Here is a 56,354-nt window from a genome sequence, read left to right on the forward strand (position 1 = left end):
GACCGCCACCAAGGTCTCGAACGGACTGGAAGCCGGCATGGTCAACATCAACCACTTCGGCAGCGCGCTGGCCGAGACGCCGTTCGGTGGCATCAAGGACAGCGGCATCGGTAGCGAAGGCGGCCTGGAAACGTTTGACGGCTACCTCGTCACGAAATTCATCACGCACATCTGAGCGTTCCGCGCTTCAGCCCAAAAGCCCCGCAAGGGGCTTTTTTTCGTCCTGCGGCAGACGGCCATGGCGCGGCGCCGTTTCATGATGCTGTCATGCACGTCCGAGAACATTGCGCCTCGCTGACAGGCAGCTGACCACCCCAAGGGAAGTGGCTGCCCGCCCCACTCTTCAGGATCAGATCGCGCAATGAACGCCCTTTCCCGCTTCGCCCGCACGGCCGGCGCCGCCACCCTTGTGGCCCTGCTCGCCGCTTGTGGCGGCGACGACGACGACAACAACAATCCCCCGGTCGCACAGACGCCCCCACCCGTCACGGAAACGCCGGCCGCGCCGCCCGCCCCCGTGCAAGTGGCGTTCATGCCCGACATTCACTTCCACGATGTGTACGCCGACTTCAAGGACGGTTCGTTCCCGGGCATTCCGAATCCCAAGCACGGCGAGAACGCAACGATCCGCACGATGTATGCGCAGTTGACGTCGACGCGCCTGTTCAACGAGAACTACTTCGCCTTCCTGGCCGCGCTGGACGACGCCGTTGCGCGCGGCGTGAAGTACATCGCATTGCCGGGCGACTTCTCGGACGACGGCCAGCCCGTGCACATGCGCGGCCTGGTGAAGATCATGGATGACTACTCCAAGAAGCACGGCATCCAGTTCTTTGCCGCCCCCGGCAATCACGATCCCAACCGGCCCTTCAACCAGGCGGCCGGCAAGAGCGACTACCTGGGCCTGGACCCCACGACCGGCGCCATCGGCTTCTCGCAACCGATCTACAGCCGCGGCGGCAACGCCGCGTGCAGCACGCCTTACAGCGGCGACTGGGCGCGCATCGGCAACACGTACTGCACGGAAGAAGTCCTGCACATGGGCTACGCCGGCATCACGGACGCGCTCAAGCAGCATGGCTTCATGCCGCAGCCGCAAAACGTCTATTACGAAACGCCGTACAGCACCTACAAGTACGAAGACTACGACTACACCACGGCATTGGATCAGGCCAACTGGATCAACCGCCAGTACGAGATCTGCGCCGAAGGCACGGGCGGCCCGAACAAGCCGCAGAACTACACGCTGTGCAAGATGGTGCCAGACACGTCCTACGTGGTTGAGCCGGTCAAGGGCGTTTGGCTGGTCGGCATCGATGCCAACGTCTACGTGCCCACGGGCATCGGCGCCAATGATTTCACCGGCTCGGGTGACCAGGGCTACAACAGGATGCTGACGCACAAGGCCCACGTCATCAAATGGTTGGCTGACGTCGTCGCGCGCGGCAAGGCGCAGGGCAAGCAGGTCATCGCGTTCAGCCACTTCCCGATGTCCGAGTTTTTCAACGGCGCCTCCGACGACATCGAAGCGCTGCTGGGCGCGAACAAGATGCAGATGATCCGGCGTCCGGCGGAGAACACCACGCGTGCCCTGGCCGAAACCGGCCTGAAGGTGCACGTGGGCGGACATATGCACTTCAACGACATGGGCGCCCGCAACTACGGCGGCGACACGGCGCTGTTCAATATCCAGGCGCCGTCCATGGCGGCGTACGTGCCGGCCTACAAGCTGATGACGCTGCAAAGCGCCGACAAGATCGAAGTACAGACCATCCGCCTGGACAAGGTGCCGCGCTTTGACGAACTGTTCGACCTGTATCGCGCCGAGAACGCCTACACCACGCCGGCCCGCTGGGACGTGTCGATCCTTGACGCCAAGGACTACGGCGACTTCACGTATCGCTACATGAGCGAGCTGGTGCGCCTGCGCCTGCTTAACGACGACTGGCGTTGCGAGATGCGCGAACTGGTCAAAAGCCCGCTGACCGGCGCCGACCTGTTGACGCTGTCGCAACTGCAAACCACCGTCACGCTCAAGGAACTGGCGAACACCGGCAATCAGAGCAATCTGACGCCGGCCTTCTTTGCCTGCCTGTCGGACGGCGGCGGCACCGGCGCCAGCAACGCGGCGTATGCCGGCAACCTGGCCGACGCGCAGGCGCGTGCACAAGCCCTGGCGCAAGCCAACGGCATGCAGCTGTCGGACTTCGCGCAGTGGAAGGCACTGGACATGGCGGGCGACTTCGTGCGCATTGCCAATGCCGGCGACCTGGCCTTTGCCGACATGCCGGCCCAACGCGCCAGCCAGTACAAGCTGCTGGCCCAGGCGCTGGCCAACACGAACGCTTCCGTGCAAATGAGCGGCAACAGCGTCAGCAACGCCAATACGCTTGCCGACCTGTTCAAGGCGCGCTTCAAGCCGCTGATGGCGATCATGCTGAAGCTGGCGGCAGGCGCGCCGTCCGAACACATCCGGCTGGACCTGACCAGCAACAGCATTGTGGATCTGTCGAATCGTCCGTCACCGTTCTAAGCCAGCGCTGAACGGCTGACCGGTAAAACAAGACAGCTCATTCGTGAGCCGTCTTGTTTTGACTCAGCAGCGTGCGCGCATATCGCGCGCAGTGATGCCGAAGCGGCTCTTGAACAGCCGGCTGAAATGCGATGGGTGTGAAAAGCCGACCTGATAGGCCAGCTCGGCGATGCCGCGGTGCCGATGCCGCGGGTCCAGCAGCAGCTCGCGGCATTTATCCAGGCGCTGATCAAAGATGAACGACTCCACCGACAGGCCGCCCGCGCGCAGGATGCGGTGCAGATACGCCACCGACACGCCGCAGCCCTGCGCGACGTGCTGCGGCGACAAGCCAGGGTCGGCCAGGTGCTGGCGGATGTAGGCCAACACGCGCTGGCGATGCGCCAACGTGACGCTGCTGTCCGTTTCAGACGCATGCCCCTGCCCCGCCTGCACCAGGAACAGCACGATCAGGTCGATCAACCTTTCGCCAAGCTCGGTCACTTCGGTATCGGACCAACTGCCCATGCCCTTGAACAGGTGGTCCATGAAGCCGGCCAGCATCGCCCCGCGCGGCGACCCGTCATCGATGCGCAACTTGTGGAACGCGCCGATGCGCGAATCGCGCTGCGTCAGCGCACTGCGAGGAAACGACACACTAAGACTACGGTAGCCGGCCGCCCCCAACGCCGTCGCCTGATACGGCAGGCTTTGGTTCATCAGGTACACGCAGCCCGGCTCCACCTGAAAATCGCGCCCCTGCTGCCGCACGGCCAACGGCCCCGCCAGCGGCATGCCAAACGTATAGAACTCCTGGTCCAGCCGCGACACGTTACCGGCCGTGCGTTCCAGCTTCTGTCCCTGATAGTGCAGGTCATTGAACTGCAAGCTGGCGCGACGCGCGTAGCGCACATGGCCGGCGAAATGGTCGGCTTTGCCGCGGTGCACCTCGAACGGACCGAACGCGTCGGCCAGCGCCGCCCGCCATTGCTCGCGCCCGTCGGCGCCTGCGGTGGCCGATATGGCGAATTCCGTGTCCGACATGTCGCGGTCTCCTGTACGCGGCCCAGCGCAATTTGATCTTGCGTCTACAAGCTCTTGACTCACCCTGCCCTGGGGTGCGCGGCGCATTGTCGATGCGTCTGGCGCAAGTCTATATTCAGCCCGATAAGCACACAACCTGGACAACCCGGGAGGAGACTCATGGCAACCGAGCCCGCAACGGCCGCCCGCCACACGCCCGTTTCGCGCTATGTACGTTGCGAAGGACGCGAGCTGCACTACATGGAATGGGGCGCGCCCGACGCGCCGCCCATCATCATGTGGCATGGCCTGGCTCGAACCGGCCGCGACTTCGACGACCTGGCAGAAGCGCTGGCCGGTGACTACCGCGTCATCTGCCCCGACACGATCGGCCGCGGCCTGTCGCAATGGAGCCCCGACCCGGCGGCCGAATACTGCCTGGATTTCTATGCAAGGCTGGCGCGCGCGCTGGCCGATGCCTTGTCGCTTACCCGTATGCGCTGGGTCGGCACATCGATGGGCGGCGCCACCGGCATACACGCGGCCGCCAACACCTTGCGCGACCGGATCTCGCATCTGGTGGTCAATGACATCGGACCCGAGCTGCCCAAGCCGGCCATCGAACGCATCCTGGCGTACGCGGGCAACCCGCCCGCCTTTGATACCGTCACCGAACTCGAAGCCTGGCTGCGCGTCGCCTACCAGCCCTATGGGTGGCAAAGCGATGCGCAATGGCGGCGCATGGCCGAGACGTCGGTCCGCCGGCTTCCCGATGGCCGCGTCACGCCGCATTACGACCCCGCCATCGTCGGCCAATTTCGCCATCATCCCAATGACTACGACCGCTGGAGCGGCTACGACTCGCTGCGCATGCCGGTGCTGTTGCTGCGCGGCGCGCAGTCCGACCTGTTGCTGCCGGAAGTCGCTGATGCCATGACGCAGCGCGGTCCGCGTGCAACGCGCATCGACTTCCCCGACTGTGGCCACGCCCCCGCATTGAACGTCGCGCCGCAGATCGACGCCATCCGCCAATTTCTTGCCACGCCGGATCACACGGCGAACGCTTGCGCCCGTTGATACTGATACCAGGAGACTTCCCATGAATCGCATACTGCTCGCCGCGCTCGCGGCGCTTTGCATGACCTCGACGGTCGCCGCCAAGGATTTCGTCGTCGCCCACGTGTACGACAAGACCGGGCCGCTGGAGGCCTATGCCAAACAGACGCAGAACGGCTTGATGCTGGGCCTGGAGTACGCCACGCAAGGCACGATGACCGTGGCTGGCCGCAAGATCCGCGTCATTGAAAAGGACAACCAGGGCAAGCCCGACGTTGCCCGCGCGCAGCTGGCGTCGGCCTATGCGGACGACAATGCCGACATCGCGGTGGGCCCCACGTCGTCAGGCGTCGCGTTGGCCATGCTGCCCATCGCCGAGGAATACGAAAAGATCCTGCTGGTCGAGCCCGCCGTCGCGGATTCGATCACCGGCGAAAAATGGAACAAGTACATTTTCCGCACCGGCCGCAACTCGTCGCAGGACGCCATCGCCAACGCGGTCGCGTTCGACCAGGCGGGCACATCCATCGCCATGTTGGCGCAAGACTACGCATTTGGCCGTGACGGCGTTAAGGCCTTCAAGGGTGCGCTGAAAAACGCCAAGATCGTGCACGAGGAATATCTGCCGGCCAACGCCACGGACTTCACCGCCGGCGCGCAGCGCCTGTTTGATGCGTTGAAAGACAAGCCCGGCCGCAAGATCATCTTCATCCTGTGGGCCGGCGCCGGCAACCCGTTCAAGATAGCCGACCTGGACCCCAAGCGCTTCGGCATTGAAATTGCCACGGGCGGCAACACACTGGCCGCGATGACGCCGCTGAAGTCCCTGGCCGGCATGGAAGGCGCCACGTATTACTACTACGGCATTCCGAAGAATCCCATCAACGATTGGCTGGTTGCCGAACATCAGAAGCGCTTCGAGCAGCCGCCCGACTTCTTCACGGCCGGCGGCATGTCTTCGGGCATCGCGATCGTGGCGGCGCTGAACAAGACCGCGGGCAACGCCGACACCGACACGCTCATCAAGGCAATGGAAGGCATGAGTTTCGATACACCCAAGGGCAAGATGACGTTCCGCCCCGAAGACCATCAGGCGATGCAGTCGATGTACCACTTCCGCATCAAGAACGATCCTTCCGTGCCGTGGGCCGTGCAGGATCTGGTCAAGGAAATCACGCCCGATCAGATGAATGTGCCCATTCAGAACAAGCGTTGAAGGCCGGTCGCCGCCATGCTGGAAACCCAATCGCTTACGATCCGCTTCGGCGGGCACGTGGCCGTCAACAACGTCAGTTGCCGCTACGAGCCGGGCACGCTGACGGCCATTGTCGGCCCCAACGGCGCGGGCAAGACAACCTACTTCAACTTGATCTCTGGCCAGCTGCGTGCCAGCGCAGGGTCGGTAAGTCTGAACGGGCGCGACCTGACGTCGCTATCGGCCCCTGCGCGCATGCACGCCGGGCTGGGCCGTGCATTTCAGCTGACGCAGCTTTTCCCGCGCCTGTCCGTGCACGAGAACGTGCGGCTGGCGCTGCAATCGCGCCAACAAGGTCTAAGCTGGCGTCAGATTCGCTTCTGGCGAACCTGGGACGATGATCGCAAACTGCTGGCGCGCGCCGATGCGCTGCTTGAACGTACCCGCTTGTCGGCACGCCGCGACCAGGCTGCGGCCGACCTGCCGCATGGCGATCAGCGCAAGCTGGAAATCGCCATGTTGATCGCCCTGGAGCCGCAGGTTTTCATGTTTGACGAGCCCACGGCCGGCATGAGCGTGGACGATGTACCCGTGGTGCTGGAGCTGATTCGCGAACTGAAAGCCGACCCCTCGAAAACAATCCTGCTGGTCGAGCACAAGATGGACGTGGTGCGTGAATTGGCCGACCGCATCGTCGTACTGCATAACGGCCAATTGATGGCCGATGGCGAGCCCGCCGCTGTCATCGCCTCGCCCATCGTGCAACAGGCATACCTGGGTATCGCGCCCGTGGAGAACCCCGCATGAGCGCACCGCCGCTACTTGAATTGAAGGACGTGCACACGCACATCGGTGCGTATCACATCCTGCACGGCGTCGATCTCGCGGTGCCCGCGTCGGCGGTAACCATGCTGCTGGGCCGCAACGGCGCGGGCAAGACCACGACGCTGCGCACCATCATGGGCTTGTGGCGCGCCTCGCAAGGCCAGGTGCGGTTTGACGGCGCGCCCGTCGGCGGGCCGGGCACCCGCACATCGCCGCCCGACATGGCGCGCATGGGCATGGCCTACGTACCCGAGAACATGGGCATCTTTGCCGACCTTTCCGTCAAGGAAAACATCTTGCTGGCCGCGCGCCAGGCCCGAACCGAGGCGCAGTTGGACACGGCGCGATTGGAATGGATCTTCGGATTCTTCCCGGCACTGAAGAAGTTCTGGCTACACCCCGCCGGCAAGCTGTCCGGAGGCCAGAAACAGATGCTTACCGTGGCGCGCGCCATCATCGAACCGCGCCGGCTGCTGCTGATCGACGAGCCCAGCAAGGGCCTGGCGCCCGCCATCATCCAGAACATGATCGACGCCTTCATCGAACTCAAGCAGGCGTCCACCACCATTTTGCTGGTTGAGCAGAACTTCAACTTTGCGCGTCGGGTCGGCGACCATGTCGCCGTCATGGACGACGGCCGTATCGTCCACGCGGGCGCCATGCAGACGTTGGCGCAAGACGAGGCGCTACAGACCCGCCTGCTGGGCCTATCGCTGGGAAGCCATCAATGAGCACCTTGGATATCGATACCCCACTGCCACGCGTGCGCGCGGACTTGCGCCCCGTGCTGCTGGTGGTCGCATTGGCCGCGCTTGCGCTGCCGCTGGTCGGGTCGTTTTCGACCTGGATCACCCTGACGTTGGCCGGTCTGGCCATGGGCATGATCATCTTCATCGTCGCCTCGGGCATGACGCTGGTGTTCGGGCTGATGGATGTATTGAACTTCGGCCATGGCCTGTTCATTGCCATCGGCGCGTACATGGCGGCCACGGTGCTGGGGTCGATGTCCGACTGGACGCAGACGGCAAGCCTGTGGACGAACATGGTTGCGGTACTGCCGGCCATGATCGTGGGCATGCTTGTGGCCGGCGCGGTGGGCCTGGCCTTTGAACGCGTCATTGTGCGGCCGGTGTACGGCCAGCATCTGAAGCAGATCCTGATCACCATGGGCGGCATGATCATCGGCGAAGAGATCATCAAGATGATCTGGGGTCCGCAGACGCTGTCGCTCCCGCTGCCCGAGGCGCTGCGCGGCGCGTTCCTGCTGGGCGATGCCGCGATCGAGAAATTTCGCATCGTCGCGCTGGCAGTCGGCGTGCTGGTGCTGGGCGGCATGCTGTGGCTGCTGAACCGGACCAAGTTGGGGCTGCTGATCCGCGCCGGGGTCGAAGACCGGGAAATGGTCGAAAGCCTGGGCTATCGCATCCGGCACCTGTTCGTGGGCGTGTTCGTGGCGGGGTCCATGCTGGCCGGCCTGGGCGGCGTGCTGTGGGGCATGTATCAGCAATCCATCGTGCCGCAGTTGGGTGCGCAGGTAAACGTGCTGATCTTCATCGTCATCATGATTGGCGGATTGGGCTCGACGGTGGGCTGCCTGATCGGCGCGCTGCTGGTTGGCTTGATGGCCAACTACACCGGCTTCCTGGTCCCCAAGGCGGCCTTGTTCTCGAACATCGCCCTGATGGTCGCCATATTGTTGTGGCGGCCGCAAGGCGTGTATCCGGTCACCAACCGTTAGGAACCGCGACATGTCATTCCGCCTGCTCTCCGGCGACCCGCCGCGCAGCCCTTTGCTGGCGCTGGCGCTGATTGTGATTGTCGTCCTGCTGCTTGCCACGCCGTTTCTCTTTCCCGGCCCCAAGTCGCTGGCCGTGGCGGCCAAGATCCTGGTGTTCGTCATCCTGGTGGCCAGCTATGACCTGCTGCTGGGCTATACCGGCATCGTCAGCTTTGCGCACACCATGTTCTTCGGCATCGGCGCCTATGGCGTGGCAATCGCCAGCATCCGCATGGAGCCCGGCTGGACGGCGGTGTTCGCCGGCGCGGGCGCGGGCCTGCTTGTGTCGCTGGCCTTTGCATTGCTGATCGGCTTGGCAAGCCTGCGTGTGCGCGCAATCTTCTACGCCATGATCACCTTGGCGGTGGCTGCCGCCTTCCAGACGCTGGTCTCGCAACTGTCCACGCTGACGGGCGGCGAAGACGGCCTTAACTTCAAGATGCCGCAACTGCTTCGCCCCGCGTTCCGACCGTTGTCAGAACCCGTATTAGGCGTCACGATCGACGGCCGCATCATTACGTATTATTTGATCGCCGCTGTCTGCGTCGTGCTGTTCCTGCTGCTGCTGCGCATCGTCAATTCCCCGTTCGGCCGCGTGCTGCAAGCGATCCGCGAGAACCCCTTCCGCGCCGAAGCCATCGGCTATCGCACCGTGCTGTATCGCAGCCTGTCCAACCTGCTTGCCGCCGCCTTCGCCACGCTGGCCGGCGCGATGTACGCGCTATGGCTGCGCTACAACGGGCCGGACACTTCGCTGTCGTTCGAAATCATGCTGAACATTCTGCTGATGCTGGTGATCGGCGGCATGGGGACGATGTATGGCGCGATAGTCGGCGCCAGCTTGTTCGTGTTCGCGCAAAGCTATCTTCAAGATGGCCTGCACGTCCTCCACGATGCGGTGACCGGCGTGGCGCCGTTGGCGTTGCTGTTCGAACCGGACCGCTGGCTGCTGTGGCTGGGCATCCTGTTCGTCGTGTCGGTGTATTACTTTCCAACGGGGATCGCGGGGCGCCTGCGCGAGTTCGCACGGCGGCGCTGATGCCCGATGGCGCCGCCTGCGCGCGCTAGCAGTGGCTACTTCCCGCCCGGGCGCATCGATTCCGCGTCGCGGCGCATACCGTCGACGCGCCGCTGCATGTCGTCGATCTTGCCTCTATCAAGCTGCGAGCCAGAGGGCGTGGGCTGCAAAGGCCGCATCGTCGAGCCGGAGTTCAACGGCATCATCGCCGGCGGCGCAGTCCCGGCGCCCGCGGGCTTCTGAGTGAACAGGCGTTCCAGCATCAGCAGCTGATTGCGCTGGTTTTCAAGCGTCTGCTCCTGCGACGCCAAGGCCTGTTCGTCCTCGTCTTCCGAGCCGAAGATGGCTGCATGGTCGCGGGACCCGGAAGGCGGTTTGACCCGAGGCTCGGGTCCCGCATTCAAGACGTTCTTACCGGTCCTGGCGTCATCGGGCGACGGCGCCGAAGGGGCAGCTTGGCCCGTGTTCACGGCTTGCGCGGCGGCCCCGCCGGCCAGGCACAAGGCGGCCCCAAGCGCATGGGCCGTGACGATACTGCGCAGGACGTTGCTGACTCGACTCGGCATGGATCTCAAAGACAAAAAAAAACGGCAAGGGGTTTAGCCCTTGCCGTTTTATATCAGAACGGCGAACCGTTCCGATGACTGCATCACTTAGATGATACGTGCGGCTTCAACCAGACGCACCACACGCCACGACTTCGAGCGCGAGATGGGACGGCCTTCAGCGATTTCAACCGTATCGCCTTCGTTGTATTGGTTCGATTCATCGTGCGCCTTGTACTTCGCGGAGCGCATGATGATCTTGCCGAAGATGGGGTGCTTGACGCGGCGCTCGACGAGCACAACGACAGTCTTGTCCATCTTGTTGCTGACGACCTTGCCAACCAGCGTGCGCTGGCGCTTGGCCACTTGGGTGTTTTGAGTTTCGCTCATGTTTATTTCCCTGCCTTCTCGGTCAGCAAGGTACGAACGCGCGCAATGTCGCGACGCACGTTGCGCAGCTGGCTGGTGTTGGCCAGTTGCTGCGTGGCCTTCTGCATACGCAGACCGAATTGTGCCTTCAGCAGGCTTTCGAGCTCTTTGCCGAGCTCGGCGGCGTCTTTCGAACGGAGTTCGCTAGCTTTCATGTTAGTACTCCTTAAGCACCGATATGACGCGCGACGAACGTGGTCGAAATCGGCAGCTTGGCAGCGGCCAGGCGGAAAGCTTCACGCGCGATCTCTTCGCTCACACCTTCCATTTCGTAGAGCACTTTGCCGGGCTGAATTTCAGCGACCCAGTACTCAGGATTGCCCTTACCGTTACCCATACGGACTTCGGCGGGCTTTTGCGAGATGGGCTTATCCGGGAAAATGCGAATCCAGATACGGCCGCCACGCTTGATGTGACGATTGATAGCACGACGAGCGGCTTCGATCTGGCGAGCGGTCAGACGGCCACGGCCGGTGGCCTTCAGACCGAATTCGCCGAACGACACGTGGGTACCACGAGTCGCCAGACCGGTGTTGCGGCCCTTCTGCTCTTTGCGATACTTTCTGCGAGAGGGTTGCAGCATGGTTATTCTCCTTCAGGCGCCGGAGCAGCGTCCGCCTTGCGGGGACCACCACGACCACGACCACCCGGACGACCGGTGCGAGCACCGTCCGGACGATCACCACGCGGAGCGCGGCGCGGACGACGTTCTTCTTCGCGCGGGGCAGCGGTTTCCGGCGGCAATTCGCCGTTAGCCAGCATGTCGCCCTTGTAGACCCAGACCTTGATGCCGATCACGCCATACGTGGTGTGGGCTTCGGAGGTGCCGTAGTCGATGTTGGCCTTGAGGGTGTGCAGCGGCACACGGCCTTCGCGATACCACTCGGTGCGAGCAATTTCGATACCGTTCAGACGGCCCGAGCTCATGATCTTGATGCCTTGGGCACCCAGACGCATCGCGTTTTGCATCGCGCGCTTCATTGCGCGACGGAACATGATGCGCTTCTCGAGCTGTTGCGAGATCGAGTCGGCGATCAGTTGAGCATCGGTTTCCGGCTTGCGGATTTCTTCGATGTTGACGTGCACAGGCACGCCCATCAGACGCTGCAGATCAGCCTTCAGGCTTTCGATGTCTTCGCCGCGCTTGCCGATCACCACGCCCGGACGAGCCGAGTAGACGGTGATGCGGGCATTCTTGGCCGGACGCTCGATGATCACGCGACCAACGGAGGCGCTCTTGAGCTTCTTTTTCAGGTACTCGCGAACGCGAATGTCTTCGGCAAGCATCGTGCCGAAGGCCTTGTCGTCGGCGAACCAACGCGAGGACCAATTACGGGTGACCGCGAGACGGAACCCAGTGGGGTGAATTTTCTGACCCATCGTGACTCCTTAAGCTCCGACCTTGACCGTGATATGGCAGGTCTGCTTCTCGATACGGTTGCCGCGGCCCTTGGCGCGAGCGGAGAAGCGCTTCATCGACTGAGCCTTGTCCACAAAAATCGTGGTGACTTTCAGTTCGTCGATATCGGCGCCGTCGTTGTGCTCGGCGTTGGCGATGGCGGACTCGACAGCCTTCTTCAGGATGACGGCAGCCTTCTTCGGCGAGAAGGTGAGGATTTCCAGGGCACGGCCGACCTTCTGGCCACGGATCAAGTCCGCAACCAAACGGGTCTTCTGTGCCGAGATGTGCACCCCACGGATAATGGCAGTAGTTTCCATCGCTTACCTCTTCGCCTTCTTGTCCGCAGCGTGGCCCTTGAACGTACGGGTCAGCGCGAACTCGCCCAGCTTGTGACCGACCATGTTCTCGTTGATGTACACGGGGACATGTTGCTTGCCGTTGTGGACCGCGATCGTCAGACCGATGAACTCGGGCAGGATCGTGGAACGACGCGACCAGGTCTTGATCGGCTTCTTGTCTTTGCCCGCGACGGCCGTGTCCACCTTTTTGATCAGGTGAGCATCGACAAACGGGCCTTTCTTGATCGAACGTGACATAGTGTTCGCCTCTTACTTGCGCTTGCGCCGTTGGACGATCATATTGTTCGTCCGCTTGTTGCGACGGGTCTTGAAACCCTTCGCCGGGGTGCCCCACGGGCTGACCGGCTCGCGTGCCTCACCGGTACGGCCTTCGCCGCCACCGTGCGGGTGATCCACCGGGTTCATGGCAACGCCACGAACCGTCGGGCGGATACCACGCCAACGCATTGCACCGGCCTTGCCGATTTGGCGCAGGCTGTGTTCTTCGTTACCGACTTCACCAATGGTGGCGCGGCATTCGATGTGCACACGGCGAACTTCACCCGAGCGCAGACGAACCTGAGCGTAGATGCCTTCGCGAGCCAGCAGGACGGCGGAAGCGCCGGCCGAACGGACCATTTGAGCACCCTTGCCAGGCAGCATTTCGACGCAGTGAATCGTCGTACCCACCGGGATGTTGCGGATCGGCAGCGTGTTACCAGCGCGGATCGGAGCATCGGTGCCCGACAGCAAGGTAGCACCCACTTCCAGACCACGCGGAGCGATGATGTAACGACGTTCGCCGTCGGCGTAGCACAGCAGAGCAATGTGCGCCGTACGGTTGGGGTCATATTCCAGACGCTCGACCTTTGCCGGGATACCGTCCTTGTCGCGACGGAAGTCGACGACACGGTAGTGTTGCTTGTGACCACCACCACGGTGGCGGATCGTGATGTGACCGTTGTTGTTACGGCCAGAACCACGGGTCTTCTTTTCCAGCAGCGGCGCGTAGGGCTCACCCTTGTGCAGGTTCGGGCTAACAACCTTCACCATGCCACGGCGGCCAGCCGATGTCGGCTTAACTTTTACGAGGGCCATTTACTTCACCTCCGCAAAGTCGATTTCCTGGCCGTCCTTGAGCGACACGTAAGCCTTGCGCTCATTACGGCGACGGCCAACGAATCGGCCAAAGCGCTTGACTTTGCCCTTACGGTTGAGGACCTGCACGGACTCGACCTGCACTTTGAAGAGCAGTTCGACGGCAGCCTTGATTTCCGGCTTGGTAGCGTCAGCCACGACACGGAAAGCGACTTGCTGATTCTTCTCAGCGACGAACGTGGCCTTTTCGGTCACGATCGGAGCCAGAATGACTTGCATCAAGCGTTCAGCGTTCATCCCAGCATCTCCTCGAGTTGAGCGATGGCCGGCTTGGTGATCAGCACTTTCTTGTAGTGGACCAGCGACAACGGATCGGCATAACGGGGCTCGACAACAGCAACGTGCGGCAGGTTGCGGGTGGCGAGGTAAACATTCTCTTCAACGCTGTCGGTGATGATCAGGACCGAGTCCAGGCCCAGGCTCTTCAGCTTTGCAGCAGCAGCCTTGGTCTTGGGCGATTCCAGATCAAACGATTCGACAACGGCGATACGGTCTTCACGAGCCAGTTGCGACAAGATCGAACGGATCCCGGCGCGGTACATCTTCTTGTTGACCTTCTGGCTGAAGTTCTCTTCGGGCGAGTTCGGGAAAATCCGACCACCGCCACGCCACAGCGGCGACGAAGTCATACCAGCGCGTGCGCGGCCGGTACCCTTCTGGCGCCAGGGCTTCTTGGTCGAGTGCTTAACTTCGGCACGATCCTTCTGAGCGCGGTTGCCGGCACGGGCATTGGCTTGGAAAGCCACCACGATCTGATGAATCAGCGCTTCGTTGAAGTCACGGCCGAAGATCGTATCGGGCGCGCTGAACGTAGCAGCGGCCTGACCTTGGTCGTTCAGGAGCTTGAGATCCATTTACTTACGCTCCCTTCTTGGCCGGGGCCTTGATGGCCGGGCGCACGACGATGTCGGCGCCAGCGTGGCCGGGGACAGCGCCCTTGACCAACAGCAGGCCACGCTCAACGTCAACGCGAACGACGTCGAGGTTTTGAACGGTGCGGGTGACATCACCCAGGTGACCAGCCATCTTCTTACCCGGGAACACGCGGCCCGGATCTTGAGCTTGGCCAATCGAGCCCGGGACGCGGTGCGAACGGGAGTTACCGTGCGACGCGCGTTGCGAACCGAAGTGGTGACGCTTGATGGTACCGGCGAAGCCTTTACCAATGGTCGTGCCCGTCACGTCGACCTGTTGGCCGGCTTCGAACACGGATTCCACGGCAATCACGGAACCGGCTGCAAATTCAGCAGCGCGGGCGGGATCAAGGCGGAATTCTTTGAGGATGCTACCGGCTTCAGTGCCGGCTTTGGCGTAGTGGCCCGTTTGCGGCTGAGCCACACGCGAGGCACGACGAGTGCCATAAGCCACCTGGATCGCGGCGTAGCCGTCGGTTTCCAGCGACTTAACTTGGGTCACGCGGTTGTTAGACACGTCCAGCACGGTTACCGGGATGGATTCACCTTCCTCGGTAAAAATGCGGGTCATGCCGACCTTGCGACCCACCAGCCCCAGCCGGTGAGCGGCGGGCGTGGGTGTCGAATTCGACATCGTTTTCTCCATTCCTGACTGCGATTGGTCAGGGCTAATCAGGCAAAAGGTAACGGCCTTTGCCCTACGACTATGTTCAACCTGGTTGGTATTGCCTTATAGGCCGCCTTGCCTTGCAGCAAAGGGATTCAAGCCAATCCGCCCATAGTTAGACTTGCCACAAAATGGCAAGCTTGGCATATTAGCATGATTTTTTCAGGCAGCACAAGCACTTAGCGGCTTAAAGGCATGCGCACGCGCGCATATTTGCCACACTTTGGACGGCGTTGCCCCGACCAAAACAAAATGGCCGCATTCCTTTGGGAACACGGCCATTCTTATCGAGCCTACCGGCGAAGGTAGCAGGCCCGAATCGCCTTACTGCAGCGCGATTTCGACGTCGACGCCGGCCGGCAGGTCCAGACGCATCAGAGCGTCAACGGTCTTGTCGGTGGGATCAACGATGTCCATCAGGCGCTGGTGCGTACGGATTTCGAACTGGTCGCGCGACGTCTTGTTGACGTGCGGCGAACGCAGAACGTCGTAGCGACGGATACGCGTGGGCAGCGGCACCGGGCCGCGGACGACGGCGCCGGTACGCTTGGCGGTGTCGACGATTTCAGCGGCCGATTGATCGATCAGCTTGTAATCGAATGCTTTCAAGCGGATACGGATCTTTTGGTTTTTCATGGCGTTTCCTAAAGAACGAGAGGCGAAGGCGACGAGGCGCCCTCGCTGGTTGTGTGCTGCTTAAGTGATCCGAATTACTTCAGGATCTTGGCGACGACGCCGGCGCCGACGGTACGACCGCCTTCACGGATAGCGAAACGCAGGCCTTCTTCCATGGCGATGGGAGCCAACAGCTTGACCGTCATGGCCACGTTGTCGCCCGGCAGAACCATTTCCTTGTCGGCCGGCAGCTCGATCGTGCCCGTCACGTCCGTCGTGCGGAAGTAGAACTGGGGACGATAGCCTTGGAAGAACGGAGTGTGACGGCCGCCTTCTTCCTTGGACAGGATGTACACCTCGGACGTGAAGTCCGTGTGCGGGGTGATCGAGCCCGGCTTGGCCAACACTTGGCCGCGCTGGACGTCTTCACGCTTGGTGCCGCGCAGCAGGATGCCCACGTTGTCGCCAGCTTGACCTTGGTCCAGCAGCTTGCGGAACATTTCAACGCCCGTGCAAGTCGTCTTGACCGTCGGCACCAGGCCCACGATTTCGATTTCTTCGCCGACCTTGACGATGCCGCGTTCGATACGGCCAGTCACCACCGTGCCACGACCCGAGATCGAGAACACGTCTTCAACCGGCATCAGGAACGTGCCGTCCACGGCGCGCTCGGGCGTCGGGATGTACGAATCCAGTGCAGCGGCCAAAGCCATGATGGCTTGCTCGCCCAGTTCGCCCTTGTCGCCTTCCAGCGCCAGCTTGGCCGAACCCTTGACGATCGGGGTGTCATCACCCGGGAAGTCGTACTTGGACAGAAGTTCGCGAACTTCCATTTCCACCAGCTCGAGCAGCTCGGCGTCGTCAACCATGTCAGCCTTGTTCAGGAAGACGATGATGTACGGCACGCCAACCTGGCGGCTCAGCAGAATGTGTTCACGCGTTTGCGGCATCGGGCCGTCAGCGGCCGACACAACCAGAATCGCGCCGTCCATTTGCGCCGCGCCCGTGATCATGTTCTTCACATAGTCAGCGTGGCCCGGGCAGTCAACGTGAGCGTAGTGACGCGCTTCGGTTTCGTACTCGACGTGGGCGGTGTTGATCGTGATGCCGCGAGCCTTTTCTTCAGGAGTCGCATCGATCTGGTCGTAGCCCTTGGCTTCGCCACCGAACTTGTTCGACAGAACGGTCGTGATAGCTGCCGTCAACGTCGTTTTGCCGTGGTCAACGTGACCAATCGTACCCACGTTCACGTGCGGCTTGGTACGTTCAAACTTGCCTTTTGCCATGATCTCTATCCTTTAACTTTCAAGGAAACTTGAATCTGCCAGGCCACCCGGATGGGCGGACCTGGCTAGGGTTATTTACTTGGCCCGAGCGGCGATGACTTCGTCAGCGACGTTCTTGGGAGCCTCGGAGTAATGCTTGAATTCCATCGTGTACGTGGCACGACCTTGCGTCAACGAACGCAGGTTCGTGGCGTAACCGAACATCTCGGCCAGGGGAACTTCAGCCTTGATGGTCTTGCCGCCACCGACCATGTCGTCCATGCCTTGGACCATGCCGCGACGCGAGGACAGATCGCCCATCACGGTACCAGCGTAGTCTTCCGGCGTTTCGACTTCAACGGCCATCATCGGTTCCAGCAGCACGGGGCTGGCCTTGCGCAGACCTTCCTTGAATGCCATGGAGCCGGCCATCTTGAACGCGTTTTCGTTCGAGTCCACATCGTGGTACGAACCGAAGAACAGCGTGCACTTGACGTCGACGATCGGGTAGCCAGCCAACACGCCCGAAGGCAGCGTTTCCTGAATGCCCTTGTCCACCGCGGGGATGTATTCGCGAGGAACCACACCGCCCTTGATGGCGTCCACGAATTCGTAGCCACCGCCAGGAGGCAACGGCTCGACCTTCAGCACCACGTGACCGTACTGGCCACGGCCGCCCGACTGCTTGACGAACTTGCCTTCAACTTCGTCGCAGGTCTTGCGGATGGTTTCACGGTAGGCCACTTGCGGCTTGCCGACGTTGGCTTCAACGCCGAACTCACGCTTCATGCGGTCGACCAGAATTTCCAGGTGAAGCTCGCCCATGCCGGAAATGATGGTTTGGCCGGATTCTTCGTCGCTGCGCACGCGGAACGACGGATCTTCCTGAGCCAGACGCGACAGCGCCAGACCCATCTTTTCCTGGTCAGCCTTCGACTTCGGTTCCACGGCCTGCGAAATCACGGGCTCGGGGAAAATCATGCGTTCGAGCAAGATGTGCGAGTCGGTGTCGCACAGCGTTTCGCCGGTGGTCACGTCTTTCAGACCCACCACGGCGGCGATGTCGCCTGCCAACACTTCCTTGATCTCTTCGCGGTTGTTCGCGTGCATCTGCAGAATGCGGCCGATACGTTCTTTCTTGCCCTTGATGGGGTTGTAGACCGTGTCGCCCGACTTCAGGACGCCCGAGTAAACGCGCACGAAGGTCAATTGACCCACGAACGGATCGCTCATCAGCTTGAATGCCAGTGCCGAGAACTTCTCGCCGTCGTCCGCTTCACGCGTGACGGGATTGCCATCGTCGTCCTGGCCGTCAACCGCGGGAATGTCCACGGGCGAAGGCAGGTAGTCGATGACCGCGTCCAGCATGCGCTGCACGCCCTTGTTCTTGAAGGCGGTGCCGCACAGCATCGGCTGGATTTCGCCAGCGATGGTGCGTTGGCGGATGGCCAGGTTGATTTCGGCTTCGTCCAAGGAACCCGTTTCCAGGTACTTGTTCATCAGCTCTTCCGACGACTCAGCGGCGGCTTCAACCAGCTTTTCACGCCATTCGTTGGCCAGGCCTTCCAGCTCGGCGGGAATATCGTGGTAGTCGAACTTGATGCCTTGGCTGGCTTCGTCCCAAATGATCGCCTTCATCTTGACCAGGTCGACCACGCCTTGGAACGTGTCTTCGGCACCGATCGGGATCACGATCGGCACGGGATTGGCGCGCAGGCGGTTCTTCAGCTGGTCATAGACCTTGAAGAAGTTGGCGCCGGTGCGGTCCATCTTGTTGACGAAGGCCAGACGCGGCACGCCGTACTTGTTGGCTTGGCGCCACACGGTTTCGGACTGCGGCTGAACGCCACCCACCGCGCAATAGACCATGCAAGCACCGTCCAGGACGCGCATGGAACGTTCCACCTCAATGGTGAAGTCCACGTGACCCGGGGTGTCGATGATGTTGATGCGGTGTTCGGGATAGTTCTTCGCCATGCCACGCCAAAACGCCGTCGTAGCTGCCGACGTAATGGTGATGCCACGCTCTTGCTCTTGTTCCATCCAGTCCATGGTGGCTGCGCCATCATGCACTTCGCCAATCTTGTGATTGACGCCGGTGTAGAACAGGATACGTTCGGTCGTGGTGGTTTTCCCTGCATCGATGTGCGCAGAGATACCAATGTTGCGATAGCGCTCGATCGGGGTTTTGCGGGCCATGGTGGATTAGTCCTTAAATTACCAGCGGAAATGGCTGAAGGCCTTGTTGGCCTCTGCCATCTTGTGCGTGTCTTCGCGCTTCTTCATCGCGGCGCCACGACCTTCGGAGGCGTCGATCAGTTCGCCAGCAAGACGCAGATCCATCGACTTCTCGCCACGCTTCTTAGCGGCTTCACGGAGCCAACGCATAGCCAGGGCCAGGCGGCGCACGGGGCGCACTTCAACCGGCACTTGGTAGTTGGCACCGCCAACGCGGCGGCTCTTCACTTCGACGATCGGCTTGATGTTGTTGATCGCCAGGCTGAAAACTTCGATCGGCTCTTTGCCGGTCTTGGTTTGCACTTGCTCGAGGGCACCGTAGACGATGCGCTCGGCGACGGCCTTCTTACCGTCCAGCATGACGACGTTCATGAACTTGGCGAGCTCGACGCTGCCGAACTTGGGATCGGGCAGAATCTCGCGCTTGGGTACTTCGCGACGACGGGGCATTGTTGCTTCCTTGTGTCTGTTCAGTTGAACCGTGTTTCATTACACGGCCATGGCCGCCCATTGGGACGACCCCTTACGTGCCGCGCTCCTTCCCAAAAGCCGGAGGGCGCGGTCGCACTTCCCTAGTGACGGGCTTCCGCCACGCGGGGTTACTGCTGACTCGTTATTAAGCCTTCTTCGGGCGCTTGGCGCCGTACTTCGAGCGGGCTTGCTTACGATCCTTGACGCCTTGCAGGTCGAGGGAACCGCGCACGATGTGATAACGCACACCGGGCAAGTCCTTCACACGACCGCCACGCACCAGAACCACCGAGTGCTCTTGCAGGTTGTGGCCTTCACCGCCGATGTACGAAATGACTTCGTAACCGTTGGTCAGACGCACTTTGGCAACCTTGCGCAGAGCGGAGTTCGGCTTCTTGGGGGTGGTGGTGTACACGCGAGTGCACACGCCGCGGCGTTGCGGGCAATTTTCGAGCGCGGGGCTCTTGCTTTTGATGATGCTGACTTCGCGCGGCTTGCGCACGAGTTGGCTAATGGTAGGCATGACCTTTGAAATCCCTTTTACGTACCACTGGTAAGTACTTACGTACTCGTCTCCTCAAGCAGTGAATTCTCTCGGAGAAGGCAGTTCGCGCAAAACCGCCTCAAACGTTCATATACGTAAAAGAGCGGGCTTGCCAACAAACCATGACAAACGCACAAAACTGATAGCGGCCGGCATTCAAGGACGAAGTCGCAACAGATGGACCCAAAACCGAAGGCTCGTGACGCACCTGGTTTTAGATCCTGGACTAAGTTCTTGAACTGTTTGCCTTTTGCGTACAGATTTTGCGCGCGAAATAAAGCAGTAAGCCCTTTAGCATAACTGAGATCAAGGCGTACTGTCAAAGTATTTTGTAAGCCCCCGGACGCCGCGCGTTGGCGGCAAAAAGGCAGGAACTTAGCGCCGGCTGGCGCAAAATAGGGTCACGTAGCAGGACGGATCCAACCCTTTGAAACGCGCCGCGCCGCACTCGTCGGACGTTGCGGTGCTGGGGTAAACCATGAGTATTTTTGGCCTACGGCGCAGTGTAGCTCCGGGCGGGCGTTAATGGTCGGCGAACAAGTAACCGCTGCCGTACACCGTGCGGATGGGCAACATCACGCCCGCCAATTCCGCTTTGCGCCGCAAGCGGCTGACGATCACGTCGATGCTGCGCGATCCGCTAGATCGCACGCCGCCGCCTTCCACTCGAAGCTCGTCGCCCAGCTCCGACCGGCCCACCGCCCTGCCCGCGACTTCCAGCAATGAACGGACGATGAGGCGTTCGTTGGCCGACAGCGAGATCGTGGCGCCCGATGGGGCAGCCAGCGTCCAGCCCTGGTCTCGCAACTCCCATTGGCCGTTGACCGGCTCCTCGTCCGCCTTGTTGTCGGGTGTCGCGGGCAGGCGGCGCGCCAGCGCCAGCAGGATGCAGGAGAGTTCGCGCGGATCCTGCGGTTCGGGCAGACAGGCGTCGGCGCCGCTTTGCAGGCAGCGCAGGCGGCTGTCCACCGACATGCCCCGTCCGGTGACAACGATTCCCATCGACGAAGATCCGTGCAGGCGCGCAACCAGGGCATAGCCGATTTCACCCATCGCCCCCACATCGAGGATCACGGCATCGTAGGTGCCGCTATTGAGTAATCCGAACAGCTCAAGGGATGTCGAGCACCCGCGCGCGGAAATTCCGGCTTGCAGCAACGCGGACACGGCGGCGTTTCGAGCGACCTCGTCCGGCGACATCATAAGTATGCGCAATTGATTCATAGCTAATTCCACCTCTGACCCGAGCCCCGCTGCCGACCGTTTGTGACGTCGGCGAAGGGGACGGTTGAGACAGTGTGGCGTGGTGTTACGCAACAACTCCAGTCAATATTCGTTAACTTTGCAATGTTTGACAGTTCTTGCCACAACGTAGCCAGACTCTCACTTGCCCGAGTTATCATTCGTTTACACAAATTCGCTCACCTTTGCATCAGGCCGCCAACGAGCGCGCAGAAGTGGCAAAACTCCGCGAGAAATTCCGATGAAAATCGCGTCGCTGGAAGACGATCTTGACCAAGCCCGGCGCATACACCAAGTGCTGACCGCTGCGGGATATACGTGCCTCAGTTATCACCAGAGCCGGGATCTGTTGGCCGCGTTGCGCACCGAAAATTTTGATCTGGTGCTGCTGGATTGGCACCTGCCAGACATTGACGGTGACGATGTGGTGCGCTGGTTGCGCGCCAATATCGGTCCGCGCGTACCGGTTATCTTCTTGACCAATCGCTCGTCGGAAGATGATTTGGTCGAAGGGCTGCGCGCGGGCGCCGACGATTACATCGTTAAGCCCCTGCGCCCGCTGGAGTTGCTGGCGCGCGTGGCCGCGCTGCTGCGGCGCAGTCAGATCGCCGAGCCGGCCAACGATGCGTTCGAGGTTGCGCATTACCGCATCGAGCCTGCGGCGCGCGTCATTTCGTTGCACGGCGCCCCCGTGTCACTGGCGCCCAAGGAATTTGAGCTGGCGCTGCTTTTCTTTCGCAATCTGGGCCGGCTGATGTCGCGCGACGTGCTCGCAGAATGCGTCTGGAATCGCGAAATTCCCGCCACGTCCCGCACGTTGGATACGCATTTGTCCAACATCCGTCAAAAGCTCCAGATCCGCCCCGAGCACGGCGTGCGCCTGAGCTCGTCGTACGCGCTTGGCTACCGGTTGGAATTGATAAGCGCCACTGACGACAGCGCCACCAACCCGTCGTAGACGCTACGCGCGCTTTCCTGGAGAAAACGATCTATGAGCCGCTGCCGCGCGCTTTCTTCGCTTGCCCTGCTCTGCTGCCTGACCTTGTCCGGCGTGGCGCACAGCCAGCCCGCGGGTGCATTGGGCGACGACTTCATCTACCGCATCCGCCAGGGCGACACCCTGATCGAGCTGGCTACGCAATACACCCGCAACCAAGCCAACTGGACGCAGCTGCAAACCGTAAACAAGGTCGACAAGCCCGAGCAACTGCCGATCGGCCTTGAACTGCGGATCCCGCTATCGATGATCCCGGTGCGGCCCGCGCCGGCGCGCGTCGTGCACGTTAGCGGCCAAGCGAATATGGACGGCAAGGCACTGCAAGCCGGCGCGAGCGTCTCCGAAGGCAGCACGGTCGTGACCTCGGCGAACGGCTTTGTCACGTTGGAGTTGGCTGACGGATCCAAGCTGACGTTACCTGCCGGCGGGGCCGTTGAATTGTCCCGGCTGCGCCAGTTTGAAGGCACCGCGCTGACCGACTCGGTCATCAACGTTCAGCGCGGCGGTGTTGAATCCACTGTCGCCCCCACCGGACAAGGCGTGGGCCGTTTCGAGATCCGGACGCCGGTCGCCGTGACCGGCGTGCGCGGCACGCGGTTTCGCGTGCAAAGCGGCGCGGGTGGCGTGCAAAGCGAAGTGTTGGAAGGCAGCGTGCGCTTGCAAGCGCACGCACCCGGCACCGAACTGACCAAGCCAGTCGCGGTGGCACGCGGCTATGGCGCCGCGGTGCGCAACGACGGCAGCATGTCGGGCGTGCGCCAGCTGCTGGCCGCGCCAGAACTGGGCCAGCCCACGCGCCGGGGCGGCGGTGCATGGACCAGCGCATTCGCACCGGTGCCGGGTGCCCAAAGCTACCTCGTGCGTGTTTCGCGCGATGCGGAAGGCGCCCTGCCCGTATCATCCGAAAGTTTCGCCGCAAACGACATTCAGTTCCGGGCCCCTGGCCCCGGTACGTACTACGTATCCGTGCGCGCGGTCGACGAGCTGGGCTTGCGCGGCCAGGACGCGGTTGCAACGTTCGAAGGCGCGAATCAATTGATGACGTCGTCCGGCCTTGGGGTCAGCAGCGGCAGCGGCGGATTCATCACGCTGACCGAGTACTAGGGCCGAATCCATGGCCGATGCCACCGACGCCCTCGACCGGACCTCGCGCTCAGGGCTGTGGCTGACGGTGATTCTGGGGATCCTGGCGGCGCTGCTGGGCTTATTGAATGGCTTGGGCCGCGTCGACCAGATTCTTTACGACCGCGCCCTGACCCTGACGGGGCACCCCGCCGACCCTGACATTCTGATCGTCGCCATTGACGATGCCAGCATAGAGACGCTGGGCCGATGGCCCTGGCGGCGCGCGATCCACGCCGCCTTGATGGACCGCCTGCAAGGCGCCCGCGCGGTCGGTCTGGACTTGATCTTCGCGGAAAGCGACACGGTCAATCCCAACGACGATGCCATCCTGGCCCAGAGCATGTTGCGTAACGGACGAACCGTCTTGCCGGTGGTGCTGGACCGTTTGAACAATCCTTTGGCCATGTCCTCACCCATTGCGGTGGTGGGCAATGCCGCGGCCGCCAGCGGCTTCATCAACGCGCGCGTGGATCCGGACGGGGTGGTGCGCGAAGCCTCGCTGACTGCCCAGTTCGCCGGCGCGCCCTACATGCACATGGCCCTGTCCATGCTCGACATCGGCGGGCAGGCAGATCAGGTGGAACGACTTCTGCAACGCGCCGCCCCCAGCAGCGACATCCTGATTCCCTACGCTGGCCCGGCGGGTCACATGCGCACCGTCTCGTACCTGGCGGTGTTGCGCGGCGATATCCCGCCCGAAGAAATACGAGGCAAGTACGTGCTGGTGGGTGCCTGGGCGACGGGCCTGGGTGACGCATATCCGACGCCGGTGTCGCACGACCTTAGCGGAATGTCGGGCGTGGAAATCATCGCCAACCTGATGCAGGCGGGGCGCGACGGGCTGTTCTACCAGCGGCCGGCAGCCGCCTGGAACGCACTGTTTTCCGTCCTTCCGGTGTTGCTCGCCTGCCTGGCGCTGTGGCGCCTGTCGCCCAAGCGCGCCCTGCTGGTGAGCATTGCACTGATCGCCTGCATATTGATCGCGTCGTGGTTGCTGCTGGCATACGCGAGCCTATGGTTCGCGCCTACCGCCGCGCTCGTCGGCGTTGCGCTTTGCTATCCGCTGTGGAGCTGGCGCAGCCAGGAAGCCGCCTTGCGCTACATGGACTACGAACTGCGCCGGCTTCAACGTGAGTACCCGCCCGTTCTTAACGAAGCGCGGGCCCAGCTGACCGGCCCGAACGCGTCGTTGGAAAGCCGCGTGGGCGAACTTCAACGCGCATTGGAACGCGTGCGCAACCTGCGGCGCTTCCTGGCCGACGGGCTGGATGGCATGCCCGATGCCACGCTGGTATTCGACCAGGACGGGCGCATGCAATTTCGCAACCAGGCGGCGGTCATGTATTTCCAGCGGCTTGGCATGCGGCCGCCGCGCGTGGGCCACCCGGCCACGCACTTGCTGGAAAAGACCATTTCCGACGCCTCGACGCGACAGCGCGTGGCCGACGCCTTGCGCGGCCAACTGCCGACGGATGATTCGACTCGCTGGACCGCCGATCTGGAGGTACGCGACTACGCCGGTCGTGACCTTATCCTGAAGTGCGCCCCCATCCATACCGCCGAAGGCGATTTTGCGGGCACGGTGGCCACCCTGACCGATATTTCGCGCATTCGCCAGGCCGAGCGCCAGCGCGAAGAGACACTGCGATTCATTTCGCACGATATGCGCGCGCCGCAAAGTTCCATCCTGGCGCTGGTCGAGATGAAGCAGGAAAGCGGTGTCCAAGAGGGCCAGGGCGAAACGCTTGCGCGGATCGCAACACTCGCCAACCGCACGCTGCATCTGGTGGACGACTTCGTGCACCTGACGCGGGCGGAATCCATGACGATCAGCGCCGTCGAGCTTGATGTGGGCAGCCTGCTGCAAGACGGCGTGGACGAATTCTGGGCGTCGGCGCACAAGCGCGGCATTACGCTGCGACTGCGTACGCCGTTGCCCGTAGCCTACATACGCGGCGACCAGACGCTGTTGATGCGCGCGCTGTGCAATTTGATCGACAACGCCATCAAATACAGCGCTCCCCACACGTGCATCGAGTGCGCGATCGACGCATCGCCGGGGTTCTGGTGCGTGACCATTCGAGATCAAGGCCAGGGCATCGCCGAGTCGGATCTTGCACGCCTGTTCGAACCGTTTTCGCGCGTGGGAGTAGAGAACCGGAATGACGTGGGCGGCGCCGGCCTGGGCCTGGCATTTGTGCGTACCGTGGCCGAGCGCCACGGGGGCTCTGTGCAGGTCAGCAGCAAGATCGGCGTCGGGTCGGTGTTTACCTTCTGCCTGCCCGTGGCGCCGGACGCGGCTTCAGACGCCGCCGCACCGACCGAGCCATCGGCCTGACCGGCCAGGCGCAGACGCGCCCACCCGCGCCTACTGGAAAACGTGCGAAATCACTGCGGGCTTGCCGGCCTTGATTTCGATCGTTGCGCGATACGGTGGCAGGTCTGCGTTGCGCAGGACCACTTGGTACTTGCCCGGAATCAGGCGGATTTCCTTGACGGGCGGGCTGATCCCGCGTGCCACTCCATTTACCCAAACTTCGCCCCAAGGGCGTATATCCAGACGCACGGTGACCGGTACTGCCAGCGGCTTCGGCTTGGGCGCGTCTTCGGCCGGCGTCACCGCGGTTGAAGTGGCGGCGCCTTGCGTAGAAGCCGGAGTGCCAGCGGCAGGCAAAACGGACGGTTCTGCCGGAGCGTTTGCCGTCGCGGCGCTGTTCTGGGTGGACGGCTGCGTGCCGGACTCTGCCCCAGCGCCCGACACAACGGGCGGCGGTGTCGACGCTGCTTGCGGGACGGCAGCAGGTGGCACGGTGGAAGCGGCGGGGGGTGCCGCCGGCGGCGGCATGGGATGCACGGCAGGCGGGTTCGGCATGACAACTTCCGAACTTGTGATCAGCGCGTTCGGCGCGCCTGCCCCCCAATGAAACCAGCCATACACCGCCAGGCCGATCAACGCCAGAAGGGCAAGCAAGGCAAGCAGCGGACGACGGTTGCGTGGCGGCCTGCGCATCGCCGAGGCGGCGGCCGGTGGCGCGGAATGGCCGGCCTCGGCCGTGGGCTCGTCGTCGCTTGTCGCCGGTTCTATGTAAGCGGCCACGCCCAGCAAGGCTGCGAATTCGGCCAGCGTCTGCGGCCGGTCGGCCGGCGACATGGCCAGGCCGCGATCAATCACGGCCAGAAAATCCGGGTTGTATTTCGACAGGCCCAAGGACGCCAGGGGCTCGTATGCATCAGTCGCCCGGCGCTCGGGCGCAGGCGGCGGCCGGTGGCCTGTTACCAATGCATGCATCACGGCGCACAGCGCATAGATGTCGCTCCACGAGCCACGCGGCCATTCCATCGAATCCGTATAGAGTTCAAACGGCGCAAACCCGGGGGTCGGGCTTCGGCTGGCTCGGCGCGAGCGCGCCACGACAAGCTCGGGCAACAGATGCGCCCGCGCGTTTTCGTCCATGCCTACCGTATCCAGCGTGATATCGCCGCAGATTTCACCCTGCGCATGCAAGGAGATCAGGGACGGCAGCAGGTCCGAGACCAGCCGCTTGATACGCGATTCCGGCACACCACCCGCCATGCTGGCGGCAATAGCGCTAAGAGGACGCAAAGCCAGAGGCGCGGCGCCGGAGAAAGGGCCACGCGGCGTCAGCAGGCCGGTGGACGTGGACATGATGGGAATTGCGCTCATGCGCGGACTGGTGCGAAGATGGAATAGCGTGAATATTATCCAATTCGCAACACCAGGACATTGCCGAAAATGTCCGAGCGCATCAGGCTGTGGCACGATGGCGTTTCACTCATTCTTCCTACCCCCCTTATAAGCTATGAAAAATCGCCTTCTGAGCAGTCTGCTCGGCGCGACAGTGATGCTGGCGGGCTGCGCCGGGATCTCGTCCCAGAAACCGGAAAGCCCCCCCACCGCCGACGCCCTGGCGCAATTGCAACAAGTCCGGGACACCTACGGCGCGGGCCGGTACGGGGAAGTCATCCGAACGGTTGCCACCTCGGACACGCTGGCCTCGTCCACCAAGGCCGTCCGCATCGAGGCTTACAAGTTGCAGGCGTTCAGCTATTGCGTCAGCCGCTACACCCAACTGTGCGAAGACAGCTTCGCCCGGATCCTGGCGCTGGACCCTTCATTTGAACTGGCTCCCAACGAAGCGGGCCATCCGTCCTGGGGGCCCGTCTTCCAACGCGCCCGCAGCCAGGCAGCCAAGTAGCCGCTACCTGGTCGGGACAATAAAAAAAAGGCCGCTGATTCGCATCAGCGGCCTTTTTGCTTGCAGCCCCCGCGCCTACCCAGCGCGCGGGGAACTGTACGGGATTCCGCTTATTCGGCGGAATCGTCCGTGCCGGCGTCGGAAGCCGGGGCCTGATCGTCCGCGCCCACCGTAACCGGCGAGTCTTCGAACGGGTTGGCCTGCTGGCGAGCGGCTTCGCGTTCCGCCGCCTCCAGCTCTTCCTTGTCGCGGCGTGCGTGGTGGTAAGCCAGGCCGGTACCCGCCGGGATGAGGCGGCCGACGATGACGTTTTCCTTCAAGCCACGCAGGTCGTCGCGCTTGCCCATGATGGCGGCTTCGGTCAGGACACGCGTGGTTTCCTGGAACGAAGCGGCCGAAATGAACGAGTCGGTCGACAGCGAGGCCTTCGTGATACCCAACAGCACGTTGTCGTAGGTTGCCGGGATACGGTCTTCGGCAGCCATGCGATCGTTGGCGTTCAGCAGTTCGGAGCGCTCGACTTGCTCGCCCGGGATGAACTCGGTATCACCAGCGTCAACGATGTTCACACGACGCAGCATCTGACGAACAATCACTTCGATGTGCTTGTCGTTGATCTTCACGCCTTGCAGACGGTACACGTCCTGCACTTCGTCGACGATGTACGTCGCCAGCTTCTCGATGCCTTGCAGGCGCAGGATGTCGTGGGGATCGGCCGGGCCGTCCACAATCATTTCGCCCTTGTTCACCACTTGGCCGTCGTGCACCAGAACCTGCTTTTCCTTCGGAATCAGGAACTCGTGGCTCACGCCTTCCAGGTCGGTGATGACCAGACGCTGCTTGCCCTTGGTGTCCTTACCGAACGACACCGTACCGGTAACGTCGGCGAGCATGCCGGCGTCCTTGGGCGAACGGGCTTCGAACAGTTCGGCCACACGCGGCAGACCGCCGGTAATGTCGCGGGTCTTTTGCGATTCTTGCGGAATACGCGCCAGAACTTCACCCACGGCAACCTGCTGGCCGTCACGCACGGTAATCAGCGCGCCGACCGGGAACGAGATGTTCACCGAGTGATCGGTGCCGGCGATCTTGACGTCTTCGCCAGCTTCGTTGACCAGCTTGATCTGCGGACGCATGACGATCTTGCCGCCACGGGTCTTCGGCGTGATGACGACGAGCGTCGACAGGCCGGTGACTTCGTCCACCTGCTTGGCAACGGTCACGCCTTCTTCGATGTTCTCGAAGCGGACGGCGCCGCCGTATTCCGACACGATCGGACGGGTCAGCGGGTCCCACGTCGCCAGACGTGCGCCAGCCTTCACAGCTTCGCCATCGCCAACCAGCACGGTCGCGCCGTACGGGATCTTGTGGCGTTCGCGTTCGCGGCCGTTGTCGTCGAAGATCGCCAGTTCGCCCGAGCGCGAAATCGCAACGCGTTCGCCCTTGGCGTTCGTGACATAGCGCATCGTGCTGGCAAAGCCGACCAGACCGCTGGACTTCGTTTCGACCGCGCTGGCCAGAGCCGAACGCGACGCCGCGCCACCGATGTGGAACGTACGCATCGTGAGCTGCGTGCCCGGTTCACCGATGGACTGGGCAGCGATAACGCCAACTGCCTCGCCTTGGTTGACCGGCGAACCGCGACCCAGATCGCGGCCGTAGCAGTGTGCGCACAGACCGTGACGCGTTTCGCACGTCAGCGGGGTGCGGACCTTGACTTCGTCCACGCCGATGCGGTCGATGGTGTCGACCAGGTCTTCGTCCAGCAGGGTACCGGCGACGATGGCCGTTTCCTGCGTGTCCGGGTTGATGATGTCCACGGCGGCAACACGACCCAGGATGCGGTCGCGCAGCGGTTCGATGACTTCACCACCTTCCACCAGGGCCTTCATGTTGTAGCCCAGCGACGTACCGCAATCGTCCTCGGTGATCACCAAGTCTTGCGTCACGTCGACCAGACGACGAGTCAGGTAACCCGAGTTCGCGGTCTTCAGTGCCGTATCAGCCAGACCCTTACGCGCGCCGTGAGTCGAGATGAAGTACTGAAGCACGTTCAGACCTTCACGGAAGTTCGCGGTAATGGGCGTTTCGATAATCGAGCCGTCCGGCTTGGCCATCAGGCCGCGCATACCGGCCAGCTGGCGGATCTGGGCGGCCGAACCGCGGGCGCCCGAGTCAGCCATCATGTAGATCGAGTTGAACGATTCCTGGCGCACTTCTTCGCCGTGACGGTTCACAACCGGCTCGGTGGCCAGTTGTTCCATCATCGCCTTGCCGACCTTGTCGCCGGCCTTGCCCCAGATGTCCACCACGTTGTTGTAGCGTTCCTGGGACGTGACCAGACCCGACGAGTACTGCTTGTCGATTTCCTTCACTTCGCGGCTGGCTTCGGCCAGGATGCCTTCCTTGGCGGTCGGGATCAGCATGTCGCCCATGGCGATCGAGATACCACCGCGCGTGGCCAGCTTGAAGCCGGACTGCATCAGCTTGTCGGCGAAGATCACCGTGTCGCGCAAGCCGCAACGGCGGAACGACTGGTTGATCAGGCGCGAAATTTCCTTCTTCTTCAGGGCCTTGTTCAGGACCGTGAAGGGCAGACCCTTCGGCAGAATTTCGGACAGCAGCGCGCGGCCGACCGTCGTTTCATGACGGCGGATCACGGGTTGCCATTCGCCTGCCTCGTCGCGCTCGTGCTCTTTCAGACGCACGGTCACGCGGGATTGCAGTTCGACTTCGCCGTTGTCGTAGGCGCGTTGCACTTCAGCGACGTCGGTGAAGAAAATGCCTTCGCCGCGGCCGTTGATGCGCTCACGCGTCGTGTAGTACAGACCCAACACGATGTCTTGGGACGGCACGATCGACGGTTCGCCGTTGGCCGGGAACAAGACGTTGTTGGACGCCAGCATCAGCGTGCGCGCTTCCAGCTGGGCTTCCAGCGACAGCGGCACGTGGACAGCCATCTGGTCACCGTCGAAGTCGGCGTTGAACGCCGCGCAAACCAGCGGGTGCAGCTGGATGGCCTTGCCTTCGATCAGGACCGGTTCGAACGCCTGGATGCCCAAACGGTGCAGCGTGGGCGCACGGTTCAGCATGACCGGGTGTTCGCGGATGACTTCTTCCAGGATGTCCCAGACCACCGGTTCCTGGCTTTCCACCAGCTTCTTGGCAGCCTTGATGGTCGTGGCCAGGCCCATCATCTCCAGACGATTGAAAATGAACGGCTTGAACAGTTCCAGGGCCATCAGCTTGGGCAGACCGCACTGATGCAGCTTGAGCTGCGGGCCCACCACAATGACCGAACGGCCCGAGTAGTCGACGCGCTTGCCCAGCAGGTTCTGACGGAAACGACCGCTCTTGCCCTTGATCATGTCGGCCAGGGACTTCAGCTGGCGCTTGTTGGCGCCCGTCATGGCCTTGCCACGGCGACCGTTGTCCAGCAGCGAGTCAACGGCTTCCTGCAGCATCCGCTTTTCGTTGCGCAGGATGATTTCCGGCGCCTTGAGCTCCAGCAGGCGCTTCAAGCGGTTGTTGCGGTTGATGACGCGGCGGTACAGGTCGTTCAGGTCGGAGGTCGCGAAACGGCCGCCGTCCAGCGGCACCAGCGGACGCAGGTCCGGCGGCAGCACGGGCAGCACTTCCATGACCATCCACTCGGCCTTGATGCCCGACTTCTGGAAGCCTTCCAGCACCTTCAGGCGCTTGGAAATCTTCTTGATCTTGGCTTCCGAGCTGGTGGCCTTCAACTCGCCGCGCAGCGTTTCCACTTCGCGGTCGATGTCGATGGTGCGCAGCAATTCGCGCACGGCTTCCGCGCCCATCAGGGCACGGAAATCGTCGCCGTACTCTTCGGTCTTGGCGAGGAAATCGTCGTCCGACATGATCTGGCCGCGCTTGAGCGGCGTCATGCCAGGTTCGATCACGCACCAGGCTTCGAAGTACAGAACGCGTTCGATGTCGCGCAGGGTCATGTCGAGCACCATGCCCAGACGCGACGGCAGGCTCTTCAGGAACCAGATGTGCGCGACGGGGCTGGCCAGCTCGATGTGGCCCATGCGTTCACGGCGAACCTTGGCAACGGTGACTTCAACGCCGCACTTTTCGCAGATCACGCCACGATGCTTCAGGCGCTTGTACTTGCCGCACAAGCACTCGTAGTCTTTGATCGGGCCAAAGATCTTGGAGCAGAACAGACCGTCACGTTCAGGCTTGAACGTGCGGTAGTTGATGGTCTCGGGCTTGCGAACTTCGCCGTAAGACCACGAACGGATCTTCTCGGGCGAGGCGATGCCGATCTTGATGGCATCGAATTGCTCGTCTTGCGAGACTTGCTTAAATAGGTCGAGTAGCGCTTTCATTAGTTACGCTCCAAATCCATGTCCAGGGCCAACGAGCGGATTTCCTTCACCAGCACGTTGAACGATTCCGGCATGCCGGCGTCGATGACGTGGTCGCCCTTGACGATGTTTTCGTATACCTTCGTACGGCCGGTGATGTCGTCCGACTTCACCGTCAGCATTTCTTGCAGGGTGTACGCGGCGCCGTATGCTTCCAGCGCCCACACTTCCATTTCCCCGAAACGCTGACCACCGAACTGCGCCTTACCACCCAGCGGCTGCTGCGTGACCAGCGAGTACGGACCCGTCGAACGCGCGTGCATCTTGTCGTCGACCAAGTGGTGCAGCTTCAGGTAGTGCATGTAGCCAACCGTCACGGGGCGCTCGAATTTCTCGCCCGTGCGGCCGTCGAACAGCCATGCCTGCGTACGCGAAGGCGTCAGTGCCATGCGCTCGGCGACGTCGTCCGGATAGGCCAGCTCCAGCATCGTGGTGATTTCCTCTTCGGTCGCGCCGTCGAAGACGGGCGTCGCGAACGGCACGCCGTTCTTGAGGTTCTGGGCCATTTCCATGACTTCTTCGTCGGTCAGCTCGTCGATGCGGGCGCCGGAACCGGTCGTGTTGTAGACCTTGTCCAGGTAGGCACGGACGTTCTTGACCTGCGCAGTGCGCTCGTCGCGCAGCAGATCGGCAATGCGGTGGCCCACGCCCTTGGCAGCCCAGCCCAAGTGCACTTCCAGGACCTGACCGACGTTCATCCGCGAGGGCACGCCCAGCGGGTTCAGAACGATGTCGGCCGGCGTGCCGTCAGCCATATGCGGCATGTCTTCCACCGGGGTGATACGCGAGACCACGCCCTTGTTACCGTGACGGCCGGCCATCTTGTCGCCAGGTTGCAGACGACGCTTCACGGCCAGGTAGACCTTGATCATCTTCAGCACGCCCGGGGGCAGCTCGTCGCCCTGCGTCAGCTTCTTGCGCTTCTCTTCGAAGGCCAGATCGAACTGGTGACGCTTCTGCTCCAGCGATTCCTTGGCTTGCTCCAGCACGACAGCGTGCGGCTCATCGGCCAGACGGATGTCGAACCACTGCCAGCGGTCCAGATCAGCCAGGTAAGCCTTGGTGATCGTGGCGCCCTTGGCCAGCTTGCGCGGGCCGCCGTTGACGGTCTTGTTGACCAGCATCTTTTCGATACGGTCGAACTGGTCGTTTTCAACGATGCGCAGCTGGTCGTTCAGGTCTTGGCGATAGCGGCGCAGTTCATCGTCGATGATGGACTGGGCGCGCTTGTCGCGCACGATGCCTTCACGCGTGAACACTTGCACGTCGATCACGGTGCCGGTCATGCCCGAAGGCACGCGCAGCGAGGTGTCCTTAACGTCGGACGCCTTTTCACCAAAGATGGCGCGCAGCAGCTTTTCTTCCGGCGTCAGCTGGGTTTCGCCCTTGGGCGTGACCTTGCCGACCAGCACGTCGTCGGCGCTGACTTCGGCGCCAATGTACGTGATGCCCGAATCGTCCAGACGGTTCAGTTGCGTCTCAGCCAGGTTGCTGATGTCGCGCGTGATTTCTTCCGGACCCAGCTTCGTGTCGCGGGCAACAACCGTCAGTTCCTCGATGTGCACCGAGGTGTAGCGGTCATCGGCAACAACCTTCTCGGAGATCAAGATCGAGTCTTCGAAGTTGTAGCCGTTCCACGGCATGAACGCGATCAGCATGTTCTGACCCAGGGCGAGTTCGCCCAGGTCGGTCGATGCGCCGTCAGCCAGCACGTCGCCCTTGGCGACCTTGTCGCCACGCTTGACGATAGGACGCTGGTTGATGTTCGTGTTCTGGTTGGAACGGGTGTACTTGATCAGGTTGTAGATATCGACACCGACTTCGCCGGCGACGTTTTCTTCGTCGTTCACGCGAATCACGACGCGCTCGGCATCAACGTGGTCGACCAGGCCGCCACGCAGTGCTTGCACGGTCGTGCCCGAGTCAACGGCCACGGTGCGTTCGATACCCGTACCCACGACCGGCTTTTCCGGACGCAGGCAAGGCACGGCCTGACGTTGCATGTTGGCGCCCATCAGTGCGCGGTTTGCGTCGTCGTGCTCAAGGAACGGAATCAGCGAAGCGGCAACCGACACGATCTGCGACGGGGCAACGTCCATGTAGTGCACGTTGGCCGGCGAGGTCAGCATCGTTTCGCCTGCTTCACGGCAAGCGACCAGGTCGTCGACGAAGGCGCCTTGCTCGTCCAGCGCGGCGTTAGCCTGTGCAATGACGTAGTGGCTTTCTTCGATGGCCGACAGGTAATCGATCTGCTCGCTGACGCGGCCGTCGATAATCTTGCGGTAAGGCGTTTCCAGGAAGCCGTACTCGTTCAAGCGAGCGTACAGCGCCATGGAGTTGATCAGACCGATGTTCGGGCCTTCCGGCGTTTCGATCGGGCAGACGCGGCCGTAGTGGGTCGGGTGCACGTCGCGGACTTCAAAGCCGGCGCGCTCGCGGGTCAGACCACCGGGGCCCAGTGCGGAAACGCGACGCTTGTGCGTGATTTCCGACAACGGGTTGGTTTGGTCCATAAACTGCGACAACTGGCTCGAACCGAAGAACTCCTTGATGGCAGCCGAGATCGGCTTGGAGTTGATCAGGTCGTGCGGCATCAGGTTTTCGGTCTCGGCCTGGCCCAGACGTTCCTTGACGGCACGCTCGACACGCACCAGGCCGGCGCGGAACTGGTTTTCGGCCAGTTCGCCAACGCAACGCACGCGACGGTTGCCCAAGTGATCGATGTCATCGATCTGGCCACGGCCGTTACGCAGCTCAACCAGCACCTTGATGGTTTCAAGGATGTCTTCGTTGGTCAGCGTCATCGGACCGGTGATGTCTTCACCACGGCCCAGACGGCTGTTGACCTTCATGCGGCCCACGCGCGACAGATCGTACGTCTCTTCGCTGTAGAACAGACGTTGGAACAGCGCTTCCACCGCTTCTTCGGTGGGGGGCTCGCCAGGACGCATCATGCGGTAGATGGCAACACGCGCGGCCATCTGGTCGGCGGTTTCATCAGTGCGCAGGGTTTGCGAAATGTACGGACCACGGTCCAGATCGTTCGTGTAGAGCGTCTGGATGTCGTAGACGTTCGAGGCGCGCAAGGCGCCCAGCACGCTTTCCGTGATTTCGTCGTTGGCATTGGCGATGACTTCGCCGGTATCTTCGTCAACGATGTTCTTGGCCAGCACACGGCCGTACAGGAAGTCTTCCGGCACGGAGATGCGCTGGATGCCGCCGGCAGCCAGGTCGCGCAAATGCTTGGCATTGATGCGCTTGTCTTTTTCGACGATGACCTTGCCATCGCGGTCCGAGATGTCGAAGCGGGCCATTTCGCCCTTCCAACGCTCGGGCACGAATTCCATCATGGCGCCTTCGCTCTTGAGTTCGAAGTTATCGAAGTCAAAGAAGTTGGCCAGGATGGATTCCGGCGTCATGCCGATGGCCTTGCACAGGATCGTGACAGGCATCTTGCGACGACGGTCGACGCGGAAGAACAGGACGTCCTTCGGGTCGAATTCGAAGTCCAGCCACGAGCCGCGGTAAGGAATCACGCGGGCCGAGAACAAGAGCTTGCCGGAGCTGTGCGTTTTGCCGCGGTCGTGTTCGAAGAACACGCCAGGCGAACGGTGCAGCTGCGACACGATGACACGCTCGGTGCCATTGATGACAAAGGAACCCGTGCTGGTCATGAGCGGAATTTCGCCCATGTAGACTTCTTGTTCCTTCACTTCTTTCACGGTCGGCTTGCTGACTTCGCGGTCAAGCAGCACCAGGCGGACCTTGGCTCGCAGGGGCGAGGCATAGGTCAGACCACGTTGCTGACATTCCTTGACATCGAACACCGGTTCGCCGAGCACGTAGCTCACGAACTCCAAGCGCGCCATACCGTTGTGACTAACGATCGGGAAAATCGACGAGAACGCCGCCTGCAAACCGTCGGCTACGCGATCGGACGGGGCGGTATCCGCCTGCAGGAAAGTTAGGTAGGATTGAAGCTGTGTCGCCAAAAGGAAAGGAACGTTTTGAACGTCTTCACGCTTGGCGAAGCTTTTGCGGATGCGCTTTTTTTCGGTGTACGAGTAAGGCATGAGCACTCCGACTCGAGGTTGCATGGGCCGTCAACCACGGCCCTAGGTGATACGACTCCAGGAAACCCCCCTGAAAGGGCATACCCCCAGTAGGGGTTTCCTGGAAACGCAAAAGCCCGGGGACTGCAAACTGTGCTGTCCCCGGGCAGTTGACGCAGGTCTTACTTGACTTCGACCTTGGCGCCAGCTTCTTCCAGCTTCTTCTTGGCGGCTTCGGCGTCAGCCTTGGCCACAGCTTCCTTGACGGGCTTCGGAGCGCCGTCAACCAGGTCCTTGGCTTCCTTCAGACCCAGACCGGTCAGCTCGCGCACGGCCTTGATGACGCTGACCTTGTTCGCGCCGGCTTCCAGCAGGACGACGTTGAACTCGGTTTGCTCTTCAGCAGCGGCAGCAGCGCCACCAGCGGCGGGAGCAGCAACAGCGACAGCGGCGGCAGCAGCCGACACGCCGAACTTCTCTTCCATTTCCTTGATCAGCTCGGACAGCTCGAGCACGGTCATGCCAGCGATGGCGTCAAGGATTTCAGCTTTGTTAAGTGCCATTTTTAAGAACTCCAAATATTTTGGTAATGCCAGGGTTTGGGTGTCGCTTCGTCGTTCAGCGAATTCCGGACAGCAGGGCGGTTAGGCCGCTGCCTTTTGGTCGCGCACAGCCGCGAGGCCACGGGCGAACTTGGTCGGAACTTCGTTGAGCGTACGCACGAATTGCGCGATCGGGGCTTGCATGGTGCCAAGCAGTTTCGACAGCAACTCTTCGCGGGACGGCATGGTGGCCAAGGCCTTCACACCATCTTGAGTCAGCAGGCTGTTGGGCAATGCGCCCGCCTTGATGACCAGCTTGTCGTTGCTTTTCGCGAAACCAGCGATAACCTTGGCCGCCGAAACCGGATCAGTGCTGATGCCATAGATCAGCGGACCGGTCAGTTGCTCAGCCAACGGCTCGAAAGCCGTGCCGGCAACAGCACGACGGGCCAGCGAGTTCTTCAGAACTCGCAGATACACGCCCGATTCACGCGCAGTTTTGCGCAGTACGGTGACAGAGGCGACGTCCAGACCACGGTACTCAGCGATAACAATCGATTGTGCCTTGGCGACTTCAGCCGAGACTTCCTCGATTACCACCGCTTTCTCTTGACGATTGAGACTCACGGTTTGAACACTCCATCAAAAGACGCCTGGGGCCGGAGCCTTGCGCGTCAACCGAATGCGGCGCCTGGTCGAGTTCTTCGTGTAAAGAAATCTTCCTGGGGACGCCGTCTACGCTGGATCCGAACTAGATGAGCTTCGGGATTAAGCGGGGCAGCGGGGGTGCGAGCACCGTTCCACTACCCTGCTCCAGCGGTCTTTGACAGCAACATCCGGAGGAATCCGGATGCAGCCCAAAGTACGTTTACTGCTGTTGGCTTAGTTGGAAGCCGACAGCGAGGCAATTTCAACGCGAGCACCGCCGCCCATCGTGGACGAAACGGCCAGCTTGCGCAGGTAAATGCCCTTGGCAGCTGCGGGACGGGCCTTTTGCAGGGCGTCGACCAGAGCAGCTAGGTTGGTTTGCAGCTGTTCCACGCCGAACGACGCACGGCCGATCGTTGCGTGGATGATGCCAGCCTTGTCGGTACGGTACTGAACCTGACCGGCCTTGGCGTTCTTGACAGCGGTGGCGACGTCAGGCGTCACGGTGCCGACCTTCGGGTTCGGCATCAGGCCACGGGGACCCAGGATCTGGCCCAGGGCACCCACGACACGCATCGTGTCGGGCGAAGCGATGACCACGTCAAAGTCCATTTGACCGGCCTTGATCTGGTCAGCCAGGTCGTCCAGGCCAACGATGTCGGCGCCGGCGGCCTTGGCGGCTTCAGCCTTGTCGCCTTGGGCGAACACGGCAACGCGAACCGACTTGCCGGTACCGGCGGGCAGCACGACCGAACCGCGAACCAGTTGGTCCGACTTCTTCGGGTCGATGCCGAGCTGCACGGCCACGTCAATGGATTCATTGAACTTGGCGACGGCGGTTTCCTTGACCAGGGTCAGGGCTTCAGCGACCGGGTACAGCTTGGTGCGGTCGATCTTTTGTGCAATAGCGGCGGCGCGCTTAGACAGTTTTGCCATGATTAGATCCCCTCAACCGTGATGCCCATGCTGCGGGCGCTGCCAGCGATCGTACGCACAGCGGCGTCCAGATCAGCGGCGGTCAGATCGGGGCCCTTGGCCTTGGCGATTTCTTCAGCTTGGGCGCGGGTCAGCGTGCCGACCTTGTCGGTATGCGGCTTGGGCGAACCCTTTTGCACACCGGCAGCCTTCTTGATGAGGACCGTCGCGGGCGGGGTCTTCATGATGAAGGTGAAGCTCTTGTCCGCGAAGGCGGTGATCACCACCGGAATCGGCAGACCAGGCTCCATGCCTTGGGTCTTGGCGTTGAACGCCTTGCAGAATTCCATGATGTTCAGGCCGCGTTGACCCAGTGCCGGGCCAATCGGGGGGGAGGGGTTAGCTTTACCAGCCGGTACTTGCAGCTTGATAAAGCCGACGATCTTTTTCGCCATGCTTTGCTCCTTGCGGGTTATATCGCCCCGGCGTTAACAGCCTGGGCTCCCCGGGGGTTGAAATCAGGTCTTTTCGACCTGGCTGAAATCGAGTTCGACGGGTGTGGCGCGACCAAAAATGGTGACCGACACGCGCACCTTGCTCTTTTCGTAATTGACTTCTTCGACGTTGCCGTTGAAGTCTGCAAACGGACCTTCCTTGACCCGAACCATCTCGCCCACTTCGAAAAGAATCTTGGGGCGGGGCTTCTCGACACCCTCTTCCATCTGGGAGAGAATCTTTTCGACTTCCTTTTCGGAAATCGGGGTCGGACGGTTGCCCGAGCCACCCAAAAAGCCGGTGACGCGGTTCGTGTTCTTGACCAGATGCCACGTTTCGTCGGTCAGGTCCATTTCTACCAGGACATAACCGGGGAAAATGCGGCGTTCGGTGATCGATTTTTGACCACCCTTGACCTCGACGACTTCCTCGGAGGGCACAAGGATGCGACCAAAGGACGTTTGCAAGGCCGCGCGCTCGATGCGCTCTACCAGGGCCTTGTGAACGCTCTTTTCCATGCCGGAGTACACATGGACGACATACCAACGCTTACTCATTCGCCGTCCTTATTTCCAGCCCAACAACAGGCCGTAAAGAATCCATTCGATGCCCTTGTCGAGCACCCACATGAAAATGCCCATGACCGCCACGAACGCAAAAACGATACCCGTCATTTGGGTCGTTTCCTTGCGGGTGGGCCATGCGACACGCTTGACTTCGTTGTAGGACTCGCTGGCAAAGCTCAGGGTGCGGCGGCCGGGCTCGCTGAACCAGGCAATTGCGGCTGCAATCACAAGGCCGCCGACAAACACGCCGATACGTGCAGGCATCGGCTGTGCGCTAAGCACGGAAAACCCGACGATGCCAGCAATAACGACGAGAACCGCCAGGCCGAGCTTGACCCGGTCGGCGGTGCTAGTTACGGTTTCTACGCTGGTATTAGACATATTGCGACGCGAGCCGCCGTGAATGCGTAACTCGCGATGATCTCCCGCGGGTTTATCCTGGCGGTGGCAGGGGCAGTAGGAATCGAACCTACAACCTTCGGTTTTGGAGACCGACGCTCTGCCAATTGAGCTATGCCCCTAAAACACTACTGGCTTGCACTACATTCACTGACTTTCCGCTCAGCGCCTACGCGCAGGGTCACGGAACCGAACATCATACTACTTTTACAGCAAAGATGGATAGAGGGACTTGAGAGTCCACTCTACCCATCTGGGTATTGCTTACTTCAGGATCTTGGCGACGACGCCGGCGCCGACGGTACGACCGCCTTCACGGATAGCGAAACGCAGGCCTTCTTCCATGGCGATGGGAGCCAACAGCTTGACCGTCATGGCCACGTTGTCGCCCGGCAGAACCATTTCCTTGTCGGCCGGCAGCTCGATCGTGCCCGTCACGTCCGTCGTGCGGAAGTAGAACTGGGGACGATAGCCTTGGAAGAACGGAGTGTGACGGCCGCCTTCTTCCTTGGACAGGATGTACACCTCGGACGTGAAGTCCGTGTGCGGGGTGATCGAGCCCGGCTTGGCCAACACTTGGCCGCGCTGGACGTCTTCACGCTTGGTGCCGCGCAGCAGGATGCCCACGTTGTCGCCAGCTTGACCTTGGTCCAGCAGCTTGCGGAACATTTCAACGCCCGTGCAAGTCGTCTTGACCGTCGGCACCAGGCCCACGATTTCGATTTCTTCGCCGACCTTGACGATGCCGCGTTCGATACGGCCAGTCACCACCGTGCCACGACCCGAGATCGAGAACACGTCTTCAACCGGCATCAGGAACGTGCCGTCCACGGCGCGCTCGGGCGTCGGGATGTACGAATCCAGTGCAGCGGCCAAAGCCATGATGGCTTGCTCGCCCAGTTCGCCCTTGTCGCCTTCCAGCGCCAGCTTGGCCGAACCCTTGACGATCGGGGTGTCATCACCCGGGAAGTCGTACTTGGACAGAAGTTCGCGAACTTCCATTTCCACCAGCTCGAGCAGCTCGGCGTCGTCAACCATGTCAGCCTTGTTCAGGAAGACGATGATGTACGGCACGCCAACCTGGCGGCTCAGCAGAATGTGTTCACGCGTTTGCGGCATCGGGCCGTCAGCGGCCGACACAACCAGAATCGCGCCGTCCATTTGCGCCGCGCCCGTGATCATGTTCTTCACATAGTCAGCGTGGCCCGGGCAGTCAACGTGAGCGTAGTGACGCGCTTCGGTTTCGTACTCGACGTGGGCGGTGTTGATCGTGATGCCGCGAGCCTTTTCTTCAGGAGTCGCATCGATCTGGTCGTAGCCCTTGGCTTCGCCACCGAACTTGTTCGACAGAACGGTCGTGATAGCTGCCGTCAACGTCGTTTTGCCGTGGTCAACGTGACCAATCGTACCCACGTTCACGTGCGGCTTGGTACGTTCAAACTTGCCTTTTGCCATGGCTGACTCCTGACCTGGATTGCGCTTCAGACTGAAGAAAAGAACTTGGAAATTTGTGGTGCCCATGGCGCGGATCGAACGCGCGACCTCTCCCTTACCAAGGGAGTGCTCTACCACTGAGCCACATGGGCATTTAAAAATCTTGGAGCGGGTGAAGGGAATCGAACCCTCGTCGTAAGCTTGGAAGGCTTCTGCTCTACCATTGAGCTACACCCGCGGCATACCCATTCACCATCTCTTTATCCCAAACCCTCAAAATCAAGGCCCGGGGAACCTTACAACCCTCTTTGCGAAGGCCGCCCAGTTCCCTAGGCCTAATTTTAAAAATCCAGGCAGACATCGCCTGGATTTATAGAGTTGGGTCTCTGGTGGAGGAGATTGGATTCGAACCAATGTAGGCGCAAGGCCAACAGATTTACAGTCTGCCCCCTTTAACCACTCGGGCACCCCTCCAGCGGAGAACTTGAGATTATGAACACTTTCGAATCCGGTGTCAAACGCTTCGGATGAAAATATTCAAAACTTTTGTTCAACCACTCGCGTTTCCGCGCAGAGGGGCCGAAGTTTACAGGTTTCCGCGAATTGCTGCTTGCAAAAGTTGCGAATAAGCGTCGGCGGTGAAATTTACGGGGTTGGTTCCCCCTGAGGGATCCTCGCTGGCCATGCGCCCTACCCGCTCGACCTGCCCTTCGTCGATGCCGATCTCGGCCAGCGTGTGGGGGATGCCCACCGCCTCGCGCAGCCTCAGCACCCAGTCCAGCACCGCGCCCGGACCATCCCCGGGCAAATCCAGATAACGCGCCAGCGCCTCCAGTCTTGGCGCGACGGCATGCTGGTTTGCTTTGAGCACGTAAGGCATCAGGATCGCGTTGAGCATGCCGTGATGGGCGTCGTACAGCGCCCCCAACGGATGCGCCAGCGCGTGCATGGCGCCCAGGCCGCGTTGGAATGCCGTGGCGCCCATCGTCGAGGCCACCAACATCTGCTGGCGTGCCTGCAAGTCGGTGCCATCGGCCACCGCTTGCGGCAGGTATTCCTTGATGATGCGCATGCCTTCAACCGCGATGCCGGCCGCCATCGGATGAAAGACCGGCGAACAATACGCTTCCAGGTTGTGCGACAGCGCGTCCATACCGGTGGCGGCGGTAATTCTTGCGGGCAGGCCGACGGTGAGTTCGGCGTCCAGGATCACGACGGCCGGCAACATGCGCGCGTGAAAAATGATGCGCTTGACCTGCGCGGCCTCGTCGGTGATGACCGATGCACGGCCCACCTCCGACCCCGTGCCGGCCGTGGTGGGCACCGCTACCACCGGCGCCATGCCCGCCACGTTCACCCGCAGATGGTTATCGCCGATATCTTCGAAATCCCACAGCGGGCGGTCTTGTCCCACCATCAACGCAATCGCCTTGGCGGCATCCAACGCCGATCCGCCCCCAAATGCAATGACGCCGTCGTGCCCGCCCTGCCGATAGGCGAGAACACCGTCTTCCACGTTACGCCCTGTTGGATTGCCCTTGATCTCGTGAAATACCTCGCAGTCCAGCCCCGCCTGGCGGCAGGCGCGCGCGGCGTCGGACACCATGGGCAACGGCGCCAAGCCCGGATCCGCGACAAGCAACGGCCGGCGCATGCCCAGTTCCCGGCACCACTCGGGCAGCTCCTTGATTCGGCCGGGTCCGACCTTCATCGCAGTCGGGTAATTCCAGTTAACGCTGGGCACAGTCATGGTTCGATTCCTGACATGGTTCGATTCCTGATTAACGTCGTGTCAAAGCGCTGTCTCAGACGCTGCGTAGATGAAAGGACTTGGCTTGGGTCAGCTGCTCGTAACCGACTACGGACAGGGATACCCCCCGCCCCGAGTGCTTCACGCCGGTCCAGGCCAGCGCCGGATCCAGGTAGTCGCAACGGTTCATGAAGAACGTGCCCGCCTGCACCTGCCGGCCTAGCGATAACGCGGCGTCTTCATCCTGCGTGAAGACGGCGGCCGTGAGCCCGTAGGGGCTGTCATTCATCAGAGCGACCGCATCGTCATCACCATCGACCGGCATGATGCCTACGGCGGGACCGAAACATTCGTCGCTCATTACGCGCATGCGATGGTTTACTCGCGTAAGGATGGCAGGCGCGACATAACACGAGCCTTCGCTCGCATTAGGAAAATATGAGGGATCAATCGCGTTCTGCGCACCCGCCGATATCGCTTCTGCAATGACGTCGCGAATTTCTGCCGCCGCGCGCGTGCGAACCACCGGCCCCAACGTCGTGTCGGAATGCAGCGGATTGCCCAGTACATAGTCTTGCGTCAGCGCAACGGCGCGCTCGACAAATTCGTCGTACCGCGACCGCGCCACGTAGATCCGCTGAATGCCGCAGCAGGATTGCCCCGAGTTGAAGAACGCGCCGTCCACCAGGGATTCCACCGCGTGATCCAGCTTGGCGTCCTCGCGCACGTAAGCGGGGTCGTTACCGCCCAATTCGAGTCCCACGCCGATAAACCGGCCGGCCGCGCTCTCCTCGATGCTGCGCCCCCCACGCACCGAGCCCGTGAACGACACATAGCCGATCTCGGGTGCGCGAACCAGCCGCTGCGCGGTGTCATGGTTGGCATGGAGATACTGGAACACGCCCGTGGGCGCACCGGCGTCCCGAAACGCGCGATCGATCAGTTCCGCGCACAGCGGCGTCTGGTCGGAGTGTTTAAGGATGACGGTGTTGCCCGCCATCAACGCCGGGACGATGCTGTTCACGGCGGTCAGCAGCGGATAGTTCCACGGGGCTATCGTCAGCGCAACGCCGATGGGCTCGCGGCTGATGAAGCGGGTAAAGCCCGATTGCTCGGGCACGCGGATCGGCGCCAGCGCTTGCTCGGCGATCGCAATCATGTGGCGCGCGCGTGATTCGAATCCGCCCACCTCGCCGGGCGTGTATCTCAAGGGCCGGCCCATCTGGATGGTGATCGCCCGTGCGATCTCCTCGCGTGCCGCGACAAAGCTGTCGACCGCCGCCGACACAATGCGCCCCCGCTCGGCGATGCTCAACGCTTGCCACGCGCGCTGAACCTGCCGGGCCTGTTCCAACGCTCGCGCGACCTGCGCATCGTCGGCGTAGGCGCGGCGCACAACCTCGCGCCCGTCGATGGGACTGATGGTGATGAGTTCCTGAGTCATGGTCGCCCTATGCAAGCGTTGGCTTTGCGTTCAGATATCAGATGATCTCGAAATAACGCGCCAGCTCCCAGTCGGTGACGTGGCGCCGGAACTGCCGTTCTTCCCATTCGCGCGTTGCTGCGAAATGCTCGACGAACGCATCACCGAACAGATGGCGCGCCGCGTCTGACCCGCGCAGGCGCTGCGCGGCGTCCCACAACGTCGTGGGCAGGTGCAGATGCGCGGGAAATTGTTGTGTGTAGGCGTTGCCCTGCACCATGGGTTCCGGGGTCAACCCCTGTTCGATGCCGTACAGGCCGGACGCCAGCGCGGCCGACAGCGCCAGATAAGGATTGGCGTCCGCCGAGCCGATGCGCACTTCCACCCGCTGCGATTTATCACTGCCCGGAATGAGCCGCAGGGCCGTGGTGCGATTTTCCATGCCCCACGTGGCGTCCAGCGGCGCCCAATAGCCGGGCACCAGCCGCGAATAGCTGTTGATGTTCTGCGCGTACAACACCATGAATTCGGGCAGGTAACGCTGCACACCCGCCATGAACGCAACCTGCGTCGCGCTCATTCCATGCGGCTGCGACTTATCGTAGAACGCCGACTGCCCGCTTTTCTTGTCGCGCAAAGACAAGTGGATGTGGCCGCTTTGGCCCGGATGCTCGTGCGACCACTTGGCCATGAACGTGGCCATCAAGCCGTTCTGTTGCGCCAGCGCCTTGGCGAAGGTCTTGAACAGAAATGCCTTGTCGCCGGCCAGGGCCGCCTGGTCCACCGCCAACGCCGCCTCCAGCACGCCCGGCCCCGTCTCGGTGTGCAGGCCTTCGATGGGCATGTCCATGCGCTCGCATAAATCAAGCAGCTTGCGGTAGAAGTCCCCTTCGACCGTACTGCGCAGCACCGAATAGCCGAAGTTGCCCGGCGTCCAGTTTTCCATGTTGCGATAGTGCTTGGCGCGCACCGAGTGCGGCGTTTCACGGAACATGAAGAATTCATATTCCAGCGCGGCGTAGACGTCGAACCCCATGTCCGCCGCACGGTCCAGCGTGCGGTGCAGCAGGCGACGCGGGCAGATGGCGGCGGCGTCGCCCTCGAACTCGGCCAGGAACAACAACATGTCTTCGCCGTTCGGGCCTTGCTCAAGCGGCAGGCGGCGCGCGGTTTGCGGCACGATACGCAGTTGCGCGTCGGGGTATGCGGTGTGCCAGCCCGTGTATTGCGTGTTGTCGTAGAGCTGATCGTCCAGATCCCAGCCCAGCACCACGTCGCAAAATGCCAGGCCGGAGCGCAGCGCGCCAAGGAACTTGTCACGCCGCAGGTACTTGCCCAACATGACGCCGTCGACGTCGGACAAGCCCACCTTGATGTGCGAAAGCGCGCTGGCCTGCACCAGCCGCTCCGCGTCTTCCACCGATGCTACCCCTAGCGAATGCATGCTTGTTCACCTTGTGGCTGAAGCCTTGCGTGGGACTGCGGACAAACGCCGCGGCCCCCGCTTGCGGGACAAGGGAAACCTACCGGCGTGTTCTCAGGGTTTTTCCGAGTCTAGACACCTTGCCGCGAATTTGCAGCCCTGTGCGTGCAGTATTTTCCCTAGGTTGCAGGGTCGGGGGCAGCCGGGCCAGGGCCTCAGTCCAGTGACACGCCAGCCGTTTTCACCATGTCGGCCCAGTACACGGTGTCTTCCTGCAGGCGCGTCTTGAAGGCGTCGGGCTGGCTGCCCACCGGCCAGCTGCCGCCGCTGTTGATCTTGGCAATCACGTTGGGCGACTTCATTGCCTGCGCCACGGCCTGCGCCAGGTACGCCACGCGCTCGGGCGGCGTGCCCGCCGGTGCGAACAGGCCATACCAGTCGTCCGCCGTAATGCCGTCCAGACCGCTTTGCTTGAGGGTCGGCGCCCCCTTGAAAATGCCGATGCTGTTCTCGTGGCTCAGGGCCAGGATGCGCAGCTTGCCGGCGGCCACCATCGGTTCAGCAGACGCTGGCGACGTAATCAGCATGTCGACCGTGCCGCCCATGAGATCCGTGATGGCCGGGGCGGCGCCACGATATGGCACGTGCACCAGATTCACGCCCGCCTTCTTGGACACCAGCGCTCCCATCAGATGGCTCATGGTGCCGTTGCCGGGTGTCGCGTACGTGATGATGCCCGGTTGCTTGCGCGCGGCGTCCAGGTAGTCGGAAAGTGTCTTGTAGGGGCTTTCGGTGCGAGCCACCAAAACCAGCGGCGCGGACGTGATCTGCGAAATCGGCGTGAAATCCTTGACCGGATCAAAGCCGACGTTTTTGTACAGGCGCGGGTTGACCGCCATGACACTGGTTTGCGACATCACCAGCGTGTAGCCGTCGGGCTTGGCGCGGGACACCTGCGCAGTGCCCACGTTGCCGCCGGCGCCCGAACGATTTTCGACCACCACGCTCTGACCCGTGATGGCGCCCACCTCCTGCGCGATCAGGCGGGCGACGTTGTCGTTGCCGCCCCCGGGGGGAAACGGCGACACGACGGTGATGGCCTGCTTGGGATAGTCGGCCGGCGCCTTCAGCGTCTGCGCCTGGACCTGGACTTGCAATGCGCCGGCCAGCAGCAAACCGGCGGCAGTCAATGCGGCCCAGCCGCGTGCGTGTTGTACGTGTCGTACGTGTTGTGCTTGTTGTGCTTGTTGTGCATGTCCTGCATGTTGTGCTTGATGCTTCATCTGGATTTCCCCTTGTGTCGGCGGCCGGATACTCGGCCGTCCCCTGCATGTCGGTTCGCCATGAACCGTCCGCACCCCGGCGGCAAACGCCGGGGCGTAATGATCGATCTGATGCGTTGTAAGCACCGCGCGGTCTCTGCGGACCGTCACGGCAGCGTCAGCGCGGCGGCTCAGCCCGCCGCGAAGCGATAGCCCGCCAATTCGCGGTCATCAATCTGCTTGACCAGGTTGGTCTCCCACGACAGGTATTGCCGCGCCGCCGCCTTGTTGCCGTCGTGGCGGTCATGCACGAAGAACAGATAGTCGATGCACTCGCTATCGGCGGGCCGGTCGGGCGTGGATTCCTGCGGGATGCCAGCCGCCGACCAGCTTGCCGGCGTACCGATGTTCACCTTGATGTCGGCGATGCCCAGCGCCCGCAGATCCTTGGCGGCCCATGCGGCCAACGCGGCATCCTCCGCCAGCAGGATGACGGGTTGGCCGGCATGCAAGTCCAGGCGATCAAGACGCGGCCGAATGGACCAACGCGCCCCCGCGATGTGCCCGGCGCGATAGCGCATGCCCGGGCGGATATCGATGGCTTGTGCACCGGTGCGCAAGGCCGCCGCCAGAGCCTCGTCGGACAGCATCGAGACGGCCGGCGTGTCCGCCCGTGGCTCGACGGGATCAAGGACCGCGCCGGTGCCCTCTTTCAGCACGCAGGCGTCCCAACCCATCTGCCGCAACCAGCTTGCCGTCACGGGCGCGCGCACGCCTTCGGCGTCGAACACGACGATGCGCGCGCCGCGCACGGCCAGGTACTGGTCGGTGGCCTGCACCAGCTGGCCACCGGGCGCATGCTGCGCGCCAGGCAGCGACCCCTGCGCGAATTCCTCCGCGCTGCGCACGTCGCACAGGAAACTGGTGCGCGACGTGTCGCGCAGCCATTGCCGCACGGTGGCGGCATCCACGATCGGCACGCCGTGGCGCGCAGCCAACCGCGATGAACGCTCGGCAAGCGCAGGCAAGGCTTCCGTTTCGATTCCGTCTTCGTAACGGCGGCGTGCGCCGTGTTCCAGTTGCAGGTCTTCCAGATACCAACCCTGCGTGCCGTTTTCCAGCGCATAGACGGGGTTAGGCACGCCTAGGTTGATCAGCGTCTGCGCGCCGATGATGCTGCGGGTGCGGCCCGCGCAATTGATCACGATCGTGGTCTTCGCATCCTTGGCCAGCGTGTGTACGCGCAACGCCAGTTCACCGTTGGGGCAGCAGATGCCGCCGGGAATGCTCATCTTCTGGTATTCCGCATACGGCCGACCGTCAAGCACGATCAGATCATCGCCTCGCTCTTGGCGCGCAGCCAATTCCCGCGCGCTGATACGGGGGGTGTGGAAAACTTCTTCAGCCAGTTCGCCGAACGTTTTACTGGGCACGTTCACGCCCGCGAAGGCGGCGTAACCGTCGCGCTGCCACTGGGCGATGCCGCCGGCCAGCCGATGCACCTGCTGATAGCCCAGGTCGCTCAGCGCCCGGGCGGCGCGCGCGGCCGTCTGGTCATCGCCGCCCTCGTCGTACACCACCACCCGCGCATTGCGTCGGGGGGCCAGACGCACGATGTCCACTTCAAGCCGGCTGTACGGCACGGGCGCGGCGTAAAACAGGTGCGACTCACCATATTGGCCGTGTTCGCGCACGTCCAGCAAGGCGATTTCCTGGCCATCGTGCAGCCATTGCTTGAGCGTATGCGCGTCGATGTCGGCGGCGGGGGAAGCGGAGGTTGCGTGCATCATGGAATTCAAAGGGAACGAGAAATTTTGGTCATGGCGGACAGCCCTTGTTCAAGGTCGCCGATCAGGTCTATGGGGTCTTCAAGGCCGATATGCAGACGCAACATGGCGCCGCGCGGCGTTGCGTCGGGCAGCGCACGCGTGTCCAGCCGCACAGGAATCACCAGGCTTTCAAAACCGCCCCACGACGCACCGATACCAAACAGCTCCAGGCTGTCGATCAGGCGGTCGGCGTCCGCCGCGGTATACGCGCCATCCAGTTCAAGGGTCAGCAGCCCGTTGGCGCCGGTGCAGTCCCGCCGCCAGATCGCATGCGAAGGGTCGCCGGGCAGCGCCGGACACAGCACGCGCTTTATTTCGGGGCGGCCTTGAAGCCACGTAGCGACTCGCGCCGCATTGGCGGCGTGCTGCGCCATGCGCAACGGCAAAGAGCGCATGCCGCGCAAGACCAGGAAGGCGTCATCGGCGCCCACGGTCTGGCCGAAGTCGATATTGGCGCGTTCCAGCGCACGCCAGGCGCGAGCATTCGTGACCACGGCGCCCATCATCACGTCGGCATGGCCGCCCAGGTATTTGGTCGCCGCCATCACGGAAATATCCGCGCCCAAGGTCAGCGGTTTGTATATCAACCCCGACGCCCACGTGTTATCCACAGCCAGCCAGCAATCGTGTTTTTTCGCGGCTGTGGATAAGTCGCAAAGGTCGGGCATGTCGTACGTCAACGAACCCGGGGCTTCGGCGTAAATCATGCGTGTGTTCGGTCGGATCAGTGCTTCGACACCAACGCCATCGGGCCGATAAAACGTGTACTCGACGCCCAACCGGCTCAGGTGTTCGACGCAGAAGCGGCGCACGGGTTCATACACGGCGTCGGTGACCAACACGTGATCGCCCGAGCGCAAAAATGCCAGCAGCACCATCGCAATGGCAGCCTGCCCGGTGGGATACAGCGCGGCGCGGTGGCCCTGCTCCAGTTCAACCAGTGCATCTTCCAGCGCGTGCGTGCTGTCGGTGCCGCGCGCGCCGTACGAAGGCAAGCGCTCTTGTTCGCGGCGCGTGCGCGTGTCGCGCCACGCGGCAACGCTGTCGAATACGTAAGTGCTGGCGCGCGTCACGGGGGTGTTCACCCACCCCTGATGCGGGCGCCCGGCACGCAACAGCCGCGTCGCCGACTGGTAGGGCTTTTTCATGATCAGCGGCGCGTCTTCACGCCGATCGGCATGACCTTGCAGGTGCCGGCCTCCAGGTCGAAGCCCAGGCGCTGGTCCAGGGTTTCGAGCGCGCGGCCGTACATGTGCAGGTGGCGGATGACGCTGTCGCCCTGGATTTCCACGGCGTGGATATCGTCGGGCATCAACGCAATGCCGGCGCCCGGGCCCACCACCACGGTACCCGTCTTTTCCAGGCGGCCCACGCCCGGCACGGATCCATCATCCAGGCGGTCATAGACGTAGTTGTATTCCACCCCTTCCACGGCGGCGATACAGGCCCAGGTGGTGTGGTTGTGCGGCACGATCTTGTTGCCCGGGCGCATGACGTTCAGGTACAGCGCGTAGCTTTTGTCGTCGTCTTCGGCGATCAGGTAGCGGGCCTGCCGTTCGCCGTCCTCGGGCGGCGCGTACCGTTCACCCGTCCACCAGTCGGTGTGCGCGGCAAGGCCAATCAACTCTTGCAGGACCGCGTCCAGGCTGTCTCGATTCAGCCCTTTATTTCCTACAGTTTTTTTAATATTTTCAATAGCGGCCTCAATGCCCGCCTGATTTGGATGTGCGTTGTTCACCTTGCTTTTCCCTCTTGGTGCATGAGTTATTGGGATTACTGTATCGCCGGGAACGGGCACCAACAATTTAAATTGCCTTAACATCTCATTAGCATCGCTAATACGTTGAGGGCACCATGCGCAATCTGGATCTGGATCTGCTTCGCACACTGACTGCTATCGCCCAGCACAGCACCTTTTCTGAGGCGGCCAACCGGCTGCACAAGACGCAGTCGGCCATCACACAGCAGATGCAGCGGCTGGAATCCACCATCGGGCTGCCGTTGTTTGAAAAGCAGGGGCGCAACAAGGTGCTGTCATCGCATGGGCGGCGGCTGGTGGAATACGCGCGCCACATGCTGGCCATCAACGATGAGGCCCTGCGCGCGTTGCAGGACGGCCCACTGGAAGGAGACCTGCGCCTGGGGGCGCCGCTGGATGTGGCGGACACCATCCTGCCGACGCTGTTGACGCACATCGCCCGGTCGGCGCCGCGCGTGAAGCTGGAGATTCGGGTGGATCGCAGCCCTTTCCTGATGGACGCACTGCGCGCCGGCGAGATCGACCTGACGATTTCGACGCGGTTTGATCAGGACTTCGAAGGCGTCGCACTGCGTACATCTCCCACGGTATGGTTGGCGTCCGCCGACTATGTGCATGACCCGCACGCGCCCGTTCCGCTGGTGCTGGCCGACGAGCCCAGCATTTTTCGCCGCTTGGCCTTGAACGCGTTGGAACAGGCGCGCGTACGCTGGCATACCAATTACGTGGCGCCGAATCTGGTGGGGATCAAGGCGGCGTTGCGTGCCGGGCTGGGCGTGACGGCACGCAGCGTAGAGCTGTTGGGGCCTGAAATGCGCGTGCTGGGCGAAAAGGAAGGCTTGCCGCCCTTGCCGGACGTGACCTATTTCCTGTGGATAAGACGCGATCTGATCAATCCGCTGACGCGGCAGGTCTACGACATGTTGCGCAGCAACCTGGGGTTGGCGCAGCAGCCCGACGCGGCGGCGCAAGTGCCGCGCGCGTCGTAGCTATCGCGCTTTTAGTAGCGGTCGAAGATGGTCTGGATCTGCGTCGCGTCGCGCGTGACGGACAAGGCCAGCATCAACAGGATGCGCGCCTTTTGCGGGTTCAAGTCGCGTGCAGCGATGAAGCCCAGCAGCCCGTCGTCCAATTCGACATCGCGGGCCACGAAACCGCTGCCGGTGCGGCTGGACCGCACCACCGCCACGCCGTCGGCCACGGCACGACCCAGCGCACCGATGGCCAGGTCAGTCGCATTGCCATCGCCCACGCCGGCCAGCACGATGCCGTCGGCGGCTCGCGCAACAAAGTCGATCACGTCGCCTTGCATATCGGCATGGGCGTAAACCACGTCCACGCGCGGCCAGCCGGACTTTTCCAGTAATGCGAGTGAAAACTCGCTTTGTGCGGAATGAACGGTGGTGTTGCGAGAATAAAAACACGGCTCGCCGCCATGCATCACGCCGGCACGACCACGATTGGGCGACGCAAAGGCGCACAGTCCCGCACTGGCGGTCTTCTGGATTTCACGCGCGTAATGCACGTCTTCATTCATGACGACCAGCGGCCCACGGCCGCGCGCATCGGGGTGGCGCGCCAGCGCCACTGCGTTGTAGAGATTGGCCGGGCCTTCGGCGCCCAGGGCCGTGGCCGGGCGCATGGCGCCGACCAGCACCACGGGCTTGTCGTGTTGAATGATCAGGCTGAGAAAGTAAGCCGTTTCTTCAAGCGTATCGGTGCCGTGCGTAATGACGATGCCGGCCACCGAGGCATCCTGGCAAAGCGCATCAACGCGCGCAGCGAGCGCATGCCAGACCGCGTGCGTCATGTTCTGGCTGCCTACGTTGGCGATTTGTTCCGCGCGGATATCCGCAATGCGGGCCAGCTGCGGCACCGCGCCCAGCAGGTCATTGACCGAAAACGAACCGGCCTTGTAGCCGGCCGACGTCGCGTCGGATTGAGCGCCCGCGATGGTGCCGCCCGTGGCCAATACGGCAATGACCGGCAACGCGTGCTCAGGCATCCACGACCCCGGACAAGCCCTGGCGTTCCAGCAGCGAATTCAGGTGTTCCCAACCATGGAAGTCGATGACGATCTGGCCTTTTTCCTTGGCGCCCACCTTCAAGGCAACGCGCGTGCCCAGATGGTCGGACAGCGCTTCTTCAAGACGCGTCAGGTCGCGCGAGGCGCCGTTGGCCTTCTTGCGCGGCGACGAGGCAGACTCGGCGTCCTTGGCGGTCTTGGCGACCAGCTTTTCGGCTTCGCGCACCGACAGGCGGCGCGCGATGATCTGGTTGGCCAACTGGATCTGCGTGGCCGCATCCACCGCCAGCAGCGCACGCGCGTGGCCCATGTCTACGTCGCCGGCCAGCAGCATCGTTTGCACGGGCGCCGCCAGGTTCAACAGGCGCAGCAGGTTGCTGGTGGCCGATCGCGAACGTCCGATCGCCTGCGCGGCCTGCTCGTGCGTCAGACCAAATTCGTCCAGCAGACGGCGCACGCCATGCGCCTCTTCAAGCGGATTCAGGTCTTCGCGCTGGATGTTTTCGATCAGCGCCATGACGGCCGCGTTTTCGTCGGCCACCTCGCGCACCAGCACAGGCACTTCCTTCAAGCCGGCCAGCTGCGCGGCGCGAAAACGGCGTTCGCCCGCGATGATCTCGTAATGGCCAGGCGCGGAATCGCCCAGCCCGCGTACCAGAATGGGCTGCATGATGCCTTGCGTGCGGATCGATTCGGCCAGCTCACCCAGGGCGCCTTCGTCCATGCGCGTACGCGGCTGATACTTGCCGGCGCGCATCTTCGAGATGGGCAAGGTGGATGGCGGACCCTCGGGCTTGGCCGCGACGGCCTTGCCGATGTTGTCGATCGCAGGCGCGTCCGCGCCAAGCAAGGCGTCCAGTCCGCGACCCAATCCCTTGGGTTTCTTGGTGGCCATAGTTAAATCCTCTTTCCTTCTGTTTTTGTATCCTGGGCCGAAGCTCAGGCGTGCCGCTGCTCGGCGGGCAAGCGGTACCAATACGCGTAACAGTCTTTGAAACCGTAGCGGCCATACAGGGCGCGCGCGGCGGTATTGTCCGGCTCGACTTGCAAATATGCCGTCGTGGCGCCGCCGCAGGCGCCCTGGCTCAATAGGTGATCCATCAAGGCATCGGCATAGCCTTTACGCCGTTGCGCGGGATCGGTGACGATGTCGAACAGGCCCACCAAGTCGTCGTCGCGGACTGCCAGGCCTGCGGCGACGCATTGCCCGGCGGCATCGAATGCCAGCACGGGCAGCTTATCCACAGCCAGTCCTTGCAGCCGCGCCTGGTGTTCGACGATGTGCTCAAGCGTAGACCCACGCATGGCGCCGACCGCTTGCGCGAAGCGATCGGTGTCGACGTTCCTGAAAGACAGGCCGCCCCGGGCGCTGAGTCTGGGGGCGAGCGACATGCTCATGACTCGGGTCTCACCGGTGTAGGTATAGCCTCGGGCCTCCAGCTCGGCATCCAGCGAAAAATCGGGGCCGATGGAGGTTATGCGCAGCACCATGGGCAAGCCCTGGCGCGCATACAACGAAGAACAATACGCCAGCCGCTCGTCCAGCGGACGTGTGGATAACCCCAGCACGTTGACGCTGCGCACGCGCTTGGCGGGCGACGCTGCAAAACGCACGAGCCAGCCATCATAGAGCAGCTGCGCGCGCACCGCCGTGGCATTCAACGCGGCCTCTTCCAGGCGCACGCGCAGGCGGTCGCGCTCGTCGGCAGGCGGCGGGCGAAACGTGGGCGATACGGGGCGGGAAAAGAGCGCGGTGACGGACATGGCGAAAGGCTTAATCCAGATCCTTTCTGACGCGCTCGATCATTTCGGCGCCGAACGAGATATAGGCTTGCGCGCCGCGTGACGCGCGGTCATACACGACACCCGGCATGCCGTAACTGGGTGCTTCGGCCAAGCGCACGTTGCGGGGCACGACCGTCTTGAACACCTTGTCTCCAAAGTGCGCTTCAAGTTGCGCGGACACTTGCTGTTGCAACGTCATGCGCGGATCGAACATGACGCGCAACAACCCGATCACGCGCAAATCATCGTTGATGTTGCGGTGAACGCGCTTGATGGTGTTGACCAGATCGGACAAGCCTTCAAGGGCGAAGTATTCGCACTGCATCGGGATGATGACGCCGTGCGCCGCGGCCAGGCCGTTAAGCGTCAGCAGCGACAACGTGGGCGGGCAATCGATCAATACAAAATCGTACTGGCCGGAAACGGTATCGATCGCCCTTTTCAGCTGGCGCTCGCGCTCTTCCATCTGAACGAGGTCGATCTCGGCGCCGGAAAGTTCGCGATTGGCCGGCAGCACGTCATAGCCGCCGGATTCGGACTTCACGCGGGCCTGTTCAATGGTGGCCTCGCCAATCAGCACTTGGTACAGATTCGATTCCAGCGCATTCTTATCGATGCCGCTGCCCATCGTGGCATTGCCCTGCGGGTCCAGGTCCACCAGCAGCACGCGCTGATTGTGCGTGGCAAGGCCCGCCGCCAGATTGATGGCGGTCGTCGTCTTGCCCACACCGCCCTTTTGATTGGCGATGCAGAAGACGCGGGCGGCTGTGCTGGGGGGTAAGTTCTTCATAGGGTTCCTTGACTGCGTCCTTCGCCGCGCCCTTCATTGCGGCGCATCCAGATCAGGCAGCGTTCTGCTTGCAGCTCCGGCACGCGAAGCGGCTCAATGTGATCGACCTGCCAGTCCCCGCGCGCGTGCAGCGCAAGAATTTCTTCTTCGGGGACCTTGCCCTTCATCGCGACGAGGGTACCATCGTTGCGCACGTGGCGACCTGCAAGCTGCGCAAAATCGTCCAGCGACGCAAAGGCCCGCGAGGTCACGATGTGACACTCGGCGGGCTCCAGCGTTTCGATGCGTGCATGCAGTGCGTGCAAATTCGGCAGGCTGAGCGCGCCGCTCATCTGACGCACGAATGCGGTTTTCTTTTCAACGGCGTCGATGCAGGTCACCGACCATGCGGGCTGCATGATGGCCAGAACGACGCCTGGCAAGCCGCCGCCCGATCCCACGTCGTAGACCTTGGCCGATACGCCCGCGTCGCCCAGCGCCTTGTAAAACGGCGCCACGGCCGACAAGCTATCGAACAGATGCTGGATCAACATCTGTTGCGGATCGCGGATGGCGGTGAGGTTGTACGTGCGGTTCCAGCGCTGCATCTGCGCCATGTAGTTCAGCAGCTTGGCTTGCTGATCTGCATCGGCAGGCAGCCCCAGCTGCTCGCACGCACGAGACAGGCGGCCGGCCATGTCAGCGCCGGCCTGATCGGTGTGGGCGGTCATGCGGCTTGCTTGCGCGAGCCGTAGTGCAGGCGCTTCAGGTGTATGAGCAGCAGCGAGATCGCGGCCGGGGTCACGCCCGAGATACGCGCGGCCTGGCCGACGGTTTCGGGGCGATGCGTCTTGAGCTTCTGGCGCACTTCGAACGACAGGCTGGTCACGGCGTCGTAATCGACGTCCGCCGGAATGGGCTGCAGCTCGTGCGAGATTTGCTTCTGGACTTCATCTTGCTGCCGCGCGATGTAGCCGGCGTACTTCACCTGGATTTCGACCTGTTCGGCCAGGATGTCGTCAGCGACCACGCCTGGGCCGGCCAACAATGAGCCGTCGGCGTTTTGCACGGCCATCAATGCTTCATAGGAAACATTCGGGCGTTTCAACAGGTCAGCTAGTGAGTACTCACGTTCAATCGCCTTGCCCAACAACGGCTCGGCAATCTCTACCGGCATGACTCGCGGATTCACCCACGAGGACTTCAGCCGTTCCACTTCCGCCGCCACCGCGTCCCGCTTGCGGTTGAAGGCGTCCCAACGGGCGTCGTCAACAATACCCAGCTGTCGACCGATTTCGGTGAGGCGCAGG

General features: G+C 62.2%; 54 protein-coding genes and 4 tRNA genes (2 of these 58 cut by a window edge). 13 read left to right on the forward strand and 45 right to left on the reverse strand.

Going from position 1 to position 56,354, the window contains the following annotated elements:
• Both KYT87_RS29250 and KYT87_RS29255 read left to right on the forward strand, forming a co-directional pair.
• A protein-coding gene (locus KYT87_RS29250) for an NAD-dependent succinate-semialdehyde dehydrogenase (protein ID WP_046807447.1) crosses the window boundary here: on the forward strand, window positions 1–175 show its final stretch. The gene continues 1,253 nt to the left of window position 1, outside the view; only the last 175 of its 1,428 coding nucleotides appear in the window; the start codon falls outside the window, past its left edge; the stop codon is at window positions 173–175.
• A 186-nt stretch (window positions 176–361) separates the two neighbouring features.
• A complete protein-coding gene (locus KYT87_RS29255) occupies window positions 362–2,533 on the forward strand; it encodes a metallophosphoesterase (protein WP_219991437.1) in 2,172 nt (723 codons plus the stop codon).
• Between the two features lie 63 nt (window positions 2,534–2,596).
• On the opposite strand, the gene KYT87_RS29260 is transcribed toward KYT87_RS29255, so the two are convergent.
• Complete coding sequence (locus tag KYT87_RS29260) at window positions 2,597–3,556, reverse strand: helix-turn-helix domain-containing protein (RefSeq protein ID WP_046806031.1); 960 nt, start codon at window positions 3,554–3,556, stop codon at window positions 2,597–2,599.
• 159 nt (window positions 3,557–3,715) lie between these two features.
• Between KYT87_RS29260 and KYT87_RS29265 the strand changes: the two genes are divergently transcribed.
• The 6 genes from KYT87_RS29265 to KYT87_RS29290 are packed head-to-tail and all read left to right on the forward strand — an operon-like array spanning window position 3,716 to window position 9,427.
• Window positions 3,716–4,612 carry an alpha/beta fold hydrolase gene (locus tag KYT87_RS29265; RefSeq protein ID WP_219991438.1) on the forward strand — a complete coding sequence of 299 codons (897 nt, stop codon included), beginning with the start codon at window positions 3,716–3,718 and terminating at the stop codon, window positions 4,610–4,612.
• A 22-nt stretch (window positions 4,613–4,634) separates the two neighbouring features.
• Entirely contained in the window at window positions 4,635–5,807 is a 1,173-nt protein-coding gene (locus tag KYT87_RS29270; RefSeq protein WP_219991439.1) for a substrate-binding domain-containing protein, read from the forward strand.
• A 15-nt stretch (window positions 5,808–5,822) separates the two neighbouring features.
• Window positions 5,823–6,593 carry an ABC transporter ATP-binding protein gene (locus KYT87_RS29275; protein ID WP_104142454.1) on the forward strand — a complete coding sequence of 257 codons (771 nt, stop codon included), beginning with the start codon at window positions 5,823–5,825 and terminating at the stop codon, window positions 6,591–6,593.
• A complete protein-coding gene (locus KYT87_RS29280) occupies window positions 6,590–7,342 on the forward strand; it encodes an ABC transporter ATP-binding protein (protein WP_219991440.1) in 753 nt (250 codons plus the stop codon). The genes KYT87_RS29275 and KYT87_RS29280 overlap by 4 nt, the downstream gene beginning before the upstream one ends.
• Complete coding sequence (locus tag KYT87_RS29285) at window positions 7,339–8,349, forward strand: branched-chain amino acid ABC transporter permease (protein WP_219991441.1); 1,011 nt, start codon at window positions 7,339–7,341, stop codon at window positions 8,347–8,349. The genes KYT87_RS29280 and KYT87_RS29285 overlap by 4 nt, the downstream gene beginning before the upstream one ends.
• Window positions 8,350–8,359: 10 nt before the next feature.
• Window positions 8,360–9,427 carry a branched-chain amino acid ABC transporter permease gene (locus tag KYT87_RS29290; RefSeq protein WP_219991442.1) on the forward strand — a complete coding sequence of 356 codons (1,068 nt, stop codon included), beginning with the start codon at window positions 8,360–8,362 and terminating at the stop codon, window positions 9,425–9,427.
• A 35-nt stretch (window positions 9,428–9,462) separates the two neighbouring features.
• Here KYT87_RS29290 and KYT87_RS29295 read toward each other — a convergent pair whose 3' ends face one another.
• The 17 genes from KYT87_RS29295 to KYT87_RS29375 all read right to left on the reverse strand — a co-directional run bounded on the left by KYT87_RS29295 (window position 9,463) and on the right by KYT87_RS29375 (window position 21,216).
• Window positions 9,463–9,972, reverse strand: coding sequence for a hypothetical protein (locus KYT87_RS29295; RefSeq protein WP_219991443.1), 510 nt, complete (start codon window positions 9,970–9,972; stop codon window positions 9,463–9,465).
• A gap of 87 nt (window positions 9,973–10,059) precedes the next feature.
• A complete protein-coding gene (gene rpsQ, locus KYT87_RS29300) occupies window positions 10,060–10,341 on the reverse strand; it encodes a 30S ribosomal protein S17 (RefSeq protein WP_006216549.1) in 282 nt (93 codons plus the stop codon).
• Between the two features lie 2 nt (window positions 10,342–10,343).
• Window positions 10,344–10,535, reverse strand: a complete 192-nt coding sequence (gene rpmC / locus KYT87_RS29305; protein WP_003806912.1) for a 50S ribosomal protein L29 — start codon at window positions 10,533–10,535, stop codon at window positions 10,344–10,346.
• A gap of 11 nt (window positions 10,536–10,546) precedes the next feature.
• Window positions 10,547–10,963 (reverse strand): 50S ribosomal protein L16, encoded by a 417-nt coding sequence (gene rplP / locus KYT87_RS29310; RefSeq protein WP_006216552.1) that lies wholly within the window; start codon window positions 10,961–10,963, stop codon window positions 10,547–10,549.
• Window positions 10,964–10,965: 2 nt separating this feature from the next.
• On the reverse strand, window positions 10,966–11,760 hold the full coding sequence (gene rpsC, locus KYT87_RS29315) for a 30S ribosomal protein S3 (RefSeq protein ID WP_006216553.1): 795 nt from the start codon (window positions 11,758–11,760) through the stop codon (window positions 10,966–10,968).
• A 9-nt stretch (window positions 11,761–11,769) separates the two neighbouring features.
• Complete coding sequence (gene rplV, locus KYT87_RS29320) at window positions 11,770–12,099, reverse strand: 50S ribosomal protein L22 (protein ID WP_006227021.1); 330 nt, start codon at window positions 12,097–12,099, stop codon at window positions 11,770–11,772.
• Between the two features lie 3 nt (window positions 12,100–12,102).
• Window positions 12,103–12,378 carry a 30S ribosomal protein S19 gene (gene rpsS, locus KYT87_RS29325; protein WP_006216555.1) on the reverse strand — a complete coding sequence of 92 codons (276 nt, stop codon included), beginning with the start codon at window positions 12,376–12,378 and terminating at the stop codon, window positions 12,103–12,105.
• Between the two features lie 12 nt (window positions 12,379–12,390).
• Window positions 12,391–13,218, reverse strand: coding sequence for a 50S ribosomal protein L2 (rplB, locus tag KYT87_RS29330; protein WP_006216556.1), 828 nt, complete (start codon window positions 13,216–13,218; stop codon window positions 12,391–12,393).
• A complete protein-coding gene (gene rplW / locus KYT87_RS29335; protein ID WP_006216557.1) occupies window positions 13,219–13,515 on the reverse strand; it encodes a 50S ribosomal protein L23 in 297 nt (98 codons plus the stop codon).
• Entirely contained in the window at window positions 13,512–14,132 is a 621-nt protein-coding gene (gene rplD / locus KYT87_RS29340; protein WP_219991444.1) for a 50S ribosomal protein L4, read from the reverse strand. Before rplD ends, rplW begins: the two co-directional genes overlap by 4 nt.
• Before the next feature lie 4 nt (window positions 14,133–14,136).
• Complete coding sequence (gene rplC, locus KYT87_RS29345; RefSeq protein WP_052946063.1) at window positions 14,137–14,826, reverse strand: 50S ribosomal protein L3; 690 nt, start codon at window positions 14,824–14,826, stop codon at window positions 14,137–14,139.
• A 357-nt stretch (window positions 14,827–15,183) separates the two neighbouring features.
• Complete coding sequence (rpsJ, locus tag KYT87_RS29350) at window positions 15,184–15,495, reverse strand: 30S ribosomal protein S10 (RefSeq protein ID WP_003806903.1); 312 nt, start codon at window positions 15,493–15,495, stop codon at window positions 15,184–15,186.
• A gap of 74 nt (window positions 15,496–15,569) precedes the next feature.
• Entirely contained in the window at window positions 15,570–16,760 is a 1,191-nt protein-coding gene (gene tuf, locus KYT87_RS29355) for an elongation factor Tu (protein WP_006221899.1), read from the reverse strand.
• A 75-nt stretch (window positions 16,761–16,835) separates the two neighbouring features.
• Window positions 16,836–18,938 carry an elongation factor G gene (gene fusA, locus KYT87_RS29360; protein WP_046806041.1) on the reverse strand — a complete coding sequence of 701 codons (2,103 nt, stop codon included), beginning with the start codon at window positions 18,936–18,938 and terminating at the stop codon, window positions 16,836–16,838.
• 18 nt (window positions 18,939–18,956) lie between these two features.
• Window positions 18,957–19,427: a 30S ribosomal protein S7 gene (gene rpsG / locus KYT87_RS29365; RefSeq protein WP_006216561.1), complete on the reverse strand. Its 471-nt coding sequence runs from the start codon at window positions 19,425–19,427 to the stop codon at window positions 18,957–18,959.
• Window positions 19,428–19,593: 166 nt separating this feature from the next.
• On the reverse strand, window positions 19,594–19,971 hold the full coding sequence (gene rpsL / locus KYT87_RS29370; RefSeq protein ID WP_005017264.1) for a 30S ribosomal protein S12: 378 nt from the start codon (window positions 19,969–19,971) through the stop codon (window positions 19,594–19,596).
• Window positions 19,972–20,514: 543 nt separating this feature from the next.
• Window positions 20,515–21,216, reverse strand: a complete 702-nt coding sequence (locus KYT87_RS29375; protein ID WP_046806042.1) for a response regulator transcription factor — start codon at window positions 21,214–21,216, stop codon at window positions 20,515–20,517.
• 259 nt (window positions 21,217–21,475) lie between these two features.
• Between KYT87_RS29375 and KYT87_RS29380 the strand changes: the two genes are divergently transcribed.
• From KYT87_RS29380 to KYT87_RS29390, 3 genes are read left to right on the forward strand one after another with little or no spacing between them, the layout of a single operon-like run.
• Complete coding sequence (locus KYT87_RS29380; RefSeq protein WP_219991445.1) at window positions 21,476–22,192, forward strand: response regulator transcription factor; 717 nt, start codon at window positions 21,476–21,478, stop codon at window positions 22,190–22,192.
• A gap of 33 nt (window positions 22,193–22,225) precedes the next feature.
• The gene (locus KYT87_RS29385) at window positions 22,226–23,335 is read left to right on the forward strand and encodes a FecR domain-containing protein (RefSeq protein WP_219991446.1); all 1,110 of its coding nucleotides are present in this window, start codon (window positions 22,226–22,228) and stop codon (window positions 23,333–23,335) included.
• A 10-nt stretch (window positions 23,336–23,345) separates the two neighbouring features.
• Window positions 23,346–25,694 (forward strand): CHASE2 domain-containing protein, encoded by a 2,349-nt coding sequence (locus tag KYT87_RS29390; protein WP_219991447.1) that lies wholly within the window; start codon window positions 23,346–23,348, stop codon window positions 25,692–25,694.
• Window positions 25,695–25,724: 30 nt separating this feature from the next.
• Here KYT87_RS29390 and KYT87_RS29395 read toward each other — a convergent pair whose 3' ends face one another.
• Entirely contained in the window at window positions 25,725–27,023 is a 1,299-nt protein-coding gene (locus KYT87_RS29395; RefSeq protein ID WP_219992800.1) for a serine/threonine protein kinase, read from the reverse strand.
• A 154-nt stretch (window positions 27,024–27,177) separates the two neighbouring features.
• Between KYT87_RS29395 and KYT87_RS29400 the strand changes: the two genes are divergently transcribed.
• Complete coding sequence (locus tag KYT87_RS29400; protein ID WP_046806047.1) at window positions 27,178–27,573, forward strand: TssQ family T6SS-associated lipoprotein; 396 nt, start codon at window positions 27,178–27,180, stop codon at window positions 27,571–27,573.
• 110 nt (window positions 27,574–27,683) lie between these two features.
• Here KYT87_RS29400 and rpoC read toward each other — a convergent pair whose 3' ends face one another.
• The 20 genes from rpoC to KYT87_RS29500 all read right to left on the reverse strand — a co-directional run bounded on the left by rpoC (window position 27,684) and on the right by KYT87_RS29500 (window position 50,443).
• Window positions 27,684–31,928 (reverse strand): DNA-directed RNA polymerase subunit beta', encoded by a 4,245-nt coding sequence (rpoC, locus tag KYT87_RS29405; RefSeq protein WP_046806048.1) that lies wholly within the window; start codon window positions 31,926–31,928, stop codon window positions 27,684–27,686.
• Window positions 31,928–36,040 (reverse strand): DNA-directed RNA polymerase subunit beta, encoded by a 4,113-nt coding sequence (gene rpoB, locus KYT87_RS29410; protein ID WP_046806049.1) that lies wholly within the window; start codon window positions 36,038–36,040, stop codon window positions 31,928–31,930. Before rpoB ends, rpoC begins: the two co-directional genes overlap by 1 nt.
• Before the next feature lie 161 nt (window positions 36,041–36,201).
• On the reverse strand, window positions 36,202–36,582 hold the full coding sequence (gene rplL / locus KYT87_RS29415) for a 50S ribosomal protein L7/L12 (RefSeq protein ID WP_006216571.1): 381 nt from the start codon (window positions 36,580–36,582) through the stop codon (window positions 36,202–36,204).
• 81 nt (window positions 36,583–36,663) lie between these two features.
• On the reverse strand, window positions 36,664–37,188 hold the full coding sequence (gene rplJ / locus KYT87_RS29420; RefSeq protein ID WP_006216572.1) for a 50S ribosomal protein L10: 525 nt from the start codon (window positions 37,186–37,188) through the stop codon (window positions 36,664–36,666).
• Window positions 37,189–37,443: 255 nt separating this feature from the next.
• Window positions 37,444–38,145 carry a 50S ribosomal protein L1 gene (gene rplA, locus KYT87_RS29425; protein WP_006392088.1) on the reverse strand — a complete coding sequence of 234 codons (702 nt, stop codon included), beginning with the start codon at window positions 38,143–38,145 and terminating at the stop codon, window positions 37,444–37,446.
• A gap of 2 nt (window positions 38,146–38,147) precedes the next feature.
• Window positions 38,148–38,579: a 50S ribosomal protein L11 gene (gene rplK, locus KYT87_RS29430; RefSeq protein WP_046806050.1), complete on the reverse strand. Its 432-nt coding sequence runs from the start codon at window positions 38,577–38,579 to the stop codon at window positions 38,148–38,150.
• A 63-nt stretch (window positions 38,580–38,642) separates the two neighbouring features.
• Complete coding sequence (gene nusG, locus KYT87_RS29435) at window positions 38,643–39,176, reverse strand: transcription termination/antitermination protein NusG (RefSeq protein ID WP_006216576.1); 534 nt, start codon at window positions 39,174–39,176, stop codon at window positions 38,643–38,645.
• A 9-nt stretch (window positions 39,177–39,185) separates the two neighbouring features.
• Window positions 39,186–39,566: a preprotein translocase subunit SecE gene (gene secE / locus KYT87_RS29440; protein WP_046806052.1), complete on the reverse strand. Its 381-nt coding sequence runs from the start codon at window positions 39,564–39,566 to the stop codon at window positions 39,186–39,188.
• Between the two features lie 64 nt (window positions 39,567–39,630).
• Window positions 39,631–39,706 (reverse strand) — tRNA-Trp (locus KYT87_RS29445).
• A 142-nt stretch (window positions 39,707–39,848) separates the two neighbouring features.
• Window positions 39,849–41,039 carry an elongation factor Tu gene (gene tuf / locus KYT87_RS29450; protein WP_006221899.1) on the reverse strand — a complete coding sequence of 397 codons (1,191 nt, stop codon included), beginning with the start codon at window positions 41,037–41,039 and terminating at the stop codon, window positions 39,849–39,851.
• Between the two features lie 56 nt (window positions 41,040–41,095).
• Window positions 41,096–41,170: transfer RNA gene (locus KYT87_RS29455), tRNA-Thr, on the reverse strand.
• A 12-nt stretch (window positions 41,171–41,182) separates the two neighbouring features.
• Window positions 41,183–41,256, reverse strand: a tRNA-Gly gene (locus KYT87_RS29460).
• A 149-nt stretch (window positions 41,257–41,405) separates the two neighbouring features.
• A tRNA-Tyr gene (locus tag KYT87_RS29465) sits at window positions 41,406–41,492 on the reverse strand.
• Between the two features lie 112 nt (window positions 41,493–41,604).
• Window positions 41,605–42,768 carry an iron-containing alcohol dehydrogenase gene (locus KYT87_RS29470; RefSeq protein WP_219991448.1) on the reverse strand — a complete coding sequence of 388 codons (1,164 nt, stop codon included), beginning with the start codon at window positions 42,766–42,768 and terminating at the stop codon, window positions 41,605–41,607.
• Between the two features lie 55 nt (window positions 42,769–42,823).
• Window positions 42,824–44,212, reverse strand: coding sequence for an aldehyde dehydrogenase family protein (locus KYT87_RS29475; protein ID WP_219991449.1), 1,389 nt, complete (start codon window positions 44,210–44,212; stop codon window positions 42,824–42,826).
• A gap of 37 nt (window positions 44,213–44,249) precedes the next feature.
• Complete coding sequence (locus KYT87_RS29480; protein ID WP_219991450.1) at window positions 44,250–45,635, reverse strand: glutamine synthetase family protein; 1,386 nt, start codon at window positions 45,633–45,635, stop codon at window positions 44,250–44,252.
• 194 nt (window positions 45,636–45,829) lie between these two features.
• On the reverse strand, window positions 45,830–46,897 hold the full coding sequence (locus KYT87_RS29485; RefSeq protein ID WP_255593745.1) for a tripartite tricarboxylate transporter substrate binding protein: 1,068 nt from the start codon (window positions 46,895–46,897) through the stop codon (window positions 45,830–45,832).
• A gap of 170 nt (window positions 46,898–47,067) precedes the next feature.
• A complete protein-coding gene (locus tag KYT87_RS29490; RefSeq protein WP_370638792.1) occupies window positions 47,068–48,663 on the reverse strand; it encodes a rhodanese-like domain-containing protein in 1,596 nt (531 codons plus the stop codon).
• An 8-nt stretch (window positions 48,664–48,671) separates the two neighbouring features.
• Window positions 48,672–49,853 (reverse strand): cystathionine beta-lyase, encoded by a 1,182-nt coding sequence (gene metC / locus KYT87_RS29495; RefSeq protein ID WP_219991452.1) that lies wholly within the window; start codon window positions 49,851–49,853, stop codon window positions 48,672–48,674.
• A 2-nt stretch (window positions 49,854–49,855) separates the two neighbouring features.
• Window positions 49,856–50,443, reverse strand: a complete 588-nt coding sequence (locus tag KYT87_RS29500) for a cysteine dioxygenase family protein (protein ID WP_219991453.1) — start codon at window positions 50,441–50,443, stop codon at window positions 49,856–49,858.
• 116 nt (window positions 50,444–50,559) lie between these two features.
• On the opposite strand from KYT87_RS29500, the gene KYT87_RS29505 reads away from it, so the two are divergent.
• Window positions 50,560–51,453, forward strand: coding sequence for a LysR substrate-binding domain-containing protein (locus tag KYT87_RS29505; protein WP_046806060.1), 894 nt, complete (start codon window positions 50,560–50,562; stop codon window positions 51,451–51,453).
• 11 nt (window positions 51,454–51,464) lie between these two features.
• Here KYT87_RS29505 and KYT87_RS29510 read toward each other — a convergent pair whose 3' ends face one another.
• The 6 genes in view from KYT87_RS29510 to mnmG are tightly spaced (at most 44 nt apart) and all read right to left on the reverse strand, a layout consistent with a single transcriptional unit that may run on beyond the window.
• On the reverse strand, window positions 51,465–52,469 hold the full coding sequence (locus KYT87_RS29510; RefSeq protein WP_219991454.1) for an asparaginase: 1,005 nt from the start codon (window positions 52,467–52,469) through the stop codon (window positions 51,465–51,467).
• Complete coding sequence (locus KYT87_RS29515; protein ID WP_104142430.1) at window positions 52,462–53,385, reverse strand: ParB/RepB/Spo0J family partition protein; 924 nt, start codon at window positions 53,383–53,385, stop codon at window positions 52,462–52,464. The genes KYT87_RS29510 and KYT87_RS29515 overlap by 8 nt, the downstream gene beginning before the upstream one ends.
• A gap of 44 nt (window positions 53,386–53,429) precedes the next feature.
• Window positions 53,430–54,254, reverse strand: a complete 825-nt coding sequence (locus KYT87_RS29520; RefSeq protein ID WP_219991455.1) for an N-acetyltransferase — start codon at window positions 54,252–54,254, stop codon at window positions 53,430–53,432.
• A 10-nt stretch (window positions 54,255–54,264) separates the two neighbouring features.
• Window positions 54,265–55,065 (reverse strand): ParA family protein, encoded by an 801-nt coding sequence (locus KYT87_RS29525; RefSeq protein WP_046806063.1) that lies wholly within the window; start codon window positions 55,063–55,065, stop codon window positions 54,265–54,267.
• Entirely contained in the window at window positions 55,062–55,775 is a 714-nt protein-coding gene (gene rsmG, locus KYT87_RS29530; protein ID WP_219991456.1) for a 16S rRNA (guanine(527)-N(7))-methyltransferase RsmG, read from the reverse strand. The genes KYT87_RS29525 and rsmG overlap by 4 nt, the downstream gene beginning before the upstream one ends.
• Window positions 55,772–56,354 carry the 3' portion of a tRNA uridine-5-carboxymethylaminomethyl(34) synthesis enzyme MnmG gene (gene mnmG, locus KYT87_RS29535; protein ID WP_046806065.1) on the reverse strand. 1,337 nt of this gene lie beyond the right edge of the window, so 583 of the gene's 1,920 nt are visible here — the last part of the coding sequence; the start codon falls outside the window, past its right edge; it ends in the stop codon at window positions 55,772–55,774. The genes rsmG and mnmG overlap by 4 nt, the downstream gene beginning before the upstream one ends.

This window comes from Achromobacter sp. ES-001 (genome assembly GCF_019448355.1).
GTDB classification, from domain to species: domain Bacteria; phylum Pseudomonadota; class Gammaproteobacteria; order Burkholderiales; family Burkholderiaceae_B; genus Achromobacter; species Achromobacter spanius_B.

Bases quoted from the DNA above. Each gene is read 5' to 3' on its own strand.
- KYT87_RS29255 (WP_219991437.1), top strand. From the start codon at position 362: ATGAACGCCCTTTCCCGCTTCGCCCGCACGGCCGGCGCCGCCACCCTT.
- KYT87_RS29260 (WP_046806031.1), bottom strand. From the start codon at position 3,556: ATGTCGGACACGGAATTCGCCATATCGGCCACCGCAGGCGCCGACGGG.
- KYT87_RS29265 (WP_219991438.1), top strand. From the start codon at position 3,716: ATGGCAACCGAGCCCGCAACGGCCGCCCGCCACACGCCCGTTTCGCGC.
- KYT87_RS29270 (WP_219991439.1), top strand. From the start codon at position 4,635: ATGAATCGCATACTGCTCGCCGCGCTCGCGGCGCTTTGCATGACCTCG.
- KYT87_RS29275 (WP_104142454.1), top strand. From the start codon at position 5,823: ATGCTGGAAACCCAATCGCTTACGATCCGCTTCGGCGGGCACGTGGCC.
- KYT87_RS29280 (WP_219991440.1), top strand. From the start codon at position 6,590: ATGAGCGCACCGCCGCTACTTGAATTGAAGGACGTGCACACGCACATC.
- KYT87_RS29285 (WP_219991441.1), top strand. From the start codon at position 7,339: ATGAGCACCTTGGATATCGATACCCCACTGCCACGCGTGCGCGCGGAC.
- KYT87_RS29290 (WP_219991442.1), top strand. From the start codon at position 8,360: ATGTCATTCCGCCTGCTCTCCGGCGACCCGCCGCGCAGCCCTTTGCTG.
- KYT87_RS29295 (WP_219991443.1), bottom strand. From the start codon at position 9,972: ATGCCGAGTCGAGTCAGCAACGTCCTGCGCAGTATCGTCACGGCCCAT.
- rpsQ (WP_006216549.1), bottom strand. From the start codon at position 10,341: ATGAGCGAAACTCAAAACACCCAAGTGGCCAAGCGCCAGCGCACGCTG.
- rpmC (WP_003806912.1), bottom strand. From the start codon at position 10,535: ATGAAAGCTAGCGAACTCCGTTCGAAAGACGCCGCCGAGCTCGGCAAA.
- rplP (WP_006216552.1), bottom strand. From the start codon at position 10,963: ATGCTGCAACCCTCTCGCAGAAAGTATCGCAAAGAGCAGAAGGGCCGC.
- rpsC (WP_006216553.1), bottom strand. From the start codon at position 11,760: ATGGGTCAGAAAATTCACCCCACTGGGTTCCGTCTCGCGGTCACCCGT.
- rplV (WP_006227021.1), bottom strand. From the start codon at position 12,099: ATGGAAACTACTGCCATTATCCGTGGGGTGCACATCTCGGCACAGAAG.
- rpsS (WP_006216555.1), bottom strand. From the start codon at position 12,378: ATGTCACGTTCGATCAAGAAAGGCCCGTTTGTCGATGCTCACCTGATC.
- rplB (WP_006216556.1), bottom strand. From the start codon at position 13,218: ATGGCCCTCGTAAAAGTTAAGCCGACATCGGCTGGCCGCCGTGGCATG.
- rplW (WP_006216557.1), bottom strand. From the start codon at position 13,515: ATGAACGCTGAACGCTTGATGCAAGTCATTCTGGCTCCGATCGTGACC.
- rplD (WP_219991444.1), bottom strand. From the start codon at position 14,132: ATGGATCTCAAGCTCCTGAACGACCAAGGTCAGGCCGCTGCTACGTTC.
- rplC (WP_052946063.1), bottom strand. From the start codon at position 14,826: ATGTCGAATTCGACACCCACGCCCGCCGCTCACCGGCTGGGGCTGGTG.
- rpsJ (WP_003806903.1), bottom strand. From the start codon at position 15,495: ATGAAAAACCAAAAGATCCGTATCCGCTTGAAAGCATTCGATTACAAG.
- tuf (WP_006221899.1), bottom strand. From the start codon at position 16,760: ATGGCAAAAGGCAAGTTTGAACGTACCAAGCCGCACGTGAACGTGGGT.
- fusA (WP_046806041.1), bottom strand. From the start codon at position 18,938: ATGGCCCGCAAAACCCCGATCGAGCGCTATCGCAACATTGGTATCTCT.
- rpsG (WP_006216561.1), bottom strand. From the start codon at position 19,427: ATGCCCCGTCGTCGCGAAGTACCCAAGCGCGAGATTCTGCCCGATCCC.
- rpsL (WP_005017264.1), bottom strand. From the start codon at position 19,971: ATGCCTACCATTAGCCAACTCGTGCGCAAGCCGCGCGAAGTCAGCATC.
- KYT87_RS29375 (WP_046806042.1), bottom strand. From the start codon at position 21,216: ATGAATCAATTGCGCATACTTATGATGTCGCCGGACGAGGTCGCTCGA.
- KYT87_RS29380 (WP_219991445.1), top strand. From the start codon at position 21,476: ATGAAAATCGCGTCGCTGGAAGACGATCTTGACCAAGCCCGGCGCATA.
- KYT87_RS29385 (WP_219991446.1), top strand. From the start codon at position 22,226: ATGAGCCGCTGCCGCGCGCTTTCTTCGCTTGCCCTGCTCTGCTGCCTG.
- KYT87_RS29390 (WP_219991447.1), top strand. From the start codon at position 23,346: ATGGCCGATGCCACCGACGCCCTCGACCGGACCTCGCGCTCAGGGCTG.
- KYT87_RS29395 (WP_219992800.1), bottom strand. From the start codon at position 27,023: ATGTCCACGTCCACCGGCCTGCTGACGCCGCGTGGCCCTTTCTCCGGC.
- KYT87_RS29400 (WP_046806047.1), top strand. From the start codon at position 27,178: ATGAAAAATCGCCTTCTGAGCAGTCTGCTCGGCGCGACAGTGATGCTG.
- rpoC (WP_046806048.1), bottom strand. From the start codon at position 31,928: ATGAAAGCGCTACTCGACCTATTTAAGCAAGTCTCGCAAGACGAGCAA.
- rpoB (WP_046806049.1), bottom strand. From the start codon at position 36,040: ATGCCTTACTCGTACACCGAAAAAAAGCGCATCCGCAAAAGCTTCGCC.
- rplL (WP_006216571.1), bottom strand. From the start codon at position 36,582: ATGGCACTTAACAAAGCTGAAATCCTTGACGCCATCGCTGGCATGACC.
- rplA (WP_006392088.1), bottom strand. From the start codon at position 38,145: ATGGCAAAACTGTCTAAGCGCGCCGCCGCTATTGCACAAAAGATCGAC.
- rplK (WP_046806050.1), bottom strand. From the start codon at position 38,579: ATGGCGAAAAAGATCGTCGGCTTTATCAAGCTGCAAGTACCGGCTGGT.
- nusG (WP_006216576.1), bottom strand. From the start codon at position 39,176: ATGAGTAAGCGTTGGTATGTCGTCCATGTGTACTCCGGCATGGAAAAG.
- secE (WP_046806052.1), bottom strand. From the start codon at position 39,566: ATGTCTAATACCAGCGTAGAAACCGTAACTAGCACCGCCGACCGGGTC.
- tuf (WP_006221899.1), bottom strand. From the start codon at position 41,039: ATGGCAAAAGGCAAGTTTGAACGTACCAAGCCGCACGTGAACGTGGGT.
- KYT87_RS29470 (WP_219991448.1), bottom strand. From the start codon at position 42,768: ATGACTGTGCCCAGCGTTAACTGGAATTACCCGACTGCGATGAAGGTC.
- KYT87_RS29475 (WP_219991449.1), bottom strand. From the start codon at position 44,212: ATGACTCAGGAACTCATCACCATCAGTCCCATCGACGGGCGCGAGGTT.
- KYT87_RS29480 (WP_219991450.1), bottom strand. From the start codon at position 45,635: ATGCATTCGCTAGGGGTAGCATCGGTGGAAGACGCGGAGCGGCTGGTG.
- KYT87_RS29485 (WP_255593745.1), bottom strand. From the start codon at position 46,897: ATGAAGCATCAAGCACAACATGCAGGACATGCACAACAAGCACAACAA.
- KYT87_RS29490 (WP_370638792.1), bottom strand. From the start codon at position 48,663: ATGCACGCAACCTCCGCTTCCCCCGCCGCCGACATCGACGCGCATACG.
- metC (WP_219991452.1), bottom strand. From the start codon at position 49,853: ATGAAAAAGCCCTACCAGTCGGCGACGCGGCTGTTGCGTGCCGGGCGC.
- KYT87_RS29505 (WP_046806060.1), top strand. From the start codon at position 50,560: ATGCGCAATCTGGATCTGGATCTGCTTCGCACACTGACTGCTATCGCC.
- KYT87_RS29510 (WP_219991454.1), bottom strand. From the start codon at position 52,469: ATGCCTGAGCACGCGTTGCCGGTCATTGCCGTATTGGCCACGGGCGGC.
- KYT87_RS29515 (WP_104142430.1), bottom strand. From the start codon at position 53,385: ATGGCCACCAAGAAACCCAAGGGATTGGGTCGCGGACTGGACGCCTTG.
- KYT87_RS29520 (WP_219991455.1), bottom strand. From the start codon at position 54,254: ATGTCCGTCACCGCGCTCTTTTCCCGCCCCGTATCGCCCACGTTTCGC.
- KYT87_RS29525 (WP_046806063.1), bottom strand. From the start codon at position 55,065: ATGAAGAACTTACCCCCCAGCACAGCCGCCCGCGTCTTCTGCATCGCC.
- rsmG (WP_219991456.1), bottom strand. From the start codon at position 55,775: ATGACCGCCCACACCGATCAGGCCGGCGCTGACATGGCCGGCCGCCTG.